The 57,671-nt window shown below is 39.6% G+C and carries 41 protein-coding genes (1 of these 41 running past the window's edge); 19 read left to right on the top strand and 22 right to left on the bottom strand.

Translation table 11 applies throughout. From position 1 onward, the window contains the following. A protein-coding gene (locus H4J41_RS14735) for a Fe-Mn family superoxide dismutase (RefSeq protein ID WP_182135203.1) crosses the window boundary here: on the bottom strand, positions 1-187 show its 5' portion. It extends 395 nt beyond the left edge of the window; only the first 187 of its 582 coding nucleotides appear in the window; it begins with the start codon at positions 185-187; its stop codon lies beyond the left edge, outside the window. Between the two features lie 259 nt (positions 188-446). Here H4J41_RS14735 and H4J41_RS14730 point away from each other — a divergent pair, with 259 nt between their 5' ends. From H4J41_RS14730 to H4J41_RS14720, 3 genes are all read left to right on the top strand, one after another. Then, entirely contained in the window at positions 447-788 is a 342-nt protein-coding gene (locus H4J41_RS14730) for a Grx4 family monothiol glutaredoxin (protein WP_220460862.1), read from the top strand. A gap of 84 nt (positions 789-872) precedes the next feature. Further along, entirely contained in the window at positions 873-1,478 is a 606-nt protein-coding gene (locus H4J41_RS14725; RefSeq protein ID WP_182135205.1) for a peroxiredoxin, read from the top strand. 246 nt (positions 1,479-1,724) lie between these two features. Continuing rightward, positions 1,725-2,111: a hypothetical protein gene (locus H4J41_RS14720; RefSeq protein ID WP_182135207.1), complete on the top strand. Its 387-nt coding sequence runs from the start codon at positions 1,725-1,727 to the stop codon at positions 2,109-2,111. A gap of 60 nt (positions 2,112-2,171) precedes the next feature. Here the strand turns inward: H4J41_RS14720 and rnt are convergent, their stop codons facing one another. Next, positions 2,172-2,867 (bottom strand): ribonuclease T, encoded by a 696-nt coding sequence (gene rnt, locus H4J41_RS14715; protein WP_182135208.1) that lies wholly within the window; start codon positions 2,865-2,867, stop codon positions 2,172-2,174. Positions 2,868-3,062: 195 nt separating this feature from the next. On the opposite strand from rnt, the gene H4J41_RS14710 reads away from it, so the two are divergent. Then, the gene (locus H4J41_RS14710; protein WP_182135210.1) at positions 3,063-3,929 is read left to right on the top strand and encodes an OmpA family protein; all 867 of its coding nucleotides are present in this window, start codon (positions 3,063-3,065) and stop codon (positions 3,927-3,929) included. Positions 3,930-4,020: 91 nt separating this feature from the next. Beyond that, on the top strand, positions 4,021-5,880 hold the full coding sequence (locus tag H4J41_RS14705) for a M1 family metallopeptidase (protein WP_182135212.1): 1,860 nt from the start codon (positions 4,021-4,023) through the stop codon (positions 5,878-5,880). A 160-nt stretch (positions 5,881-6,040) separates the two neighbouring features. Here the strand turns inward: H4J41_RS14705 and H4J41_RS14700 are convergent, their stop codons facing one another. After that, the gene (locus H4J41_RS14700) at positions 6,041-6,433 is read right to left on the bottom strand and encodes a hypothetical protein (RefSeq protein ID WP_182135214.1); all 393 of its coding nucleotides are present in this window, start codon (positions 6,431-6,433) and stop codon (positions 6,041-6,043) included. 379 nt (positions 6,434-6,812) lie between these two features. After that, positions 6,813-7,568, bottom strand: coding sequence for a sulfate transporter CysZ (cysZ, locus tag H4J41_RS14695; RefSeq protein WP_182135216.1), 756 nt, complete (start codon positions 7,566-7,568; stop codon positions 6,813-6,815). 218 nt (positions 7,569-7,786) lie between these two features. On the opposite strand from cysZ, the gene smc reads away from it, so the two are divergent. The 3 genes from smc (at position 7,787) to ligA (ending at position 14,563) form a co-directional block, all read left to right on the top strand. After that, the gene (gene smc / locus H4J41_RS14690; RefSeq protein WP_182135218.1) at positions 7,787-11,317 is read left to right on the top strand and encodes a chromosome segregation protein SMC; all 3,531 of its coding nucleotides are present in this window, start codon (positions 7,787-7,789) and stop codon (positions 11,315-11,317) included. 8 nt (positions 11,318-11,325) lie between these two features. Further along, positions 11,326-12,387: a cell division protein ZipA gene (zipA, locus tag H4J41_RS14685; RefSeq protein WP_182135220.1), complete on the top strand. Its 1,062-nt coding sequence runs from the start codon at positions 11,326-11,328 to the stop codon at positions 12,385-12,387. Between the two features lie 100 nt (positions 12,388-12,487). Then, positions 12,488-14,563, top strand: coding sequence for an NAD-dependent DNA ligase LigA (ligA, locus tag H4J41_RS14680; protein ID WP_182135222.1), 2,076 nt, complete (start codon positions 12,488-12,490; stop codon positions 14,561-14,563). A gap of 36 nt (positions 14,564-14,599) precedes the next feature. On the opposite strand, the gene H4J41_RS14675 is transcribed toward ligA, so the two are convergent. Beyond that, complete coding sequence (locus tag H4J41_RS14675; RefSeq protein ID WP_182135223.1) at positions 14,600-14,968, bottom strand: hypothetical protein; 369 nt, start codon at positions 14,966-14,968, stop codon at positions 14,600-14,602. 368 nt (positions 14,969-15,336) lie between these two features. Between H4J41_RS14675 and H4J41_RS14670 the strand changes: the two genes are divergently transcribed. Next, the gene (locus H4J41_RS14670) at positions 15,337-16,074 is read left to right on the top strand and encodes a hypothetical protein (protein ID WP_182135225.1); all 738 of its coding nucleotides are present in this window, start codon (positions 15,337-15,339) and stop codon (positions 16,072-16,074) included. A gap of 113 nt (positions 16,075-16,187) precedes the next feature. Beyond that, a complete protein-coding gene (locus tag H4J41_RS14665; RefSeq protein ID WP_182135227.1) occupies positions 16,188-16,982 on the top strand; it encodes a M48 family metallopeptidase in 795 nt (264 codons plus the stop codon). Between the two features lie 137 nt (positions 16,983-17,119). On the opposite strand, the gene H4J41_RS14660 is transcribed toward H4J41_RS14665, so the two are convergent. From H4J41_RS14660 to H4J41_RS14650, 3 genes are all read right to left on the bottom strand, one after another. Beyond that, positions 17,120-18,469: a Na+/H+ antiporter NhaC family protein gene (locus tag H4J41_RS14660; RefSeq protein ID WP_182135229.1), complete on the bottom strand. Its 1,350-nt coding sequence runs from the start codon at positions 18,467-18,469 to the stop codon at positions 17,120-17,122. A 465-nt stretch (positions 18,470-18,934) separates the two neighbouring features. Next, positions 18,935-19,378: a response regulator gene (locus tag H4J41_RS14655; RefSeq protein WP_182135231.1), complete on the bottom strand. Its 444-nt coding sequence runs from the start codon at positions 19,376-19,378 to the stop codon at positions 18,935-18,937. 73 nt (positions 19,379-19,451) lie between these two features. Further along, the gene (locus H4J41_RS14650) at positions 19,452-20,522 is read right to left on the bottom strand and encodes an ATP-binding protein (RefSeq protein WP_182135233.1); all 1,071 of its coding nucleotides are present in this window, start codon (positions 20,520-20,522) and stop codon (positions 19,452-19,454) included. A 369-nt stretch (positions 20,523-20,891) separates the two neighbouring features. Between H4J41_RS14650 and H4J41_RS14645 the strand changes: the two genes are divergently transcribed. The 4 genes from H4J41_RS14645 (at position 20,892) to H4J41_RS14630 (ending at position 26,023) form a co-directional block, all read left to right on the top strand. Further along, positions 20,892-22,595, top strand: a complete 1,704-nt coding sequence (locus tag H4J41_RS14645) for a GGDEF domain-containing response regulator (protein WP_182135234.1) — start codon at positions 20,892-20,894, stop codon at positions 22,593-22,595. A gap of 75 nt (positions 22,596-22,670) precedes the next feature. Further along, entirely contained in the window at positions 22,671-23,906 is a 1,236-nt protein-coding gene (locus H4J41_RS14640; RefSeq protein ID WP_182135236.1) for an ATP-binding protein, read from the top strand. A 72-nt stretch (positions 23,907-23,978) separates the two neighbouring features. Next, positions 23,979-24,527: a hypothetical protein gene (locus tag H4J41_RS14635; RefSeq protein WP_182135239.1), complete on the top strand. Its 549-nt coding sequence runs from the start codon at positions 23,979-23,981 to the stop codon at positions 24,525-24,527. 59 nt (positions 24,528-24,586) lie between these two features. Further along, positions 24,587-26,023 carry an ATP-binding protein gene (locus H4J41_RS14630; protein WP_182135241.1) on the top strand — a complete coding sequence of 479 codons (1,437 nt, stop codon included), beginning with the start codon at positions 24,587-24,589 and terminating at the stop codon, positions 26,021-26,023. A gap of 355 nt (positions 26,024-26,378) precedes the next feature. On the opposite strand, the gene pgi is transcribed toward H4J41_RS14630, so the two are convergent. The 11 genes from pgi to H4J41_RS14575 form a co-directional block, all read right to left on the bottom strand. Continuing rightward, positions 26,379-28,025 carry a glucose-6-phosphate isomerase gene (gene pgi, locus H4J41_RS14625; RefSeq protein ID WP_404842445.1) on the bottom strand — a complete coding sequence of 549 codons (1,647 nt, stop codon included), beginning with the start codon at positions 28,023-28,025 and terminating at the stop codon, positions 26,379-26,381. A gap of 125 nt (positions 28,026-28,150) precedes the next feature. After that, on the bottom strand, positions 28,151-29,083 hold the full coding sequence (locus H4J41_RS14620; RefSeq protein ID WP_182135244.1) for a carbohydrate kinase: 933 nt from the start codon (positions 29,081-29,083) through the stop codon (positions 28,151-28,153). Between the two features lie 116 nt (positions 29,084-29,199). Next, positions 29,200-30,159, bottom strand: a complete 960-nt coding sequence (locus H4J41_RS14615; protein ID WP_182135246.1) for a sugar-binding transcriptional regulator — start codon at positions 30,157-30,159, stop codon at positions 29,200-29,202. A 3-nt stretch (positions 30,160-30,162) separates the two neighbouring features. Next, the gene (locus H4J41_RS14610) at positions 30,163-30,873 is read right to left on the bottom strand and encodes an HAD family phosphatase (RefSeq protein WP_182135248.1); all 711 of its coding nucleotides are present in this window, start codon (positions 30,871-30,873) and stop codon (positions 30,163-30,165) included. A gap of 22 nt (positions 30,874-30,895) precedes the next feature. After that, a complete protein-coding gene (locus H4J41_RS14605) occupies positions 30,896-32,362 on the bottom strand; it encodes a mannitol dehydrogenase family protein (protein ID WP_182135250.1) in 1,467 nt (488 codons plus the stop codon). 28 nt (positions 32,363-32,390) lie between these two features. Next, complete coding sequence (locus tag H4J41_RS14600) at positions 32,391-33,419, bottom strand: ABC transporter ATP-binding protein (protein ID WP_182135252.1); 1,029 nt, start codon at positions 33,417-33,419, stop codon at positions 32,391-32,393. An 11-nt stretch (positions 33,420-33,430) separates the two neighbouring features. Further along, positions 33,431-34,261: a carbohydrate ABC transporter permease gene (locus H4J41_RS14595; protein WP_182135254.1), complete on the bottom strand. Its 831-nt coding sequence runs from the start codon at positions 34,259-34,261 to the stop codon at positions 33,431-33,433. Between the two features lie 3 nt (positions 34,262-34,264). Then, positions 34,265-35,137: a carbohydrate ABC transporter permease gene (locus H4J41_RS14590; protein ID WP_182135256.1), complete on the bottom strand. Its 873-nt coding sequence runs from the start codon at positions 35,135-35,137 to the stop codon at positions 34,265-34,267. 70 nt (positions 35,138-35,207) lie between these two features. Further along, positions 35,208-36,518, bottom strand: a complete 1,311-nt coding sequence (locus tag H4J41_RS14585; protein ID WP_182150456.1) for a sugar ABC transporter substrate-binding protein — start codon at positions 36,516-36,518, stop codon at positions 35,208-35,210. Between the two features lie 182 nt (positions 36,519-36,700). Further along, on the bottom strand, positions 36,701-38,041 hold the full coding sequence (locus tag H4J41_RS14580) for a hypothetical protein (RefSeq protein ID WP_259365565.1): 1,341 nt from the start codon (positions 38,039-38,041) through the stop codon (positions 36,701-36,703). Between the two features lie 842 nt (positions 38,042-38,883). After that, positions 38,884-40,254 carry a PLP-dependent aminotransferase family protein gene (locus H4J41_RS14575; RefSeq protein WP_182135349.1) on the bottom strand — a complete coding sequence of 457 codons (1,371 nt, stop codon included), beginning with the start codon at positions 40,252-40,254 and terminating at the stop codon, positions 38,884-38,886. Between the two features lie 133 nt (positions 40,255-40,387). On the opposite strand from H4J41_RS14575, the gene H4J41_RS14570 reads away from it, so the two are divergent. The 3 genes from H4J41_RS14570 (at position 40,388) to H4J41_RS14560 (ending at position 43,039) form a co-directional block, all read left to right on the top strand. Then, on the top strand, positions 40,388-40,996 hold the full coding sequence (locus H4J41_RS14570) for an FMN-dependent NADH-azoreductase (protein WP_182135347.1): 609 nt from the start codon (positions 40,388-40,390) through the stop codon (positions 40,994-40,996). A 106-nt stretch (positions 40,997-41,102) separates the two neighbouring features. Then, positions 41,103-42,170, top strand: a complete 1,068-nt coding sequence (locus H4J41_RS14565; RefSeq protein WP_182135345.1) for a thioredoxin family protein — start codon at positions 41,103-41,105, stop codon at positions 42,168-42,170. A gap of 29 nt (positions 42,171-42,199) precedes the next feature. Beyond that, entirely contained in the window at positions 42,200-43,039 is an 840-nt protein-coding gene (locus H4J41_RS14560; protein ID WP_259364427.1) for a protein-disulfide reductase DsbD domain-containing protein, read from the top strand. Positions 43,040-43,486: 447 nt separating this feature from the next. Here the strand turns inward: H4J41_RS14560 and pulA are convergent, their stop codons facing one another. Then, positions 43,487-46,345, bottom strand: a complete 2,859-nt coding sequence (pulA, locus tag H4J41_RS14555; RefSeq protein ID WP_182135344.1) for a pullulanase-type alpha-1,6-glucosidase — start codon at positions 46,343-46,345, stop codon at positions 43,487-43,489. Between the two features lie 654 nt (positions 46,346-46,999). Between pulA and H4J41_RS14550 the strand changes: the two genes are divergently transcribed. Together H4J41_RS14550 and H4J41_RS14545 are read left to right on the top strand one after the other, a co-directional pair. Continuing rightward, positions 47,000-49,804 (top strand): TonB-dependent receptor, encoded by a 2,805-nt coding sequence (locus tag H4J41_RS14550; protein WP_182135342.1) that lies wholly within the window; start codon positions 47,000-47,002, stop codon positions 49,802-49,804. A gap of 259 nt (positions 49,805-50,063) precedes the next feature. Further along, on the top strand, positions 50,064-51,584 hold the full coding sequence (locus tag H4J41_RS14545; protein WP_182135340.1) for a tryptophan halogenase family protein: 1,521 nt from the start codon (positions 50,064-50,066) through the stop codon (positions 51,582-51,584). A gap of 253 nt (positions 51,585-51,837) precedes the next feature. Here H4J41_RS14545 and nirK read toward each other — a convergent pair whose 3' ends face one another. Both nirK and H4J41_RS14535 read right to left on the bottom strand, forming a co-directional pair. Then, on the bottom strand, positions 51,838-52,959 hold the full coding sequence (gene nirK, locus H4J41_RS14540; protein ID WP_310649780.1) for a copper-containing nitrite reductase: 1,122 nt from the start codon (positions 52,957-52,959) through the stop codon (positions 51,838-51,840). A 620-nt stretch (positions 52,960-53,579) separates the two neighbouring features. Next, positions 53,580-56,528, bottom strand: coding sequence for a UvrD-helicase domain-containing protein (locus H4J41_RS14535; protein ID WP_182135336.1), 2,949 nt, complete (start codon positions 56,526-56,528; stop codon positions 53,580-53,582). Between the last annotated feature and the right edge of the window lie 1,143 nt (positions 56,529-57,671).

The raw sequence follows: 57,671 nt of genomic DNA, 5'->3' as shown, positions 1-57,671 counted from the left end.
CAGCTGTTGATGTTTTAACGATATCTTCTAAAGATTTTCCTGCAAAATCAGTACCTTCAATAAGACCGTTTAACTTTACAACATAAGTATTGTGGTGCTTACCATAATGAAACTCTAGCGTTTCTTTTGAAATATGTGGTACTAGTGCATCCATAGCATATGGTAGTGCGGGTAACTCGATAGTCATTATATTCTCCAGATAGTGATTATAAAAAATTATTCTTATGCAAATTTAAAGAGGTAGTTTGTTTTTCTAAAACCTAGTAAACTACTCAAGTATTAAAGCTTACATAGTTTACTCATGTATATAGGTATTACCATAGGTTTTATCAAGGCTATTATGTTTTAATATATAAGTTTTTTGCTTTAGTATTTATTGTTCTGTTTATTTTCATGAGTTTTACTTTAAGTACTGAGCACAATAAGTATTAATTTTTGAGGTTATTATGGATACGATCGAACGCATTAAAGAACAAATCAGTGAAAATAGCATCCTTCTTTACATGAAGGGCTCACCAAAATTACCTAATTGTGGTTTTTCTTCACAGGCTTCTCAAGCGTTGATGGGATGTGGTGAAAAATTCGCTTATGTTGATATCTTACTCAATCCTGATATCCGTGCTGAATTACCAAAATATGCTGATTGGCCAACGTTTCCACAACTATGGGTTGACGGTGAACTTGTTGGCGGTTGTGATATCATCATGGAAATGTATCAGCAAGGTGAATTACAAACCTTGATCACTGAATCTGCCGCTAAGCATGGCGCAGCAGAAAGTTCAGAATAACTATTGAATTATCACCTAACATCACCATATCAGGTGGAGTTAACATTAAGTAATTTAAATTTATTTTAAAAATTGGAGAATATAATGAGTGTATTAGTAGGTCGCGCAGCACCAGACTTTACAGCAGCAGCAGTTTTAGGATCAGGTGAAATCGTAGATAGCTTTAATCTTGCACAAGCCATTAAAGGTAAAAAAGCGGTCGTATTTTTCTACCCACTTGATTTTACTTTTGTATGTCCTTCAGAGTTATTAGCTTTCGACCACCGTATTGAAGAATTCAAAAACCGTGGTGTTGAAGTTATCGGTGTTTCTATCGACTCTCAATTCTCTCATAACGCATGGCGTAACACCGCAATAAACGATGGTGGTATTGGTCCGGTTCAATATACTTTAGTTGCTGATGTTAAACATGAGATTTGTAAAGCATATGATGTTGAGCATCCAGAAGCTGGTGTGGCTTTTCGTGCTTCATTCTTAATAGATGAAGAAGGCAATGTTCGTCATCAAGTGGTTAATGACTTACCGCTTGGTCGTAACGTTGATGAAATGATCCGCATGGTTGACGCTTTACAATTTCACCAAGAACACGGTGAAGTATGTCCTGCAGGTTGGAATAAAGGTGATAAAGGTATGACAGCGACGACAGAAGGTGTTGCTGCTTACCTTAAAGATAACGCCGATAAACTTTAACGGTTAAGTTAATTTATCAGTTAAAAAGCCGCTTTTAGCGGCTTTTTTTGTGGCTGAAATTTACTGAAAATTTAAAAAGGCATATAAAAGGCATATAAAAGCCATTGAAAAATAGCATTTTATAACTAAGCTAATATCGAGCTCGCTGAGAATTAATTTGTTTGGTATGAAAAAATCACTCTTTGTTACAAAGACTAGCTAATACTGCAAAGACCAGCTAAAAAATAAACTCACCAAGGAATGTTGATGTTTTATCCAAAATGCATTTATGAAAATCTGCCGTACGCTTATTTTTTAGTTTGTGGCTATTTAATTGCTTTTTACGATACTTGGCCTGTGTTTGTCTCTGTCGGTTTATTCTATCTGGCGGGTTGTGCGACTTTGGTCACGCGCTCAGGCTATCGTCGCCTTGACCGTTATAAAGCTAATGAAAAGCAGCCAAATAACAAAAACACTTTACCTGAATGGCTTTACGAATACCTACCTTATACCTACTTTGCTTTTGCTACGGTTATGTTATTAAACACCAGTTTACCCAGTTTACAGTTTTTAGCTTTTTTTTTAATGATGCTAGCATTAAGAAATTTGCTTTTCAGAGTTAACAATCGCCGAAAAGCAAAGTCATTATTTTAATTTTAGCCAGTTAACTGTTGATATGTGTAGCACAGCGATAGGGTTAAAATAGAACTGAAATTATTCTTCAGCGGCACTTTCCTGTGCAGTTTCTTCGGGTTGAATTAATGGCCAACCACCTAATTGTTGCCATTTATTCACGATATAACAAAATAACTCAGCGGTTTTTTCTGTGTCATATAGTGCCGAATGCGCTTCACTATTATTAAAATCAATTTGCGCTGTTGCGCAGGCTTTTGCTAATACCGTTTGCCCTAATGCTAAGCCTGACAAGGTTGTGGTGTCGAAACTAACAAAAGGATGAAAAGGTGAGCGTTTAATTGAACAACGTTGAGTGACCGCATTAACGAAACCCAAATCAAAGGCCGCGTTGTGTGCCACTATAATCGCGCGCTGACAACCAGCCGCTTTCATTTTTTTTCGCACAAGTTTGAATATTTCTGTAATCGCTTTTTTCTCATCTACTGCGCCACGTAACGGATTAGTGGGATCGATACCGGTAAATTCTAATGCGGCTGGCTCTAGGTTAGCGCCTTCAAAAGGGTCAACATTAAAATGTATGGTCTCATCTAAACTTAATTGGCCAGTAGTTTCGTCTAAGGTCAGTGTGGTGGCGGCAATTTCCAGTAAAGCATCAGTTTGTGAATTAAAACCGGCGGTTTCAACATCGATAACGACGGGGAAGTAGCCGCGAAAGCGTTGAGCAAGTAGTGATTTTTCAGTAGTGGTGTTAGTCGCTGTTTTATTATCAGACATAAAGGCAAAGGGTACGGGTTAGCAAAAATATTATTTGAGATTATCGCAGAAATAAACGGTTAAGACATCACCCAGCACTAAAAGCGTGAATTTATTTTTGGCTATATTTTAATTAACTGTTAAAGTTATTGACGATTTTGTCGATAGTAAAGATGTCGCTATAAAATTTACCTAAATTGACATGAAATTATTTTTATGAAAAAAACTATTACGCTGGTTACATTATCATTACTGATTGCCCAAACAAATGCAGGGACTAGGCAATATCGTGCAGATATTTCAAATTCTAGCTGGCAGTTAACCGATAATTCTCGCTTGCAATGTACCTTATCACATCAAATTCCACGTTATGGTCAAGCCAAATTTTATAGTTCGGCGAACCGAAAAATGAATATGGAATTTGAACTGGAAATGATGCGTCTGCCTGACAGCTATTCTTTAGCCGAAGTACGTTCTGAAGCGCCTAATTGGCGACCTGGCATTGCCGGTAGAACGTTAGCGAATATGACACTACATAAACAATTTTCTCCCGGCTTACCGAAAAAAATTGCCTGGAATATGCTTAATGAGCTTGATCAAGGCATGAGCCCAACATTTTACTATAACGACTGGTATAGTGATGACGATAAAATTACCGTTGGTTTATCTACCGCACGTTTTCAGCAAGCGTATCAAGCCTTTGTTAGTTGCGTGAGCAATTTACTAGACTTTAACTTTGATGATATTTCTTACACCGTGCTTAACTATCAATTTGGCTCTGATAAATTAACCAAAGCATCACAAAAGCGGATGAATATGATTGTTGAGTACTTAGCACTTGATTCTAAGCTAGACTTAGTGCTAATTGATGGCTATTCAGACAGTTATGGTGGCCGAAACACTAACTTGAAAATGTCACAACGCCGGGCAAATAATGTCAGAGAACTTATTGTTAGCAGCGGTATCGACGCGAGTCGCATTGAAGCGAATGGTTATGGCGAAAAGCGCCACGTAGCGTCTAATGAAACCATTATTGGCCGTGGCAAAAACCGTCGAGTTGTTATCCGTATGGAACAGCCATAATTTTATCTTAAGCGGTTAAAAATAAATAGCACTTGAAGAGGCCTGTATATTCACTGTAATCTACAGGCCTTTTTAGCTTTGGATGTGATTTATGAAATTTTTAGTTCGCCTTGTTGCCACTACGTTTTGCGTTGTACAGCTTGCCTGGGTTCAATTAGCCTCGGCGCAAGCAGCCGATGCCTTAACTTATGCAAACTATGACCAAGTAAAAATTAGCCACCTTTATCTAGACTTGAATGTTGATTTTGAGCAAAAGTCATTAAAGGGCTTTGCTGAATTAAGCCTTAACTGGCTAGATGACGATGTTGCTGATATTTATTTAGATACCCGCGATTTAGACATTCATCGTGTGATGGCAAAAAATGCCAGTGATCAGTGGGTAAAATTAAATTACCACTTGGCTAAGCGTGATGATGTGATGGGTTCAAAGCTAACCATTAACACACCTTTTCAAACGCCAATGATTAGAGTTTATTATAACTCACTGCCGCAAGCCTCTGGCTTACAGTGGTTATCTCCTGAGCAAACCGCCGGTAAAGACAAACCCTTTATGTTTAGCCAAAGCCAAGCAATTCATGCCCGCTCTTGGATACCCATACAAGATACGCCTAGTGTGCGCATGACTTACAACGCTCGCATTACCACCAGAGATGACTTGTTAGCTGTGATGAGTGCAAACAATGAACCTGATGCTTTGCGTGATGGCGATTATTCTTTTGCTATGCCGCAAGCTATTCCCGCTTATTTAATTGCTATTGCCGTGGGTGATTTAGAGTTTAAAGCGATGAGTAAGCAAACCGGTATTTATGCCGAACAATATATTTTAGATCGGGCCGTTGCTGAGTTTGATGATACGCAATTGATGATCGATGAAACTGAAAAGCTTTTTGGCGCCTATCGTTGGGGTCGATATGACTTATTAATATTACCACCAAGTTTCCCTTTTGGTGGCATGGAAAACCCGAGATTGTCATTTATTACGCCAACCGTCATTGCGGGCGATAAAAGTTTAGTCAATTTAATTGCTCATGAACTAGCACACTCTTGGTCGGGGAACTTAGTGACCAATGAAAGCTGGCGCGATTTATGGTTAAACGAAGGTTTTACCAGTTATGTTGAAAATCGTATTATGGAAGCGGTATTTGGCGCCGATAGAGCCTTAATGGAACGCGCATTAGATGCGCAAAATTTAAGTTATGAAATGGCTGAACTACCACCAGGCGATACTCAGTTGTATATCGACCTTAAAGGTCGTGACCCTGATGATGCTTTTTCTGGCGTACCTTATACCAAAGGGCAGTTATTCTTAGTTTACTTAGAAGAAAAGTTTGGCCGAGACAAATTTGATACCTTCATCATGCAATATTTTGATGATCACGCCTTTCAAAGTTTAGGTACCAAAAACTTTGTTATTTATCTCAAAGCTAATTTAACGGATAAATACCCCAATATCGTGAGTGATGTCGAACTCAATGAGTGGATTTATGAGCAAGGTTTACCTAGTTACGCCCCTAAGCCACGCTCAAATGCATTTATTAAAATTGATGATACTATTGCAAAATGGACCAGTGATCAGCTCGAGTTGGCGCAAATACCGACCCAAAACTGGACCTTACATGAATGGTTACACTTTATTAATAATCTGCCTTTGAGTATTTCTAATCAGCGTATGGCAAGTTTAGATAAAGCCTTTAACCTCACCAAGAGTAGCAACGCCGAGGTTGCTCATGCTTGGTATTTGTTAGCATTACGCTCTGGTTATGACGTGGTGTATCCTGCGATGGCAAACTACTTAGAATCAATAGGTAGACGTAAGCTCATTGTGCCTTTATATAAAGAGTTGGCAACATCAGCAAAAGGCAAGCGTTGGGCACAAGCAGTATATAAAAAGGCACGTCCAGGTTATCACCCATTAGCACAGGGTACTGTTGACGCTATTTTGTTAAATTAAGTTCAACTTAAGTCCAGTTGTTGCGAGCAATGATTGCATTAATGATCGAGTTAGCTAGTTAATATTCAAAAGTTAAGGTAATAGTAAGTAAAAAAAACATCGCTATTTGCGATGTTTTTTTATGTCTAGCCATTAGCTTTTGAATTTTTTATACAAATAATTATGGCTCTACTGTGCGTTTATCAACAATGATATCAACTTGGCGCAGCTTGTTTTGCTGTGAAATAACTACACGTATTTGCTGTAAATCTTTTTGGTAGTGTAAAGTTAAGCGGCCACGTTTGCGCTCTTGCTGAATCGGCTCACCATAACTTTTATTATAAAAGGCTATTACGCCATTTTCAGTTACTGAGGTGAAGTAATTGATCACCACAGGTGTTTTATCATCAAATTTGGCAAATACGCGCGCGCCTTCAATGACCGGAATATCAATTGTTTCTCTAGTAATTTTTTCTGACTTAATACTGGCGGCGTTAATGCTAAAACTTAACATCAGCAGTAATAAAGTACGGGATAAAAATGAGGTTTTGGGTATATAGCCCAGTGATTGCATTGCCAGTTCCTTTTAAATTTCAATGTAATGTGAATGTAATATGAATGTAATATGAATGATAAATTTTAACCTAGATCACCAAGACTATGATCACTTAGACTAAATAAAATCAGCCATGATAGGCTTGTTTATTTAATCATTAGAACGACAAATCATTAAATAAAGGCTGTAATAAAGTCGGTAATCTAGATCATTTAATTAATAACACAGGTAGAGTATTAAGTGTGCCCGTTGATTTTTTTGCTGTCAAATTATAGTAAAACCTTCGTTGAGAGCATTGAACCGCATGTCAACGCACGTTTAAACAAACATCACAATATGCATAATGTTTGGGCTTATCGTTTAAAAGCTAGCAACTTATTGATTGTTATTTGATTTGTTATGAACGGTCAACAAATTCATCACGATAATGGTCAACCCACAGTGCTGTAGCACCGCAAATAGCCACAGGCATCACAACTAAGTTTACTATTGGGATCATCGAGAATACGGCAGTTGTTATCCCAAAACTATAACTTAAACCTTGGCGTTGCTTCAAGGCTTGACGCATATGGTTAAAACTAATTTTGTGGTTATCAAACGGATAGTCTTTATATTGAACTGCCATCATCCAAGCAAGAAATAAAAACCAAAGCACTTGGCCGATAACCGGTAGTAGCCAATAAAGTAAAAAGAAAGCCAGTGCGCGTGGTAAATAGTAACCCAGTTTAGTTAACTCGCGACTTAGCGTTCTAGGAATGTCTTTAACAACGTCGAAAGCCCCAGCATTATTTAAGGGTTGATTTGTTAATAACGCCTCAACTTTCTCTGACAACAAACCATTAAAGGGGGCGGCTAACCAATTGGCAACAGAGCTGAAAATAAATGAAAAAACAATTAAGACAAACAACACAGCTAATGGCCAAATAAAATTACTGAGCCAAGAAAACGATTCGCCCAGCCAATTGTCTAAAGTCAGCATATAACTTTCGAGCTGCAAAAACATATAATAAAAAGCATAACTAAAAAGGATCAAATTAACCGCTAAGGGTACAAATACAAAACGTCGAATGCCAGGTGTGCGGATCAACTCAAAGCCTTTGATAAAATATCCAGCACCACCGTCGGCCAAAGGGGGTTTATTATTATTGTTCATTGTTGTTTTATTAACCTAACTAATTGATATTCATAGCCCGATTATAGGTTCCTTAGGCTAATATGAACAGTATTGTGATGTTACAAAGTACATCAATCTCTGATACAGTAAGCTTAGTTACTGATGTTTTATTTTAATTTTATTGGCTGACAGGAATTTAGCGAGTTGCTTGCTTTAATTTTAGCCAATAAAATATTGCGATTAGGTTTTTCGATTTAATGCGACTCAAGCATATAAAGTTGGCAGGTTTTAAATCCTTTGTTGATCCCACCAAAGTTCACTTTGAACAACAAATGACCGCCATTGTTGGACCAAATGGCTGTGGCAAGTCCAATATTATTGACGCTGTGCGTTGGGTCTTGGGCGAAAGTTCTGCGAAAAATCTGCGTGGCGAAGCCATGACTGATGTCATTTTTAATGGTGCAGCCAGTCGAAAACCTATTGGCCAAGCGAGTGTCGAGCTAGTTTTTGATAATACTCAGGGCCGCATTCAAGGTGAGATGGCCGACAGAAGCCAAGTTTCTGTGCGTCGTGTCGTTAATCGCGAGAGTATCAATACTTACTTTTTAAATGGCACAAAGTGCCGGCGTCGCGATATTACCGATATTTTTCTTGGTACCGGTTTAGGGCCTCGTAGTTATGCCATTATCGAACAAGGCACTATTTCTCGTTTAATCGAATCAAAACCACAAGAGTTACGGGTGTTTCTTGAAGAAGCGGCGGGCATATCAAAATATAAAGAACGCCGTAAAGAAACCGAAACTAGAATACGTCACACCAGAGAAAACTTAGCACGGCTCAGTGATATTCGTCTTGAACTTGATGTACAAATTGACAAATTGCATCAACAAGCAGAAGCAGCCAAACGCTTTCGTACCTTGAAACAACAAGAACGCAAATATAAAGCCGAGCTGGCGGTGTTACGCTGGCAAAAATTTGATCAGCAACGTCAACAACATCAAACGCGAATTCTAGCGCTTGAAAGTAAAGTTGAAAGTCAAAATGCTGAGCTAAGTCAAAATGATTTAGTGATGATTGAATTAAAAGCCACCATGCAGGCATGCAATGATAATAATCAAACACTGCATCAGCAAAAGCTTAATGTAACGCAAAATATTGCCCGCGCTGAACAGCAAGTTAAGTACTTAAAAGAGCAGTCAGAAAAAAGTCAAACCGACAACGAACTCACTCAACAGCAATTACTCAATGCACAACAGTTAATTTTAACCGAGCAAGCGCAGTTGCAATTGTATAATACACAATTAAATGAACAACAACCGCAGCTGCAAGCGACAGAGGCGGCGTTAAAAACTTGTCAAACAGCATTGGCGGAACAGCAAGTAGAACAGAAAGAATTGCAAAGCCAATGGCAACAACACCAGCAAAAGCGCGACAAAAATCAGCAGCAAAAATTGACCATACATGCTCATATTACTCAACAACAAACCATTATTGAACAGGTTACTCAGCAAAGCATTAAATTGCGTCAGCAAATAGCTTTATTACCACAACAAGACCCTGCTGCTGAACAGGCATTAGGGCAACAAAAAACGCTGGTAACAGGCGCTATTGAACAGTTGCAAAAACAACAGGATCAGAACACTGATAAAGCAGCAAACCTGCAGCAAGTGTCTCAAGAATTAAGTCAAACCTTTGCAGTAGCTGCTGGCCAGCACACGGTTAAAAGTCAAGTGATTGCAGCATTGCAGATAAAGCTTGCTGACACATCGCCTTGGAGTGAAAAACAAGCCCTATGGTTTAGTCAGCAAAGCATTACTGACGTTGTGTCGTTGCAGAGTCAACTTGATGTGGCTCATGGCTGGGAGCAGGCGGTTGAAGTGGTATTATCACATTGGTTAGCAGGCCATGTTATTGAAGCCTTGCCTAGCGCTGATACGGATGGCAACTTAACGGCAGATAACTTGTGTTTTGTTTATCGAAACAGCGCTGAAATTTCTGATCAAAGCCGTGATCAAAGTATGGATAAACATAGCATCGAGTTAAGCACAATTAACGCTAATACTTTAGCCCATAAAGTGAAGGGTGTTAGCGCGCTAACTCGCTATTTTAATACTATTTTTCTGGCTGAAAATTATCGTGAAGCTAAGCAAGAATTATCGAGTTTAGCGAGTTATCAAAGTATTATTTGCCCAGACGGCACTTGGTTGCATCATCACATGCTAACCAAAGGCAAGCTTGAACAAGGTTACGACTATATTAGCTTGCAACGCCAGCTTGCCAGCGAGCAAACCGCGATTCAGGATTTATCGAGCACAAAACAAAATACCGAGCAGCAGCAAAGCCAAACCAGCGAACAGCAAGCGCGATTAGCAAGTGAAAAAAGTACTATTAGTCAAAATATAACCTTAAAACACGCTAAACTTAATGAGCTTAACAACTTGATTTCATTAAAAGCTCAGGCGAATGAACAACAACAAAGTCAGCAGCAAAAATTAACTGAGCAAATAGATGACTTGCTAAAAAGTGAGCATATAGCTACAAAAAAGTTAGCTGATTTTCAAGCGCAAATAGCACAAGTATCTGATGACAGCGGCGATAGTGTGGATAATTTTTCTGAACAACAAACACGATTACAAGCGTCAATTGAGCAAATTCAAACGCGCAGCCAAGCATTGCATCAACAACGACATCAATCGAGCTTAGTGGTTGAACAACTTAAAAGTCAGCGTATGCAAGGTGAACAAAATATTCGCTCTAATCAAGAAAATGTTAATTTACTGACCCAAAGGTTGAGCAGTAATAGCCAAGTTTTTACCGATAACAGTCAGCCAATACAAGAGTTTGAGCAACAATTACCCGAATGGCTCGAGAACCTAGTCGCCATTAATGACAAGCTGCAATTTAATCAGCAAACTTTGAATGACAGTCAAACACGTTTAGCGACCTTAGAATTACAGCAAAAAAGTAGTCAAAATAAAATTAGTGCGCTTAATCAGCAGTTAGCGCGTTTACAATTAGATAGCGAAGGTTTTAAATTAAGAGCTGAAAGTAGCTTGGAAATTCTAGCTGAGTTACAACAAAATATTGATAGTGTCATTGAGGCCATGCCCGCCAATGCGAAAGAATCGCTCTGGCAAGCGCAGTTAATTAAATTGGCTAAAGATATACAGTTATTAGGGGCTATTAATTTAGCCGCTATTGAAGAGTATGAAAGCCAATTCAAGCGTAAAAGTTACCTTGACCAACAAGATCAAGATCTTAATAATGCAATAAGCACCCTAGAAGCGGCAATTGCAAAAATAGATAAAGAAAGCCGTCATAAGTTTAAACTGACTTTTGATCAGGTTAATAAAGACCTACAGGTGTTATTTCCTAAGGTCTTTGGTGGTGGTCAAGCGTACTTAACCTTGACCGGTGAAGACCTACTAGAAACAGGGGTTACCATCATGGCGAGACCGCCAGGTAAAAAAAATAGCACAATTCACCTATTATCTGGTGGAGAAAAAGCGCTGACCGCATTATCATTAGTCTTTGCGATTTTTAGATTGAACCCGGCACCATTTTGTTTACTTGATGAAGTGGATGCACCTTTGGATGATGCAAATGTGAGTCGTTTTTGTAATCTAGTGCGAGAAATGTCGCAAACAGTGCAATTTATATATATAAGTCATAATAAAATAGCCATGGAGATGGCGTCACATTTAACCGGAGTAACTATGTTTGAACCCGGTGTTTCACGTATGGTAGCGGTTGATATTGACGAAGCAATCGCCATGGCAGAAGTATAGGCAAGGTAATGGAAAATAATTTCAGAAACACATTAATTATTATTAGTGCTATTGTGATAGTCGCTATTTTTATTCATGGTTATTGGACGATTAGAAAACAAAAAAATCCTTATAAATTAAAAACTAAAGTAGATCCTGTGGCATCAAAGCCACGGGGGTTTGATGGCTCAGGTTTTGATCAAGACGGGGTGAGTAAGCCAAAAGTGGTTGGCGCTAGCGCCCAAGATGATGAGCTTGCTGTTAAGTCTCATCGTGTTGAAGGTAGTGCAGATTTTTATAGCGAAGCACCCATGCCAAATGATGTTCCTCCGGCTGACTTTGACGAAAAAGGCCAAGAGCAAGGACTAAATTTTGGTGCTCTGCACAACGATACTGAAGCCGTACCAGAGCATTTAAAGCAACAAGCCTTGTCAGAGACAGCTGATTATGACAAAGACTGCTTTGAAGAGACAGCCGCTAATAAAACGGCCACCATTGAAGCTAATAGAAAAAAAGCTCTGCAAACTAAACCGGTTTATCAACAACCGGTGACACAGGCAAAGCCAGACATATTAGTGAATAAAGCCGCTGCCCTTAACAAAGATGAGCCTACTCCGTCGGCAACACCGGCAAGTGAAAAACCTGCCGCTATCGATATTGAGCCGCAAGTTATCGTGCTCTCGGTTGTTATGCCAAAAGGACAAGTGATGTCAGGCGCTGCGTTATTACCCACATTACTGACTTTAGGGATGAAATATGGCGAAATGAATATATTTCACCGTCATCAAGACAACGCCGGTAATGGAAAAGTGACCTTTAGCCTAGCCAATATGATGAATCCGGGTACGTTTAATCTTGATGATATGGAAAACTTTAGCACCCAAGGCATTACCCTTTTTATGACCTTACCTAATCCAGGTGATGCTTTTTCAGTGTTTGAGCAAATGTTAAATGCGGCTAAACAACTGGCGGTAGAGTTTCATGGGCAATTACTTGATCACAAGCGTAGTGTGATGACCAAACAAACTGAACAGCATTATATTAGCCTTATTCGCGAGTTTGAACGCAAGAGTCGCATCGGCTCACAGTAAAAAATTTCTGCTCGATAAATTTCATGGTCAATAATGTGCACTAGTAAACTTGCCGCACATTATTGACCGTAAAAACTCACTCTCAAAGTAAATAAAAATTATGTCTGAACAAACGGTTACTACACGCATTACTGAAATATGTCAGTTGCTAAATCACTACAATCATCAATATTACGTGCTTGACGAGCCCAGTGTACCTGACATTGAATACGACCGGCTAATGCGGGAATTAATGACCTTAGAAACCGCACACCCAGCACTGAAAACCCTTGATTCACCTAGCCAAAAGGTGGGTGGGGCGGCGCTTAAATCCTTTAGTCAAGTAACACATCAATTACCTATGTTGTCGTTAGACAATGTTTTTTCAGCCGACGAATGGCAAGCATTTGTTAAACGACTACTCGATAGGTTAAATCGAGGCGGTATAAAATCAAGACTTGATTTTGCTATTTGCGCCGAGCCTAAGTTGGACGGTTTAGCGGTAAGTTTACGTTATGAAAACGGTGTTTTTGTTCAAGCGGCTACTCGTGGTGATGGCACAGTGGGTGAAAATATTACCGAAAACGTGCGCACCATAAAATCTATTCCATTACGTTTACAAGGGACAAGTTTTCCTGATATTTTAGAAGTTCGTGGCGAAGTGTTCATGCCAAAAGCCAGCTTTGACGCTTTAAATAAACAGGCGATAAAAAAAGGTGAGAAAGGTTTTGCTAATCCACGCAATGCCGCCGCAGGCAGCTTACGACAGTTAGACTCTAAAATTACCGCCAAACGTAACTTGGGCTTTTATGCTTATGGTATCGGCTTTGTTGGCGCTTTAGTAAACCTAGCAGACCGTGAAAATGACAGAAAAAGTATTGACGAAAGCTGGTTGGAAAATTCTCATTATCAGCGTTTATGCCAAATAAAAGCTTTAGGCTTACCTATGTGCCCTGAAGTAAAACTATTAGAAAATGCCACGCAAGTAGAAGCCTTCTATCAAGATATTTTACAACAACGCGCTGCCTTAAGTTATGAAATTGACGGTACAGTATTTAAAGTCGATGACATTGCCCTGCAGCAGCAACTCGGCTTTGTTGCTCGCGCACCGCGTTGGGCTACCGCCTATAAATTTCCAGCTCAAGAAGAGCTAACCATACTGGAATCAGTCGACTTTCAAGTTGGCCGAACTGGTGCAATAACACCGGTTGCCCGCCTTAAACCCATATCTGTTGGTGGCGTTACTGTTAGCAATGCTACCTTGCATAATCAAGACGAAATCGACCGTTTAGGCATACAGATAAAGGATACTGTTATCATTCGTCGCGCCGGTGACGTTATTCCGCAAATCGTCAGTGTGGTGCTTGAACGTCGCCCTGAAAATGCCCAAGTTATTAGCTTTCCAACCCTGTGTCCGGTTTGCCAGTCTGCGGTTTTAAAGGCAGAAGGGGAGGCGGTATTACGTTGTACTGGCGGTTTATATTGTCAGGCACAACGTAAAGAAGCCATTAAGCACTTTGCTTCGCGCAAGGCGCTTGATATTGACGGTTTAGGCGATAAATTAGTTGAGCAGTTAGTAGATGAAGGCTTGATAAAAACGCCTGCCGACTTATTTAAATTAACCACACTTGATGTCAGTACCATGCAGCGCATGGGGCAAAAGTCAGCTGATAATTTAATTAAAGGCCTTAAGGTTGCAAAAAATACCACCTTAGCAAAATTTGTTTATGCTTTGGGTATTCGGGAAGTAGGTGAAACTACCGCAGCAAATCTAGCACAATATTTTCTTAATTTTAGCGCGATAAAATCGGCGACCGAAGCACAATTACAACAAGTACCCGATGTGGGTGTGATAGTGGCAAAAAATATTATTAACTTTTTTGCCCAAGCGCATAATATTGAAGTCGTTGAAGAGCTTGAAAATATTATATCATGGCCAGATATTGAACCTAAGAGTGACGATGAACTACCGCTAAAAGATCAAACCTTTGTACTCACCGGCACCTTAAGTAAAATGGGCCGCAATGAAGCTAAATCGGCATTACAAGCTTTAGGTGCAAAAGTGTCGGGCAGTATTTCAGCCAAAACCCATTATTTAGTTGCGGGCGAAAAATCAGGCTCTAAATTAGTCAAAGCACAAACCTTAGGCGTTAGCGTCTTAACAGAAGATGAGATGATCGCGCTGCTCAATAGCTAAGCCATTAACTAGCTAAGCAACTAAATAGCCAAGCAACTAAATAGCTAAGCGCAAAAAGGTATAAATAAACAATACTATGGGCAAGGGCAGTAATATGGCAAATAGTATTGTTTCACACCATTCAATGGTTCGATAGAACTTAAACCAAGCAGCATTTTCTTCTCGTGTTGAGGGCAGCACCTGAAAGAAAAACATAAATGCTGAAACCACTAAGCTTTCAATCGCAACAAATAAAATAAGTATCGCTAACCAAACCAATACACTAGGGGTTTTGAGTTGAATTTGTGACTGCAAAGCAATATAAAGCACAAAAAAGAATAGGCTCCAGGCTAAAAGTTGCCATTTAAAACGGGCAAAGGTTATCGCAATATAATTAAAGAGTTCTGGGGTAATTGAAAATGGCATTAAGTGAAAAGTAACTCCTGCTCGTTATTATTAAGTTAATGTAGATAAAGACTTGAGAAAACCCAAAGTGATTAATTTTTATTGTCGCTGTTGCCTTGCTATTAGGCAAAATACTGACGCAGGTTCAGTATATCGATTAACGTGATGAAATGTCAGTGGTACTATGCCAGTAAGATAAAAAATTTAACTTGTCTGCGTTAGTATATGTAAACTTTATACCGCATATTAGCTGCCTGTTTACGTGCTATTTAAGCGCGAAAATACTGTGCTGAAAAAAGTGTACTGAAACGTCTAGTGAACATAGTGCTAACTTAGGTCAAAAAATGACATAACATTAAGGTGAGCGCGCCATAAAGGAAATTAATCGCATGAATAAAAAAATACATTGGGCTGTGATCATCATGATCAGCACCCTAGCTAATTCTGCTACCGCAACACCCTTAACAAAGCATCTAGTGCTTACACAAGAAAAAAACTCACCAGTGCAAAGCTTTGAGCAAGTTGCCAGTACTGCTGGCATTACTTATATAAATAATGATGTCAGTAATCATGCAGAAGAAAACCCTAAACTAGCAGCCAAAGCACAAAAAGCGACGCCCTTAGCTAGAGTGCTAGCGCAGTCGGAAAATCAATTGTCAGCCGACACCTTTAATGAAGATAAAACATTAAGCTTAGAGATTAGTGAACTTAGAGACAATAGTGGTTTAGTTTATTTAGGGGGTAAAGTTTCTCTCGCTGACCTTAGCGGTTACTTAGAGCAACTAAAAACGGCATTAGGCGAAGAGCAATATGCTATTTATCGCCAGTATCAAGCCGCGCGTGATCAGCAAACTTTTCATATTACCTTGGTCAATCCGTATGAGTATCAAACGATTAATAAAGCACAATTAAAATTACCAGAGCAATTTCGTGTTGTTTTACATGGTTTAGGCCGCGTTGAAAATGATGAGAAAAAGAGCTACTTTGTGGTTGCCTCTTCTGCGGATGGACAATTTATTCGTCAAAATTTATTGTTAAAAAATAAAGACTTTCATGTCACCTTAGGTTTTTATCCTGACGATATTTATGGGGTCAGTAAAGGCCAAGATACGCTAATCAACCAATAAGTTTCATTACTTAGCATAAGCGATTAAAGTATTTATGTTAAAATAAATTTTTTACGCCATTTTTCAAGCCATTTTTTTAGGCTATATTTTTAGACTGTATTTTAGGAGAAGAGATGAAACTAACCTTGGCACTATGCCTAGCAATAATGACCTTAACCGGTTGTACAACGTCTTCAACGGGTCGTTCACAGTTAATGATGATGTCAGAAAGTGACCTTAATAAAATGGGGAGCGCATCATTTGAAGAAATGAAAAACAAAGAAAAAATTAGCCAGTCGCCTGAAATTAATCGTTATGTGCAATGTGTTGCTAATGCGATCACCAATAATGTGCCAAAATCTGCTCATAACGGCGCTTGGGAAGTAGTGGTATTTGATTCAGAACAAGTCAATGCTTTTGCACTGCCAGGGGGTAAAATAGGTGTTTATACCGGGATATTAAAAGTTACAGAAAATCAAGACCAATTAGGCGCTATTATTGGTCACGAAGTTGGGCATGTAATCGAACATCATTCTAACGAGCGCTTATCGTCAAATCAGGTTAGCCAAATAGGCCTATCAATTGTCAGCGGGGTACTTGAAAGCCAAAATGTTGAAAGTCGAAATACCGTGATGGCAGGTTTAGGTTTAGGTGTGCAGTATGGGGTGTTAATGCCCTATGGTCGCAGCCATGAAAGTGAAGCGGATATTGTTGGCCAAGACTTAATGGCAACATCAGGTTTTGATCCAAAAGCGAGTATCAAGCTGTGGCAAAATATGGCGAAATTATCAAAAGCTGCGCCACCTGAATTTATGTCGACCCATCCGTCAAACGCCACGCGTATTAAACAGTTAACCGCACACTTGCCTATATCAATGCCAATTTTCAAACAAGCAATAGCGCCTAAATGTCTACAACCGGCAATTTAACTTAACTTAACTTAATTGGGTAAGTTAAGTTTAGTTTCAAACTTAAGCTTGAAACTAAACTAGGGCCGCTACGCTAATGTTTGTTCATGTTAATTGACCCTATTAGCGCAGCGGTTTTTTTAGCTTGAGCAAGTCGCTTATTTTTTCGTAATACGCCAAAAAGCGAAACTAGCCACAACAAATAAAATCATTGGGTAGTAGGCATTGGCGACCACTTCTAAAGGGGATATTTTTAAGGTGGCGCCTAGCAATAAAGCTTGAGCACCGTAGGGTAATAAACCTTGGTTTATACAAGCGTAAATATCTAATAAACTGGCTGAATGAGCTGGACTGAGTTCACCGTCAGTAGCTAAATCTTTTGCCGTTTCACCGGTTACAATAATAGAGACAGTATTGTTTGCAGTGAAAAAATTACAACAAAAGGCTAAAGCGCCAATACCAATACCAGCAGCACGCTTTTTATTGTTTGGGCTAATTTTATGCGTTAAGCCTTCAATACTCGCTGTTAGAGCACTTAAGCCCCCTTGGCGTTTAATTAATTCACTTAGACCACCAATAAATAACGACAAAATAAAGATATCTTGCATACTGGCAAAGCCTTTATTGATATCACTTACCCAACTCGCCAATTGATAACCGTTGTTGAGCATACCAATGGCCGCGGCTAAGATAATACCGATAATGAGCACCATAAAGACATTCACACCTGACAGCGCTAATACCAAAATAACGATATAAGGCAAGAAACCGATAACATCAAGGTCTTGGCTAACCTCGTGGTTTAAGGCAACGCCATTGGCGGCTAAAATAGCTAAACAAATTAATGCGGCAGGCACAGCAAACTTAAAGTTTACCCGAAACTTATCTTTCATGTGCGCGCCTTGGCTGCGGGTCGAGGCTATCGTGGTATCAGAAATTATCGATAAATTATCACCAAAAATAGCCCCAGATATAATACAGCCAGCAATAAGGCTAGCATCGATATCAGCAGACTCAATAAAGCCTAAAGCAATTGGCGCTATGGCAGCAATGGTGCCCATTGACGTTCCCATGGCGGTGGCAAGAAATGCCGCGACTAAGAAAAGCCCAGGCAGTAAAAAGTAATCAGGAAAAAAAGATAACCCTAGTTGCACACTAGCATCAACACTACCCGTTGCTTTAGCCACAGTCGCAAAAGCGCCAGCCAAAAGATAAATAATACACATAGTAATGATATTTTGATGACCAGCCCCAGCTATAAAGTGGCTAATTTGCTCATTTACTGTCTCTCTACCCATATAAATAGCTAATAATATGGCTGGAATAATGGCAATGCTGGCGGGTAGTTGGTAGAAGGCAAAGTCAACGCCTTGTAGTGTTAAAACGATACCCGTACCCAGAAATATTGCCAGAAAAGCGCCAAAAGGTAACAGGCTTTTTAAACTTTGTTTTGGGTTGTTTTTGGGCAATGACGCTGGCGTAGGTTCAGATGAAATATTATGGCTCATGAATAGGATCTTTTTAGTTATTATTTTATTCAAACTAAACAATAACTGTATTTGGTGGAATGTCTATATTGAATAGCATTATATGGTGTAAATTTCATTTGTCAATCTAGACGTCTAGATGTTCGTTTTTATTTTTCAATAGCTGCCTTTAGCACAAGGAGACTACTTGTGGGGCTAATACTACTGAGCTTATGCTGAACTTAGGTTTAGGTTTAGGTTTAGGTTAAGTTTAAGTTCTGCTTGCTTAGTTAAAGCTCAGGAAAAGCTCAGTTAAGAATAGAAAATCATATGAGAAATAGTGAAATCATTCGATGAACATCAGGTGAATTGCTTGGTAGTTTGATAAGTAAAACAATCCCTACTGGTTTTCGCCAGCAGAGATTATCTACTATGGCTGAAGTCTTGATATTATTTTCTCGCTTGATACAAGATGCGAGTTAAATCAAGATCACAACAGCCCATATTTTATTTTGGTAACTCAGATGTTAGTACCCAATAGTAGTTTAATTCCTTCATTTTTTTCGAAAAGTCATCGAATTTCAGTGGTTTAGTAATATAGCCACTAGCACCTAAACGATAACACTCTTTTATTTCTGGCTCCGTTTTTGAGGTACTTATCATCACAACCGGAATACTGCACAGGTCATCATCGGCTTTCATTATTTTTAGCGTTTCAATACCGCCTTGTCTGGGCATTCTAATATCTAAAAAAACAATATCTGGACGGGTAAATTTACTCCTGTTCTCATAAGGTGCTGCGTTTTTTAGATAGGCAATAGCCTGCTCACCGTCTATGACATGTGCTATGGTATTTTTAATATTAAAATCGTTGAAAGCATCCATCATCAGCTCTGCATGATCGATATTGTCTTCCACCATTAATGCCGAAATAGGTTTAAAATCATCCACACTTGTCTCCTTGTTGGTTTGGGTTTTTTAAAGATAAATTAGCCCATTGTTGATACGTTAAATATTAATCTTTTTATGCTTCTTTTTTGAATTTAAGGGTGAATTTACTACCTACGCCTAATACTGAGTCTGCTTCGATACTGCCATCGTGGTGTGCAACGATTCGCTTAACGATACTTAAGCCTAAGCCAGAGCCTGAAAACTTCTTACCATTAGCCAGTCGATTAAACGGCGAGAATATTTTTTGGGCGTGTATTGGATTAAATCCAATGCCATTATCCTGTAAAATAATATCAATATAATTACCATTATCTTGCATCGTTATGTCGATAATTGGTCGGTTATTATTGAACTTTATGCTGTTAGCAATAAGATTTTGGAACAGCAGTTGCAACAACGCAGGGTTGCCTGAAATGGTTGCAAGTTCGTTTGGCATATTAGCTTCGAAATCAATTTGCAGAGCGCTTTTTAGGGAAGCCACTACTTTTTTGACGACCAACTTCAAACAGACCGTTTCAAAGCTCTGGTTTACATAGCCAACCGATAAGTAACTTTGCAAGTCAGAGACTAAGTTTTGTACTTCTGAGGTACTTGTTTCAAGATAATCAAACCATTGCAATTCATCTGCTGTGCAACTGGTTCTTTCCATCAAATCTGACTTTAATGCTCTGGAGACACCTTTAATACGGTTAATGTGGCCATTGAAATCGTGCGATAAACTGTCACAGAATACTTGCATGTCTTGATTATATCTAGTGGCTTCCTGTTGGTGTCTGAAACGTTCAATAGCATACTGGCAGGTTTTGTAGAGTAATTGTGCGGTCAGTTCGTCTTTAGATAGATAGTCTTGCACGCCCTTATGGAGTAAGTTTTGGGCTATTTCAATGCTGTGTAGTGAGGTCAATGTTACCATAGGCAATGGATGGGTTTGTGAACTTAACCACTCTACTGTTTGTGCTATTGTTGAGTCAGGAAGCTGTAAGTCGCACAAGCAGATATCAAAGTGCTCAGAAAACAACAGTGATTTTCCGGCTGCTAAAGTTTCAGCTCGAACAACTTGAGCCTGTATTGAAGTAATAGACGCAAATGTATCTTCAATAATCTCAAAATGATCGGGGTTATCTTCTATTACTATCACTTTCATATCAAGTGTTATCCGTGGTCATTAATCCAAATACCTTGTACATAATTCAAACACAAAGTGTTTACAAATCAGATACAAAATATACACATATAAAGCGATTTATATATAAAATATACTTAGACATTATCAACTTATATTGATAATGTCTAAACATATCACAGCGAAAAATTTGTGTGAAATAGGCATTGAGCGATCTAAAGTACTACCCGTAATGGATCAGAATATATTTTGCGTATTTAGCCAAACCCAGCTTTAATTTTGAAAAAAAGGCTTTCAATACACGCTTAATATGATCTGATTTTGCAAAAGTTTTAAATAGCCTTGTTAATAGGTTTTAAAGCAAATATACATACAGGGATGAGATCAAAAATGAAAATACTAATTGTTGATGATGACGAAATAGATATGGCGATCGTTAAAAGAGCGCTAACCTCGTCTTTGCAAAATAATTATGAAGTGAAATACGCCGACTCTGTTGCCAGCGGTCTTGCGATGATGGATGCCGAATCCTTCGACATTATTTTGCTGGATTATCACATGCCTGAAGTTAATGGCATTGAAATGATTATCGAAATACGTTCCCGCCCCAACTTAGGCAATACTGCCATCATTGTTATCAGTGCAGCGCAAGGCTCATCAATCGCGCTTAATTGCATTGAGGCGGGTGCGCAAGACTTTATCCCTAAAAGTGATGTTTCATATATTAAACTCCATCAAGCGATTATTCATTCAACTAAGCGCTTTGAGATGGAACAAAGAATGCATCAAAGCTACCTAGCCGTAAAAAACATGGCGGAAAATGACCAGTTAACTGGCTTGCATAACCGTTACTATTTTGATGAGACACTTAAGTTCATGATTGCCAATAGCAAACGACTGAAGGTCTCAGTGGGCATGTTAGCGCTGGATTTAGACAACTTTAAGTACGTTAATGATACCTTAGGTCATGATGCAGGAGACCAATTATTGGTTGAATGGGTTGCTCGAGCCAAAAAATATCTCCGAGATAACGATGGCTTTGCACGACTCGGTGGTGACGAATTTGCTATCACCTTGGCGAATATACATTCGGTTGAAGAAGTTAACATGATTGGTAATCGCATCTTAAAGTCAGTGCAAGAACCTTTCTACATTGATGGCCAACGCATCAATTGCACGGTAAGTATTGGCGCCGCTTTGTATCCTAATGATGCTGATAGCCGTCATAAATTGGTCAAGTGTGCTGATATCGCGATGTACCGAGCAAAGCAAAACGGTAAAAACTCATTACGCTTTTATCAGTCACACTATCAGGATGAGTTGAACCGTCGCTTCCTAATCCAAAGTGAAATCAGTGACATTCTCAGAGAATCTTCGTTCAGGTTATTCTATCAACCGGTTTTTTCTGCCCATAACGAAAAAATACAAGGTGTCGAAGCGCTGATTAGATGGCCTGATACACCAAAATTTTATACACCCGATGAGTTTATTCCTATTGCAGAGGAAACACGTTTAATTCATGACTTAGGACAGTGGGTTATTAATGCCGCCTTAACTGAATTAGCCTCATGGCAAAAGCGTTTTGATCCTAACTTTACCATGGCAATTAACATTTCAGCGCTGCAATTGCAGGATGCTCAATTGACGCAAAAAATTAAAATTAAAACCGAAGAGCATGGTATTTTTCCCGAAACCATTGTCTTAGAAATTACTGAAACAGCATTACTAGAAGATGACGAGGTGACGCGAGATACGCTGCATTCGCTTTCATCACTAGGCTTTAAAATTGCCTTAGACGACTTTGGCATGGGATTTTCCTCCATCGCCCATTTGAACAATTTCCCGATTGACATTGTTAAACTGGATAAATCACTACAGAAAAATGAATCGGATGCCAGCACTAAAAAATGTTTGTTGGAAGCGGTCACCCATATGCTGAAATTACTCAATTTTACCGTTGTTGCCGAGGGGATTGAAACAGACAGTCAGTTGGCTTTATGCCATAAGTTGAAAATTGACAAAATACAAGGTTACTTACTGGGTCGGCCTATGCCAGCGGATTTGTTAGAGGCAAAGTTACTTGAACAAAGTTAATCACCCAAGCGGCGCTTTATCATGTGACGCAATATTAAGCATACAAGTCAATACTAAACCGAGTGAACTAAAAAGATGAAATCAGCGGCAATACCCAATAATGAATTGGCTCGTCTAAACGCTTTGGATGAGTATAACATTTTAGATACGCTAGCAGAGCAGGCTTATGATCAGCTAACCGATCTAGCGTCTAGTGTTTGCGGTACACCCATTGCTTTGATTTCTTTAATTGATGAAAAGCGACAATGGTTTAAGTCTCATCACGGGCTTGACGCGCAAGAAACACCGCGCGAGATTGCTTTTTGCGCGCATGCTATTCACCATGATGAATTATTTGAAATACAAGACAGCCGCAAAGACCAGCGTTTTCATGATAACCCCTTAGTGACTGGGCCCACGCAAGTGATTTTTTATGCCGGAGCGCCTCTAGTAACACCTAGTGGCCTGCGATTAGGCACCTTGTGTGTTATCGACAATAAACCATCATACTTGACCGCACTACAAAAAAAGCAGTTGATCATTATTGCTCAACAAGTGGTTACGCAATTAGAACTGAGAAAAGCGGGGCGAATTCAACATGATCTTTTGGCGCAATCACGGTCATTGGAGCAATCGCTGTTATTAACTAAAAGCTTAGAAGTAAAAAACAAAGAGCTAGAGCAGTTTGTCTATACCGTATCCCATGATTTGAAATCGCCTTTGGTGACCATCAATGGTTTCACCAGTATGTTAGCCAAAGAGTTATCAGCTCATACCACGGAAAAGCAGAAACATCGTTTTCAAAGAATACTTGAAAATTTAACTCATATGGGGGATTTGTTGACTAATTTATTAGAGCTTTCAAGAGTCATGAAAGCTGAAATAAGCAAAGCGCCGATTGATCTCACCACGCTGATTGAGCAAAATTGGCAAAGATTGATAACAGGGTACAAAGAGGTGGAGGTCGAATTGGTGTTAACCAAGCCGCTGCACGCCATCGGGGCTAATCAAACCCTGTTGTCTCAATGCATTGATAATTTGTTAAGTAATGCCATTCGGTACCGAAGTGCTGAGCGCGATTTAACATTAAAAATTCATACCGAAGAGTTGGAAGCTTCAGTCTCTTTGTTTATTAGTGACAATGGCATAGGCATAGCAAAAAGCGATCATAAACGTGTTTTTAATGTCTTTGAGCAAATTAATCCAGGCCAAGGCACAGGTATTGGTTTGAGTCTAGTTAAAGCCGCCATGGAAAAACATAATGGCTCGGTAAGCTTAGTGTCTGAATTAGGTCAGGGTAGTTGCTTTGAACTGCGTTTCCCTAAAACGTAACCACTATCATTTTACTAATAACAATAACAATAACAATAACAATCAATTAAATAAGCCATAAAAGGAATGCAGATGAACGAATGGTTGCAACAATTCGCTAACCCCAATTTTATGCCTCACGGACACTGTTACCTTTGGCGACCTGACATATTATGGACCCACGTGACAGCCGATATCACCATTGGTGTTGCGTATTATCTGATCACCCTTATTATCGGTATATTGCTGTATAAACGCAAAGAAAGCGTGCCACACAAAGACATATTTGCCTTATTTATGGCGTTTATTTTCTTTTGTGGTACCACACATTTTGTGGCGATTTATGTCACTTGGTATCCCGCTTATGAATATCAAGGTTGGATAAAAGCCTTGACCGCTTTTACCTCTATTTTAACCGCGATTGTCTTGGCGCCTAAACTACCTCAGCTTATCCGATTACCAGGTGTGGAAGTCAAATATCATAGCGCTATGGCAGAGCTTGAAGTGATAAAACAAAAAAACAAGCAAATGAGCTCAATTTATTCAGTCACACTTGACCGAGAGGATCGGATACTTGAGTTGAAAAAAGAAGTGAATGCGCTAATGAGCGAACTCGATCGAGCAAAGAGCTACGATGTTTAATGAAAAAAAATACTTATGCTAAAGCTATTTATGCTGAGCCATTATTGTCAGGAGTATAAATGAATACCAAAAATGCTGTACTGACTACCTTGCTGTTGTTCTTTATCACACTTGAAGTGCTAATTGCCCTAGATTATGAGTCAAAACAAAAAGAGTTAAATCAAAAGCGCGTTGCGATTTATACAGAGATCAATGAACTTAAAAGCCAGATTGGCTTCGTTGGTTTAATCGATAATTTTAAAAACGCTATTTTGCGCGCTGAAGATAGCCTCTATATCGACAAAGCTTCGGAAAATTTACGTGTAGCCACCATTCAATTGTATAAGATTGAGCTGCAAGGTGGGTTAATCCTTGGCGAGCTAAAAATGCCAGGGACTAGAGATATGCTGACAGCTTACCGAGAACGCTTAACTTTGCTGCCTAGTTTACTTGATAAAAATACCAACGTGCGTGAACTTGGTAGTTATTTGAGTTACGACGACGAACCGTCTCATTTGGAAATAGAAGCGATATACCAGAAACTTTCTGCCTTATTTGCAAGCCAATTGTCTGATTTACTCGATCGAAGCCTTAAGTTGGGTTTATTGGTGATGGTTGCCTTGTTACTCACCTTAGTGGCCATAATCCGATTTTTCTTTAAAAAGCAACAAGCAGCCCTCGAGCTAAGTAAGGCGCTCAATGTCAAAATGGAAAGTCACGAAATTGATATGGCACGTTCACAAGCCATTTTATTGAGTGTGATGCAAGATGTGGAAAAAGAAAAACGTCAGGCTACCACACTTAATAAAAAATTAATCAATAAGAACAAGCAGATGGAGCAGTTCATCTACACCGTGTCTCACGATCTTAAATCACCTTTAGTTACCATCGCAGCATTTAGCCAAAAGTTGCAAGCAGAACTTGTTGATACCTTGACAGAAAAGCAAAGCTATCGATTGAACCGTATTATACAAAATGCTGATAACATGGAGCTACTATTAGCCGATTTACTCGACTTATCTCGTATAGTACAACAAGCTATTACCACCACTAATGTCAATGTTAACGTCGTGATTGAACAGCAATGTCTTGCTTTAGAAGAAGCGATTGGAGAAGCGAATGCGAGGATCAATGTTGCTAAAAATTTAGATCCCGTGAGTGCGAATGAGCGCTTACTCTCTGAAGTAATATTAAATTTATTGAGTAACGCACTACGTTACTTAGAGCCCGCCCGCCCTTTAATTATTGAGATATTTACCACAAAAACTTCGTCTGCTACCACCCTTCATATCAAGGACAATGGCATAGGTATTGACCCAAAATATCACCAATTAATTTTTGACCTATTTGAAAGATTATCCACTACAAAAGGCAGTGGGGTTGGCTTGACGATCGTGAAAACAATTATGGATAAGCACAAGGGGCGGGTGTTAATTGAATCTCAACTGGGCGAAGGATGTTGTGTTTCTGTTAAATTTCCCAATGTTGAGCAAAATACAAATACAAATACAAATTGAAAATGTCTCATGGATTTTTGATCATTAGCATCAACTCATGAGTTTTTGATCATCAAGCAGCACTTAACCGTCTGAATTATAAATTAAATTTCAATGCAGATTTTGAAGTGTTCGGCAAGAGATTCTTTCAATTACTTAAGTAATATCTTGCTGAACATTTACTTTAGCGCCTAGTTTTCTGGTGAATAGAGTCATGCTATCGCGATCCACCTTAGCTTTGTACTCGATGAAACCCTTAACTTTCAACATAAAAAACTTTAACACAATGTTTTTATTAGATAAAAAATTTAATGCTAGAAAGCCTTTAACTCATGTTGTTAAAGGCTTTCTAGCATTTATTTAAGGTATTATGGCGTTAAGTAATAGTACGTCTTTTTCGACAAATGTTGATCAGCCCTTTAGTTGAGCCATCCATATCTAAAGGTATATCAATATTTGACAGCTTACTAAATATGTCATTCCCGAGCGCTTTGCCTAATTCTACACCCCATTGATCAAATGAGTTTATTTGCCAGATAACGCCTTGAACAAATACTTTATGCTCGTACAGGGCAATTAAGCTACCTAAAGCTTTCGGGGTTAATTTTGGCATTAAGATGGTGTTACTGGGTTTATTGCCTTTCATGACTTTATGAGATGATAAGTAACTTATCTCATCGGTGCTGCATTTTGCTTTGGTCATCGCGGCAATAACTTGTTCTTCAGTTTGACCTTCCATTAACGCTTGGCTTTGTCCCAAACAGTTGGCAATTAACATGTCATGATGATCTGAAATATCAACATGAGGGTTAAGCGGAAGAATAAAGTCGACCGGTATGGGCGTTTTACTTTGATGAATTAACTGATGAAAAGAATGCTGTCCATTGGTTCCTTCACTACCCCAAATAATAGGGCCGGTATCGTAGTTGGTTTCTTTATTATCTAAGTTGACCGATTTACCGTTACTTTCCATATCCAGTTGTTGTATGTATGCCGGTAAACCACGTAAATAGTGGTAGTAGGGCAATAATACTTGCGATTGTGCACCATGGAAATTTCGATACCAAATACCTAATAGTGCCATAATTACCGGCATATTTTCTTCAAATGGTGCTTGTCTAAAATGTTCATCCATTTCAAATGCGCCATGTAAAAACGCTAAGTAGTTATCAAAGCCAATACCGATAGCAAGTGGTAAACCAATGGCTGACCAAATAGAATAGCGTCCACCGACCCAATCCCACATGGGGAAGATATTTTTTTCACTGATACCAAAACTTTTAGCCGCTTCAATATTAGCCGATACACAAGCAAAGTTATGTTGAATATCACTGAATTTAGCTTGTTTTAAAAACCATTCTTTCGCCGTTTCAGTATTTCTTAGGGTTTCTTGGGTGGTTAATGTTTTTGATGAGGTGATCACCAAGGTTGTTGCTGGATCTAAACCCGACAGCACATCATGAATATGACAACCATCCACATTGGCGACATAATGTACATTCAAGTGTTTTTGACGATATGGCTTTAAGGCTTCAGACATAATTTTAGGCCCTAAAAATGAGCCGCCAATACCAATAGCAACAATATCTTTAAAAGCCTTGCCGCTATAACCTTTGGTAACGCCTGATGAAACATCATTCACAAAACCTTTGATTTTTTCTAAGGTGTCATTAACCAAGGGCATAATATTCTCGCCATCAACATAAACCGGTTCATTAGAAAAATTACGCAGGGCGGTATGTAACACTGGGCGATTCTCAGTGGTATTTATTGGCGCGCCAGAAAACATTTTTTCTATTTTTTCATCAACACCGCACTGTTTCGCCAAATCAACAAGCAAGTTCTTTGTTTCTGGTACCAAATGATTCTTGGAGTAATCTAAGGTTAATCCTGATGCGGTGATGGTGAATTTATCAAAGCGTTCAGGGTCAATACGAAATAAAGATTTTAAATGTATTATTTTGCTGTCTAAATAATGAATTTGTAAGTTTTGCCATGCCAGTGAATTAGTTAACATGTGTATTAAGCCTTTCTAATAAAATTTAAGTTTTTTCAAAAAATGGAGTCGAGAGCAAAAAATGATTTTTGCTCTCGACAACAGTGTTATCTATTCAATGTTAGTGCTATTGGCTTTAACAAGCCAAAACGCTAATCTAATTTACTGAGCACTGCTTGATGAGTCGGTGGTTGGCAACCTATTTTTGAGACGTTAATCGCCGCCGCCAAAGAGCCAAATTTTAACGCGTAAGCTAAGTCTTGCTGTTTTGCTGCTGGTGTTAGCGCATTATCACGCAGTAATTGAGCTAGCATTGCTGAAAAGAAGGTATCTCCGGCGCCTACGGTATCGCCCATAGGCACAGCTTTAAATACATCTTGCTTAATATTAAGGTTTTCGGTAATAAAGTGGGCACCCTGTTCACCTAAGGTTAGTACCACCATGCCATTGGTCATCTGCTTAAGCATAGCGCTAGCGAGATGTTCTGGATCACCCGTTAAACCTTGCAATTGTAAGTCTTCATCACTGACTTTTACAATGTCGGCAAAGGTGACAAATTGTGCAATGGCGGCAACATATTTACTGTGGTCAATTTCAACACCTTTACGGACATTGACATCGATACTAATTTTTACGCCTCTAGATTTCAGCTCGGTCATCACCGGAATCAATACCTCAAGCATTTCAGGCACGAGTGCTAAAGAACCGGTATGAAAAAGATCTAAATCTTTTGGCAGCATGTCTAAAAGCTGCTCAGCGCTAATATCTAAGTCAGCAACTGACTTACGATACAAGCTGTAGTCTGGGTTACCTTGTTCATCTTTATACACTAACGCTAACGAGGTTTTTTGCATCGAGCGGTTATTAACCGGGATATTGATACCTTCTTTGACGGCAGACTGGAAAATTCTATCGCCAAATATATCAGTTGAAATAGGTGATAAGTAACTACAGTCAAGTCCCTGTCTAGAAAAGCTTCTTGCTACGTTATAGGGAGAACCACCAATAAAAGGACGGTAATCGTCATTTTCTTGCTCGATCATATCAAAAAGCGCTTCACCGAAAACAGCTACTTTAAATGTCATGTTAATTCCTTTCTTTACCTGTTGCGGGTTTGTTAAAACACAACAGGTTAGTTTTAATTGTTAATGTGCTGAAATCGGCATTGTGAGGTGGAACAGGAATATAAATACCGTCGATTTTAATCTATGCTTAATAAGCGTTCAGCTGTGTATTCATTGGTGATTAAGCCATTGATTAACTTAGATCTAAGTGCTCCTAGTATGGCAAATACCTTTTCTTCACCAGCGGCAATAGCATATACCGCCTTGTCAGAGTTTATTTTTAAAGGCGTACTAGCAACCCGTTGGTTAACGGAGCAGTCAATCAAATTACCCTTGATATCTAGAATCCAACTAATTAACTCACCGACAGCACCTTTGGTTTGTAACTCTTTGAGTTCTTTTGGGGTAACAAAACCATCGATATAAAGTGGAGAATTAATAGCTAAATTACCAACGCCAACAAAAGTAACATCAGCTTGCGCGGCTAACTTTAAATTATTAGCGACATAATGTTGCGCGTGCAACTGCTCTTTTTCTTCTTTACTATTGGGTAGTACCGGTAATGGCATAGGGTAATGCTTAGCGTTAATTTGTTCAGCCATACGCATAACAACATCGTATGAAGAGGCTGAACCATCAGAAGCCATATTACCCAATAGCGCCACTATTTGATGTTGTTCACAGTTCAATAAGGAGAGTTCTTCTACACAAGCGCGTAAAACTCGGCCTGTTCCCATCGCTATCACTTTGGGCTCAGATGATTTTAAGTGCATTTCTATTTCCTGAGCACCTGCTTGAGCAAGCCCTAAGGTAGATGACGGTACACCATCGTCACTTGGCACCACAATACAAGATTTTAAGCCAAAGCGATTTCTGAGCTTTACTTGAAGATCCATGCACTTAGCTATTGGATGTTCTAGCCTGACTTTAATCAAGCCTTCGCTAACCGATAACGCCACCATGCGTTGTGCAGATTGACGCGAGACATTAAGCTTTTTGGCGATTTCTTCTTGTGTATTACCGGCAACGTAATATAACCAGCCGGCTTTAGCTGCATCGTCTAGCTTTCTTGTTTCTGCATTAGATCGCTTTAACATGGTTTACCTCTCGATTTTAAATGATGAACTTAGCGAAGGTACCTGTTCAAACAACTGGTTCCAATGTCCTATTGTACTAACACCCTCAAGTATTTGAGTAGCGCTATCTTTATTTTTTAAATGACTAGCGCCAACATATCTAATGACATGCATGTTGGCTGCGAGTGCAGCACGGATACCCGCGTTAGAATCTTCTATCACTAAACAGTTTTTCGGTGCTACGCCCATTTTTTTCGCTGCATGTAAAAATAAATCTGGTGCGGGTTTGCCATTTTTTACTTCAGAGGACGTAAATACCTGGCCGTCAAAATACTGTTCAAGTTTGGTATAATGCAGTGAGTGTTTTACTTTCTCTGGACTGCCACTGGTAGCAACACAACTGTCGACATTAAGTTGAGATAATAGCCACTGCAAATGATCCGTCTGTTGGAGCTCAGCGGCAAACACCTCTATCAAGGCTGCTCGATAACGCTGGCGAAATTCACTGGTTAAAATAACCGCGAAATCTGCGAAAACTTTAGCGGTAACATGCTCAAAATTAAACCCTAAGAAGTGAGTAAGAAAATAATCCTCTGACACCACCACACCGATTTCTTCAAGCATATTAAGTAATACGCGCTGGCTTAATATTTCACTATCGACTAAGACTCCGTCGCAATCAAAGATGACTAGATTTATCGAGTTATGCCGAGATAAAGCCATAGATTCAGTCATCTTTGTTTTTCCTATTGTGTGGTTATTTTAAATACTTCTCTAGAGTAGCAAGAGTACCGATATCCCAAAGCATTTCCAACCAAAAGGTAAAGTTTTTAGTAAAGTTGTCATCATTACTAAGATTACCAAAGATATCATTCATTTGTAAAAATACTGACGGGTCTTCTTTGGCTAGAGTCGCTTGTGTTATTAACCTTGTTGCTTGTGGATCATCAAGCGTAAAGTTACTGTCAACATTACCGCCTTCAAAACAAAGTCGGCACCATAAAGCCACCACAAGCGCGAGGCCTTTACCGTCTTTATTATTTGCTATATTGGCGGCTATTATGGGTAGAATAAACTTAGGTAAGCGGTTTGATGCATCTTGGCAAAGCCTAGGCACAGTATCGCGTATCTCTGGATTAGCAAATCTAGCTTCGATAATGGCAAAATAATCATCAAAACTAACCCCAGGTACCGGTGCAAGTGTTGGGATAATTTCATCACTGACCAGCTTTTTAAGGTATTTACTGATCAAGGGATCGGCCATCACGTCATGCACAAAAGCAATATTTAACAGCGCGGCAGGGTAGGCAATAGCGGCATGACCGCCATTAAGAATGCGCAATTTCATTAATTCAAATGGTGCGACATCGTCAACAAATTCAACGCCTACTTGCTCTAAAGGTGGGCGACCATTGACAAAGTTGTCTTCTAATACCCATTGTCTGAACGGTTCACAAAAAACCGGCGCTTGGTCTTCAATATCAAACAATGTGGTTAAACGTTCACGCTCTTGAGCCGAGGTTGCAGGCGTAATGCAGTCAACCATCGAGTTTGGAAACGTCACATGAGTGTTGATCCACAAGGCTAGTTCTGGGTCAATCGCATTGGCCATTTCATTAACCACACGTTGCACTACACGGCCATTATGTGGAATGTTGTCACAAGACATGACCGTAAAAGGGGCTATTTCTTGTGCTCGGCGAATTTTAAGTGCCGCAATAATTAAACCAAATACGGTTGAAGGTGAGTCGATATTGGCAATATCGGCTTGAATTTCTGGATGAGCCAGGTTAAAAGCACCTGTTTTGTCATCCATAAAGTAACCACCTTCAGTAATGGTTAATGAAACGATGCGAATTTCACTTTCACTGAGCGCAGCAATTAACGTGGCGGCGTCATTTTCAATAAAATCGATCATCGATGCCGTAACTTGAGCGGTCAGGTTATTATCATCTAATTCAACAACCGTTGTTAACCAGTCTTGTTGCTTAAGTTTATCTCGCATCGCCGCATCGTATGACTTAATGCCAGCACCGCGAATAGCCCAATCGTGAGCCGTTCCTGTGTTAAATAATTTGTGCATATACATAGCTTGATGCGCACGATGAAAATTACCGACACCGATATGAATGATGCCTGGCGACAAAGATTCTCTACTATAGTGAGGTTTTTCAACCTTACTTGGCAGTGTATCTAGGGTTTGATTGTTTAGCTTAATTGACATATATAACTGCTCTTAGGTATTCAACCGGCTAAATAGCAACAAGGCTAGCGTGTTGTTGAGGCAAAGTGATACCTGCGGCATCAAAATGTAGCATCTTGTTTTCTACGGCACTTAAATAAATATTGTCGCCATAAACATAAGGGCAATCGCCACCGGCTTTTACGGTAAAGGTGGCTTTACCTTCGACATGCACATGTAAAAAAGTTTCAGAGCCAAGATGTTCGATAACCCCTACTTTTCCAGGCCAGGTACCTGATGTTGTTGATATAGTGATATGCTCAGGTCTTATGCCTAAGCAACAAGTGGCATCGGTAGCCGTTGGCTCAACAGCTATAAAGTTCATTTTTGGTGAGCCAATAAAACCCGCCACAAATTTATTCACTGGCGTGTTGTAAAGCTCAAGTGGACTGCCCACTTGCTCGATGATGCCGGCATTAAATACCGCAATACGATCGGCCATTGTCATGGCTTCTACCTGATCATGGGTAACATAAATCATGGTAGTGGCAAGGGTTTTATGCAGCTCAGAAATCTCTAAACGCATATTGACCCGCAAAGACGCATCTAAATTAGATAAGGGCTCATCGAATAAAAAAGCAGAAGGTTGACGCACGATGGCACGACCAATAGCAACACGTTGGCGTTGACCGCCAGATAATTGCCCGGGTTTACGGTCAAGGTAATCAGATAGGTTTAATGTTTTGGTGACACTCGCTATTTTTTTCTCAATCTCTGCTTTGCTAACTTTCGCACGCTTTAAGGGAAAAGCGATATTGTTGCGCACCGACATATGAGGGTACAAAGCATAAGATTGAAACACCATGGCTAAGCCTCTTTTAGCCGGTGGGGTATCAGTGGCATCTTGGCCATCAATTTCTATGTTGCCGCTGGTGGTGTCTTCTAAGCCCGCAATCATTCTTAATAAGGTCGATTTACCACAGCCTGACGGCCCCACAAAAACAATAAACTCACCATCTTTAATGGCTAAATCAATCGGTTTAATGACGCTAACATCACCAAAATCTTTTGTTACTTGTTTTAAATTAATACTGCCCATCTTGAAAATTCCTATTTAACGGCGCCGAAACTTAATCCACGCACTAATTGTTTTTGACTAAACCAACCCAATATCAGGATCGGCACTATCGCCATCATTGACGCGGCAGACAACTTGGCATAAAACAAACCTTCGGGGCTTGAATAGCTAGCAATAAAGGCGGTTAATGGCGCGGCGTCGGCGGCGGTTAAAATCAGCGTCCAAAAGGCTTCGTTCCACGCTAAAATGACCGTTAACAATAATGTTGATGCTATACCCGGTAACGCGATAGGTAAAAGTACATACCAAATTTCTTCAGCAATATTGGCCCCATCCATGCGTGATGCTTCAAGCACTTCACTGGGGATTTCTCTGAAATAGGTGTAGAGCATCCACACCATGATAGGTAAGTTAATTAAGGTCATCACAATCACCAAACCTACTTTAGTATCGAGTAAACCAAAATCACGAAACAACAAGTAAATGGGAATAAGCACACCCACCGGCGGTAACATTTTGGTTGAAAGCATCCACATTAATAAATGTTTAGTGCGTTTCGTTTGTACAAATGCCATGGACCAAGCCGCAGGGATAGCAATGAGTAGCCCTAAAATACTTGAGCCCAGTGAAATCACGATAGAATTCCAAAAGTGGTTAAAGTAAGGCGATCGGGCTAATACCTCTTCATAATTCTCCAGCGTCCAGTCAAACATAAATAAACTTGGGCTAGCAGAGATAGCTTCCGCTTCTGTTTTAAAGCTAGTGATCAAGGTCCATAATATGGGGAAAAATATTAAGCTACTGATCGTCCAAGCTAAAAAGGTATAAATAATTTTTGATCTATGACTATTTTTTATCGACATTGCTTAATCCTCCAAGTTCTTACCAATTAATCGCATTAAGAAAATAGCAACTATATTGGCGATAATAACAGCAACAATGCCGCCTGCTGAGCCACCACCGACGTCAAATTGTAATAATGATTGGGTGTAAATCAGATAGGTGATATTGGTTGATTCATAGCCTGGACCACCGCTGGTGGTGACTAATATCTCGGCGAAAATTGACAGTAAGAAGATGGTTTCAATTAAAATTACCGCGGTAATAGCGCGCGATAAGTGCGGCAAAACGATGTAATAAAACTTACTGAAGGGACCCGCACCATCTAAATCGGCGGCGTCAAGTTGCTCTCGATCTAATGATTGAATTGACGTCAGTAATATCAGCGCGGCAAACGGTAACCACTGCCACGAGACAATAATAATGATGGACAATAAGGGTATTTGAGCAAAGAAATCAATCGGCGACATGCCAAGCCAAGTCGCAAAATGTGCAAATAAACCATTCACCGGGTTCATCAGCATATTTTTCCACACTAAGGCAGACACCGTCGGCATAACAAAGAAGGGCGCTAAGACCATAATACGGACGTAGTTACGACCCCAAATAGCTTGGTCGAGCAAAATAGCTAAACCAATACCACCGCCCAGGGTGATCAGTAAAACACCCCCCACCAGTAATATTGTATTGAAAAATGAGGCAAAAAATGCCGGATCGGTCAGGAAAAATTCATAGTTTAAAAAACCAATGAAGGCATTATTGCCCGGGGTAAGTAGATTGTAATCTAAAAATGAAAAATACAATGTCATGCATAGCGGTACCAACATCCAAGCCAACAGTAAAACAACTGAAGGAAATAACATTAATCGAGCTAGTGTTCGTGAATTTGACGTCGCCATCACCAGAACCTTTTAAAAGTAAAAATTTGGACAAGCCATTACGACTTGCCCACTAAGAAAAACTAATGTTCTATTTTGGATAACCTGCTTTGCGCATAGTACGGTCTACTAAACGCTGAGAGGCTTTTAACGCTTCCTTCACCGTCATGGTGCCGGTCAGTGCCGCCGCAAATTGTTGTCCAACTGCCGTGCCGATACCTTGAAACTCAGGGATAGCAACAAATTGCACACCCACATAAGGAACAGGTTTAACGGTTGGGTTAACAGGATCAGCCGATTGGATAGAATCTATAGTGATTTGTGCAAAAGGTGCCGCTTTCATGTACTCAGGGTTGTTATATAATGATGCTCTAGTACCTGGTGGTACTTTTGCCCAGCCTTTATTTTTAGCCACAAGCGCAGAGTAGTCTTTAGATGTCGCCCAGCTAATAAACTTTTGAGCCGCTGCAGACTTTTCACTACTTGCCGGAATAGCTAAGGTCCAAGCCCACAACCAGTTTCCGCGTTTGCCTAAACCTTTATCCGGGGCTAAAGCAAAGCCAACCTTGTCTGCTACTGCAGAATCTTTTTCGTTAGTAACAAAGGCTCCGGCAACAGTGGCATCAATCCACATACCACATTTACCCGTTTGGAATAAGGCCAAGTTTTCATTAAAACCATTAGCTGATGCGCCCGGAGGACCAGACTCTGCCATCACATCTACATAGTATTGCAAGGTGTCATGCCATTCTTGAGTGTCAAATTGTGGTTGCCAGTTTTCGTCAAACCAACGGGCACCAAATGAGTTAGACATAGCCGTTATTAGGGCCATATTTTCTCCCCAACCCGCTTTACCACGTAAACAGATACCATAAACACCGGCTTCTTTATCTGTCATGGCTTTAGCTGCTTGACGAATAAAGCCCCAACTTGGCTTTTTAGGCATTTCAAGTCCCGCTTTTGCAATCAAGTCGGTGCGATACATCACCATCGAACTTTCACCATAAAATGGGGCGGCAAAAAGCTTTTCGTCTACGGTTAAGCCACTTCTTATCGCGGGTAATAAATCATCAACATCATAGCTGGCGCCTAGGTTATCAAGTTCAGTTAACCAACCTTGTTTGCCCCAAATTGGCACTTCATATGTGCCTATGGTCATCACGTCGTATTGCCCACCACCGGTGGCCACATCAGTCGTGACACGTTGACGAAGGATATTCTCTTCTAAAGTCACCCACTTTAAGGCGATATCAGGGTTTTGGCGGGTGAAGTCATTGCTGAGTTCTTTCATGGTGATCATGTCACCATTGTTAACTGTGGCGATGGTGATCGTCTCTTTTGCTGCAGCTGCTGCACTCATGGTCATCACGCCACAAGCTAGCATCATTAATTTATTTTTCATCAGGTGTTCCCCATATTCAACGTTAATGTCTCACCAAAGGTGTTAAATGAGACTTTTATTATCATTATAATTGTCATTGTAAGTTATTGTAGTCTATAAGAAAATAGACTTGCCATGCCGCTTGGGCTTAAGCCCAGGTCAACATGGCTAGCGTTAATTAGCCGACAACGCCGGCTAATTTTTTAAAACTTAACCGAAATCTCTGAGGTGAAGCCGTCAAAGCCTGTACCGATTTGGCCACCTGAATTAGCGCCTTCTTCTTGATCAACATATTCAAACTTCAACAATGTTTTGTCATTAAACCAGTAACCTGCGGCAACTTGAATACGCTCGACCGTGTTGTCAGTTTGTGCGATTAAATCTGAAGTGTTTTCCGCTTCTGAATAACGCGCTGCTAGATAGAATTTGTTCGGTATTATGTAGTGCTGTGCTTCAAAGGTGTAGTACTCAACAGAAGAGTCGCCTTTAATGACACTATTTGAGTCGAAAGTTGTACCATTAGCATCGGCAATACCGTCAACACCAAAGTAAGTAATGCCTGCTACGGCGTTACCGGCAGCATCGGCGAAAGTGTAATCATCAGTCGACTTACCTAACATGAAAATTAGGCTAGTTTCTGGTGTAGGTTGATACGCTAGGTTTAACTGAATAATTGACTGTTCAACCCCTGGCATAGCGCCAACATGGGTATCACGCTCGCTCGAGCCTGATGCAGAAAAGTTGTAGTTTTCACCATCACCAAAGCGATAGTTAGTGGTGGTAACACCAGCAAGACTGGCTACACCATTTTCAAAGCGTAGTTGGTCGCCTTGGTTGGCTTGGAAATAATTTAAACCCGCTTTAAACCCGCCAGCAAATTCAAGTGTTCCTTGTAGTCGAAAGTTAAAGCCCCGATCTTCTTGGAAGGCTTCACCAAAACTTGATGTAGTGACATGACCGGCAACATTATAGCCGCGGATCATACCGCTATCGCGTGTCTCGCTGTAGCTTAATTGCATCCCATTTTCTGCGGTTGCATAGTCTGTAATACCGTTACCAATAAGGGCATTGCCTTGGTTGTCAGCGCCATCTTGAAAACCTTTAAATTGGAAAGGTGATGCGCCTATGTTACCTAAGCGAAGTGTTAAGTCAGCGTTATCGCGCGCGGCGCCAGAAAGGCCCAGTAGTTCAAATTCAATCCCGGCGAAATCTTGGTGAAAAGCGAAATCTCGGTCGCCGTTATTACCAAAATCGTTTGGCTCTTCTGCGATGTCGACATCAGCGACGATATACTCGTTGATGTGAAATTTAAATTGTAAATTAACTCTGATACGACCAAAGCCTGAAGACTGCTCTTCGTCTACTGGACGAAATGCGCCCTCTTTCGCTTGAATGGCTTGGTAGTTTTGCAAGGCGAGGAAGTTAACTTCTGCAAGGCCGTCAAGAAATTCGGCAGATTGTACGTACGTCGGTGCTGATGCGGCCATAACCGCTGCTGCGAGTAAACCAAATTTATGAGTTTTGCGGATTGTTAAGTTGGACATATTCATTCCCCTTTTAGCTGCTAACAAAGTTAGTGTTGTTTGTATGTTTTTTAACATAGTGAACCCTGTATATTTTATGTGTTATTTGTAAACTTATTAATTTATTTACATTTGAACCCGTCAACTTACAAAAGCCATCTTTCGTATAAATGTTCAGGCGCTGAACATAATCCCACTCAAAATTTATATAGTCAACCTGTTTGTTCATAAAAGACCCATGCTTTTTAATAAAATAAATATTAGTCATTAAATTCAATTAATTATTTTCATATATAGTTTATGAAAAAGCTAAATTAGAGATAGGATATTTCGATTTTATGTTTGCTTCTCGGTGCTTTTCGCATTAGAACATGCATAAAAAGTGGTTATAATATGGTTTAAATAAGGTTCAAATGAAGTGAGAATGAAGTAAAAATGACATTTTAAAACTAAGATTAGCGCCATTGAATAGGGCAACATTCTATTTACAACAGGCATACTGATGAGATTTTTTAGTTTTGTTTAGCTGCGTTTGGGTATAAAAAAACCTCCTACGCATTAGGCTAAAAATTAAGCACAGATTAAGCTAGGATTAGAGAAAGCCCTGATGATTAAAATATCTGCCAAAATAGCTTAAAATGAAAAAAGCTACCGTATTCAACCTTTAAAGGCAGCATGAAATGTCATAACACGGGGTTAAATTTTTGCGTTTTATTCTTTGAAGTTACTCTTTGAAATTATCACTTTGAAGTGAAAAGGCTGATACTAAAAGGTGGCAGTATTGCAATCAACCAGGCTTAAAACATGAGTTGAATAAATAAATTGTTAGCTTACCTATCAAAAATAAAAGTAGCCTTTTCGGTTTAAATGCCAATTGCTTTTATTTTATATACCAGTTTTTTACACTCTTCTTCTGTACAGATGTTGGTAAAACTTAGAATGAGACTTGGATGCATAGGTCTTGATGACCATTGTGATAACCCCTGAGCAAATAAACCCGCAGCCATCATTTTGTTTGATAGCTCAACATCATTTATATCTGGATTGTTAAGTTTTACTATCATGTGCATGCCTCCAGGTTGATTTTCTATCGAAATTTTATCACCCAAAATTTGCTTAAATACTCTGGCAGTTAACTCTCGGCGTTCTCGATATAATTTTCTCATCCGTTGAATATGTCGTGACAGCTGCCCTTCCTCGATAAAAGCTAATACACAAGCTTGAGTGAGCGCAGCAACATTGCCAGCATAAAGTTCAGCACATTGCTCAAAAGCTTGGACCTTAGTTTTAGGCACCACAATGTAGGCTATGCGCAAACTTGGGACAAGCACCTTACTAAAGGTGCCTGAATAAACCACTCTGTCTTGGCTATCTAAACTTTTTAATGCCGGTAATGGCAGTCCGGTATGGCGATATTCACCGTCATAGTCATCTTCAATAATCCAGCTTTGATGTCTGTTTGCCCAATCTAATAATGCTTGTCTGCGCCGCAAAGATAACGAAACACAGGTTGGACTTTGATGAGTGGGTGTAACTATAACCACATCGGCTGCAATGTTTGATGGAAGATTAATACCCTCTTCATCAACTGGTACTGAGACAATATGTGAGAACTTAGCCTTTAATATCTTTGCCGTGAGTGGATAACCCGGATCTTCTATGGCAATGGTAGACTGAGTATTTAAAAGCACTTGGGTGATCCAGTTGATTGAATTGACATAGCCAGAGGTGATAAATACCTGCGTTGGATCACATTGTACTCCTCGAGAAAGCTGTAAATATTGTGCTATTGAGGTTCTTAGTGGCGCCAACCCGTAAGCACAAGGATATGCTAGATCGTCCTTATTAATATTTCGCGCACATCGGGCGGCCATTCTTGACCAGGCTTTTCTGGGAAAAGCGTCTAAGGCAGGAATACCGAGTTGAAAAGGTAAAAGCTGAGCTGTTTGAATTTCACCCGTAAACCCTGGCTGGCGGGTATTAACCTTAGGTTTTTCAATTTTGGATGGCGTAAGTAACTTTTCACTGACCCGTGTTCCAGCTTGACCACTAGACTCAATATAGCCCTCGGCTTTTAATATCGCATAACCTTCTTCTACGGTACCGCGCGCAACACCCATTTCTTTTGAGAGCACTCGAGCGGCTGGGATCCGCTCACCCGGCTTTAATATACCTTGCAAAATAGCAGCATGAATTCGTTGATACACTTTTTGATAAGCCAGGATTTTAGCCATTAATTTCTCATCTTTAATATGGTCTATAAAAAAAGTAAATTCATGGCTCTTTTTTAGAGCCATATTTACTAGTATCATACAAGCCTTCATGGGTGAAACCAATAGATGAAGATACCTAATTTTAGAGAGAAATATGAACGTATTAGTGATCACTTGTAGTGCGCAGCAACAAAAGTCTTCCAGCTATAATTTAGCGCAAACCATGCTCAAACAGTTAGCCAGTATTAACACTATTGAAGTAGAGTATTTTGATGCAACTAGGCTTCCACATATAGATAGCCTTTACGCCGATGCAGTATGTACTGGTCAACAGCCACACGACACAAATCAAGGAAGCTTAGCCCTTTCAGATCGATTGATTGCATCTCTTGAGTTTGCTGATGTTGTGATTATCGCCTCTCCGATGCATAACTACTTTTTACCTTCAAGCTTAAAAAGCTGGATAGACCATGTTGTTAGAGCAGGAAAAACCTTTGAGATTACTGCAACTGGCAAACAAGCGCTATTAAACGATAAACCGGTGTATATTCTGATTTCATCAGGCGGCTTTTTTTTAAATGCAAACGCTACTCAACCCGACTTTTTTACACCTTATATGAAGGAAGTATTAGGGACAATTGGCCTTAAAAATATGCATTTTTTTGCCCTCGAAGGTACTGCGTTAAGTCACAACTTAGTACAACCGCAGATAGATAAATTAAAGCGAGAAATTTGTGAGCATTTAGTTACTCACTTTTCTTAAGCCTTGATGCAAATATTATTTGAGCAAGGCCCGTACCTATTTTGTCAAAATCACTTAAATTTTAATTACTGAACATTACTAAATATTACTAAGCTAGGAAGTTTATATGAATACCCGTATTTATTTATCGATCAAAGCAACATTACTGGCATTATTATGCCTAATATCAAGCACGCACTTTGTACAGGCAGAAGCTGAAGATTATTCAGCTGATGGAGAACGAAGAGCCAAATCCGCAGGCCAGTCTTTAGTCGGCACTTTAGCCCCTCAAATGACGATTGTCACCATTGACGGCCAGACGATAGATTTAGCCAACGTTTATGGTAAAAAACCAGTTTATATTAAATTTTGGGCAACTTGGTGTGTGCCTTGTCGTCAACAAATGCCAGGCTTTGAAGCCATTTATACAAAGTATGGTGAAAAAGTTCAGGTCATTGCCGTGAATACTGGCATCAGTGACAATCTAAAATCAGTCAATGCCTTTCGAGAAAAAATGCAATTGACGATGCCAATAACGATTGATGATGGCAAGCTAGCCCGTGCATTTAATTTACGTGTAACTCCCCAGCATTTATTAATCGATAAACGTGGCAAATTTGCTTATTTTGGACACAAAGATGATGAAAAATTTCATCATGCATTGAACAAGCTAGTAGCCGAAAAAGTCAATAATCAGCCAGTAAGTAATCCTACTTTTATCGCTAACGACTCGGGTTATAAACAGGGTGATACGGTAGCAAACCTTTCCTTATCTTCCATTGATGATGTACTTATCGATATACTCTTTAATAGACCTAAGAGTAAAAAAGTGGGCTTAGTCTTCTTTGGCCCTTGGTGTGAATGGTATTTAGAAGAAACAGAGCCTAAAACCTCTAAAGCCTGTAAACAGGTTCGTGAACTCTTAGAGAGTAAATCAAAAAAATCGAATATTCAGTGGATAAACATTTCAACTAACTTATGGTCATCTGTTGCCGATTTGCAGGATTACCGAAAGAGTTATAAAACAACCTTGCCGATTGTATTTGACAAAACAGGTGACTTGTTTACTCAGTTTGATGTCAACCAGCTTCCTACTATTATCCTGATAGATGCTAACGGAAAAATAAGTCTAAAGTCTTCCATTCAAGATGATGATTTTGCCGCGGCTTTACACACTATTTCAAAACTTAAGTAAACCCAGTAATTTAGCAATATAAGGACAGTATGAAACATATTATTCAAGTCATCGCATGGTTTATCATCTTGATCTGCTCATCAAACGTCATGAACACACAAGCCAGTGAAAGACAGAAGCTCATTGCTATTTCTATGCTTGTGGCATCAGATAAACCTGCCCCAGAGCAGGCACAAACGTTAGCGTTAATCATGAAACCACGTAAAGGATGGCATGGTTACTGGCGTAACCCTGGTGATGCAGGATTTCCTGCGAGTTATGATTGGCAGTTACCCAAAGGGGTTAGCATAGCAGAGGTTCAATATCCTGCGCCAAGTCAGCTTATGACCAGAAATTTTATGAATTATATTTATCACGATGAATTCGTTCTGCTTGCACCGCTAACGATTGATAAAAGTATTGCTATGGGTACAAAAATCACCGTAAAACTTGATATCAGTTACTTAGCCTGTAGCCCAACAAGCTGTATGCCTGAGCAGCAAAAAGTTGCAACCACATTCGTTGTGGGTAATGGCACTAGTGATAATAATCAGGCTAAATTCAATCAATGGCGCAACAAATTACCCAAGCCATTAGACTCAAAAGGACAGTTTTCCTCAGATGAAAAGCGCTTTACACTTTCTTTGCCTTTACCTAGTTCAATAGCAAGTAGCAACGCGCATATTTATCCTGTTATCAATAACATGATAATAAATAATGCTCCGCAAGCCTTTATTCATCATGATGGTTTGCTGACGATGCAAACTCAAGTTGGCGATGAATTTGGCTCGTTATTTCAGGGCGTATTAGTGCTAGATAATGGCATTGCCTTAAGTTTTAAAGCAGATAAAACTGAGCATGTCTCGTTCCCAGTAAACAGTAAACAGTAATAACCATTGCCAAAGCCCAAGCCAAAATACATGGTTACTTGGCATAACCGCTTTGCTTGGGGCTATGTTAGCTGGTTTATTATTAAATGTGATGCCCTGTGTGTTCACCATTTTAAGTTTAAAAACATTAAGCCTTTCACGTCAGATTTCTGAAAAAAAGGCCAAAAGAGGAGCGATAGCTTATGCCCTTAGTGCGGTTTTTGTCTGTGTTTTATTAGGTGAGTGATCTTAGGATTACGAGTGTTGGGGCATCAAATTAGTTAGGGCTTTCAGTTACAAAGCCCTAGGGTTATGGCGACTTTAATATTATTGATGAATGCTATTGGCTTTAATCTAGCCGGCTTGTTTGAGATCGCCACCTTAACTTCGGGCTTCGATCTTCAAGATAAAAAATGCCCCCCACTTGAGCAACAAGCTGGCTTCCCAGCTTCCTGCTAAGGCCAGCCGTTAGTATTTAACAAACACCACACTTGATAACGCCGGCACAGTAAAACCTTTTTCATCTACCCTACTCTGCTTTAGCACGGCATCCACGCTATTTTGTTGGATGGGATGTAGTTGATAATCGTTAGCTTGAGGGTAAGCAAATGTTTGTGCTTTAGTGCTGGTATTAAAAATCACCAGTAAACTTTCCACATTTTCATCAACGCGTTGGCCAAGTGCGTCATCTATTTTCATTACCAACAAACCTAAAGCTTGATTAGCCACTGAAGGCTGACTTAGGTTAAGAAAACTCACCTTGGCGATAATATCCTCAGCGGTTGTTAATCTAAATAATGGCGAGCTCATACGTAGAGCTATCATCTCTTCAAATATCTTAGCGCTAAAGCTAATGTCTTGAGCGCTAACATGATCTCGCCCTTGATGACCTTTACGTACTTGGTTAATTAACGGCCAGTTATCTTGGTCTTTATCACTGGGCGGCAAACCAACATGGTAGTAATTTTTATGCTGAGTAAAATCAACACGATTAAACCAATCGCCATAGTCATAACTGTCTCTAAGAAAAGATTTTGAGCGCATAAATTCACTGCCCATATGCAAAAAGGGAATACCTTGAGCATAGAGAACAAACGACAAGCTTTGTAAATGCATTCTAACGCGATCAGCGGTTGAAACATCAAAAGCCAAACGATACTGGCTGTTATCCCACAGCGTTTGATTATCATGCTTTGAAACATAATTAATAGTATCCGCAGGGTCTAAGGCGTAGCCTGTTGGCTGATCGCCATAAGGAATATCTTTGCCTAGTATCGCTTTACCCTCAATAAGATAAAGCGGAAAGTTTGATAAATTCCCCGTTAAACCAATGCGTAGCTGATCCATGCGAAGATGGTATGCTTGCACATTATTTTTTTGTGATGAAATACTTTGTGTTTGACGCTCGTTTGGCTGCATCAGTAAACCATTACCTAGCCCTTGTGAATCACGCGTATTATTACCACCGCCACGCACGGCATCACGTAATCTGTCGCTATAAGTACCTATTTCACTGCCGCCTAGCTCTAGTTGACTGGCTTGAACAAAACGAGTGTTGTTCGCAACTTCACCAAAGTTCCAACCTTCGCCATAAAAATAAGTATCCGCATCTACTGCTCGCACCGCTTCTCGCGCTGCCAGCATGGCACTTTTGGTTTGATGGCCCATCAAATCAAAACGAAAGCCATCTATTTTATAATCACGCGCCCAAGTCACCAACGAATCTGACATTAACTTTGCCATCATTACTCGCTCGGTCGCGGTATTGCCACAGGTGTAACAGGTTGACTGTTCGACTTCACCGGTGATGATATTAAGCCGGTGATAATAATGGGGCACAATTTTATCAAGCACCGACTTTTCTTTTAAACCAAATTGATAAGTATGATTATAAACAACATCCATAATGACGCGAAAACCTAGGCGGTGAATACTTTGCACCATTTCACGAAACTCAACTAAACGGCTTTTACCTTTTGGATTGAGTGCATAACTCCCCTCGGGTACCGTGTAATGAAAAGGGTCATAACCCCAGTTAAAATTATCAAATTGACGCAGTTCACTCACCATTTTTTGCGCTTGAGCACTGCTAGCATCAAAACTAGCGAGTAGTGATTTCAAGCTTTGTTCTTCACTGAAATCATTTAAATAAGAAAAATCAGTGCTACAAATATGGCTAGTTGGCGCAATATCACATACTTTTACCTTTACTTGAGCAACAGTATCATTGATATCCACCGACTGACTGTCGTCTTCATTAATAGAGGCTAAATCGTAAGTGGGCAGTAAATGAATATTGTTTAAGCCCGCTTTTTTAAGTGCCTTTAAATGGCTTATGCCACTGGAATTTTGCTCGCTAAACGCTTTGTATTTTCCTCGAAATTTATTATTCGACAGCGCATTATCATCAGAACTAAAGTCTCTAATGTGCGTTTCATAAAATATATTATCTTCAATGTTTTCAACCTTAGGCACAGTCTGGTTTTGCCAGTTAAGCGGTTGCGTACTAGCATCATTTAAATCAACTACCTGTGAATATTGACTATTAACAGACAAGCTAAGTGAATAGGGGTCTGTGGTGATCAGTGTTTCTATTTGCTTTGATTGAGGATGATAAACAGTGACTTGGTATTGATAGTAAGCGCCATCGAGTGAGCTATCACCCACAACAGACCAAATACCAGACTTGGTATCTTCAAGCATTGTTAGGCTAGCGGTTGATGAGGGAGATAAATCGTCATTAAAAAGTAATAATTTGACCTTTTGCGCTGTTGGAGCCCATAACTTAAAGCTCACGTCATTTTCAGTGATCTTGGTGCCTAAGTTTGTTTCTTCATTGGCATCATTTTCACCTTGCGTATAAAGGGCGTCTAACACCGCGCCCGTTTGTACGAAATGCACATCTTGTATTTGCTTATTTTGCGCCAGCCCAACAACCACTAATGGCTGCTTTAACCATGTTTTAGCTTGCGAAGGTAATAACTCAACTTTATAGGCTTGAAAATCAGCAAGATGTGGAAATTTTTTCATTAAATAATCAGGTAAATTAACCGCTAATAAATCAAGGGCCGCAATATCTGCTTTTGCTAAATTGAGTAACTGGTAAAGTACCTGTTGGTTAGCTTTAGGCATAACCAATAAATTTGGCGTTAGCCAGTGAACTGAACTATCACTCGCTTGGGCAACTAGCTCAGCAGGTACAAGTGAGTTTGCTTCAGCTACCGCTGCAAGCGAATTGCTCTTTTTCGACTGTTCACTGCAAGCCGTTAACAGTAGCGCCGCAAAACATGATGCATAAATAAAAAGTGATCTATAGTTCTTTTTCATTGTAACCAATCAAGTAAGTTTTCCTTGCCCTTAACTTACTTGTTAAGGGCATATAAAAAAACCCATTTTGCTATTTTGCATACGTATTCAGTTTAATATTACCCGCTAGTATGGCGACTGTATGGCTACTATATGACTACTGTATGGCTACTGAGTATCATTGAAGCTGCTCGATGCAACTTCAATCAGTCAGGTTAATTTGAGCATTATAGTTTGGGCTGTATCAATTAAATCAGCTTATTGCTATGGCGTTGACGCAACCATAAAATGGCCTAGCTTAAGCAAGTATCTGATCGGACTAAAACAACTTTTACCGCGTTATTTAGTTTCTCATCAGCATTCTCATCAACACCCTCATCAACAGAGTGACTTACTTATTTTAATAACTGTCGTTGCATACGTATTCAATCGATTTTTTGGATAAATACACCGAGTGAATACGTATGCATACGCTATTCATCTGCCAGTCAGCGCTTTATATTAAAGTTGTTCAGAAATGGCCGTCTGTTTAGCTTTATTTAACCAGATGACATGACAAGACTAATAAAAAATATAATTATTAAGCTAATGGGAAAATAGCTTATAAAAATTAATTAAGCTCATGGGAAAATGGCTTATAAAAATTAATTAAGAATCAGCCAGGGGAACCTTTCAATGTTAAATTTTAAACCAAGTAAAATGACGTTAGCGTTAATTTCAAGTGGCCTTATCGCCTTAAGCACACCAACGTTTGCTGCTGAAGAAGTCGCCGCAGCGAAAAAGAATGACGAAAAAGAAATTGAAGTCATTCAAGTGAGTGGCTTTCGTAAAAGTATTGTCGAATCTATCAACCTTAAGCGTTATTCATCAAACGTAGTTGAGGCTATTTCAGCAGAAGATATAGGTAAATTGCCAGATTCTTCAATTGCTGAATCCATTGCTCGTTTACCGGGCCTAGCAGCGCAGCGTATTGATGGCCGTGCGAGCAAAGTCAGTATTCGTGGTTTTGGCGAAAATGAAAGTGGCACCACCTTAAATGGTCGTGAGCAAGTGTCGATTGGTGATAACCGCGGCGTTGAATTTGACCTGTACCCCTCTGAAATTATGAGCGGCGTTACCGTTTATAAAACACCCAATGCTAGCCTTGAAGGTGAAGGTATCGCCGGTGTAATCGATTTACAAACCATTAAACCGTTAGACCAAGACGGTCGTGTTATTCAATTTAATGGTACCTATGAAAAAACCAGTTTTGATAAGTTAAACCCTGATGGTGATAATGATGGTTTAAAAGGCACCTTCTTCTATATGGATCAATTTGCTGATGATACCTTAGGTGTAGCTTTTGCCTACACCACCATGGCCTCGCCTAACCAAGAAAAGCGTTGGAATGCATGGGGTTATCCTGAATTTGAATATGAAGATGGCTCAAAAGGTTCTATCTTAGGTGGTGCTAAGCCATTCGTTCGCTCATCTAACTTAGAGCGTGACTCAGCTATGTTAGTGATTGAAGCTACGCCAACCGATGACATAAAAATGACCTTTGATGCACTTTATGTCGACTTTTTAGATACCAAAATTTTACGTGGTATTGAAATACCTTTCGCATGGGGTCAAGGTTCTATTTCGGCTGATACCGCGGTAATTGACGCGGCAACAGGCTTTGTTACCAGTGCAATCACACAAGATCAACGCGTTGTAGTACGTAATGACTATGAAGAACGTGAAGCACAATTAATGTCATTGGGTTTTAATACTAACTGGGCCGTAACGGATGGTTGGACATTAGATTTTGATGTAGCTTATTCAAAAGTTGAACGTGATGTGTACAGTGTTGAAAGTTATGCTGGTACGGGTCGTGGTGATAGTCGAGGTGCTGGTGATGACTTAGGTTACACTTTTAACTCAGGCAATACCGGTGCTACTTTCTCTCACGGCTTAGATTATAGCGATTACAACCTAATGCAACTAGGCGGTCCATTAAGTTGGGGTTGGAGTGGCGCATTAAATGACCAGTATGGCGTTACCGGTACTGAGTACGAAAACCAATTACAAGATGGCTTTATCAATACCCCAAGCATTGATGATGAGCTAATGTCATTAAAGTTTGCCGCTAGCCAAGAGCTTGATTCAAACTTCATCACTGAAATTACTTACGGCGTTGCTTATCGCGAACGTGAAAAAACCAAGCAGTCTGAAGGTTATTTCATGACCTTAAGTGATTTTTCTCTTGATAATCCAGGCATGAAAGTTGTACCAGAAGAATACCGTGAAGGCACTGCTAACTTAGACTTTATTGGTATGGGCGATATGATCGCTTATGACACTATGGGCTTAATCAAAGATGGTTATTATAACCTAATGCAAGAAAGCTTAACTAATCCAACCCATGCCACCAAGTCTTGGATGGTCAATGAAAAAGTAATGTCTGCTTTTGTACAAGCTGAAATATCTTCTGAAATTGCGGGTATGCCATTAACCGGTAATGTGGGTGTACGTTATGTTTATACCGACCAATCGTCACAAGGTAATGCTTTTAACACCGTTGATGGTTTAGTGGTTACTCAACCGACTGACGTGAGCCATGACTATAGTCACTTTTTACCGAGTGTAAACTTGTCAATGCAAATTGACGATACTCAAACATTACGCTTTGGTGCTGCAAAAACTATTTCTCGTGCACGTTTAGATGAAATGAATGCGTCATTTAACGCATCATATAATCAACAACCCGATACCGAAGGTAACTACTGGAGTGTCTCAGGTGGTAACCCTTCACTTGAGCCAAAAGAAGCCATTGGACTTGATTTATCTTATGAAAATTACTTCAGTGCTGAAGGTTACTTTTCCGTAGCTCTTTTCCACAAAGATTTACAAAACTGGATCTTTGATGGTAGTTACGCCGTGGATATGACTGGCGTAGCAAACCCAGCTACAGGTGAAATACCCGCAACAACATCAGGTACGGGTAATGGTAAAGTCAATGGTGGCGAAGGCACACTTTGGGGTTATGAATTATCGGCCACTTTACCTCTTAACATGCTAACAGAGCATCTTGATGGTTTCGGACTTATTGCGAGTTATACTGGCATTGAATCTGATATGAAAGATCAAAATGATAATGACTACGAGTTACCTGGTTTATCTAAAAGTATTACCAGTGCGACCTTTTATTACGACAAAAATGGTTTCTCTGCTCGTGCCAGTATGCGTAAACGTGATGCCTTTAAAGGTGATGTTTACGGCCTAGGTTTCAATACAGTACAAGTTGATATTGTCGGTGAAACTATTTTTGATGCACAAATTGGTTATGACTTCGCTGAAGGTGGTTTTGAAAGCTTAGAAGGTTTATCTATCTTCTTACAAGGTTATAACTTAACTGAAGAGCCATTCACCTCATTACAAGGTGAAAATGCACTACAAGTCCGTGATTACCAAGACTACGGTAGCTCTTATTTATTAGGCTTTAGCTACAAAATGTAATTTTTTAGTCTAGTGCGATAAAGTAAAGCCCTTGTGATAATCTCTTGCAAGGGCTTTTTTATACCAATTTCATTAATTAGGTGGTCTACTTTATACGCAGGAAAAATGGCCAAATACAAGGCATTTATTTTAATAACTAGTTGTTCTAATTATTAAATAAATAACGCAGTAGTGGGTTATTTTAACCAGTAAAAATGATCAGATAATGAGTGAGATTAGTATTAATTAACCTACACTGCTATCAGGTTCGAGAAATATTATGCATAAAAATAACACTCAAGGTCAGATAAAAAATATCGTTATTGTCGGTGGTGGTACCGCTGGATGGATGACAGCTTCACTACTCGCCAAAGTACTAGGTAAAACCCTTGATATTACTTTAGTTGAATCAGATAACATTGGCATTGTGGGTGTTGGTGAAGCCACCATACCTCCTATCGTTAACTTTAACAGCGCTATTGGCATTGATGAAAAAGCGTTTATTAAAGCCACTAAAGGCACAATGAAACTGGGGATAGAATTTAATCACTGGCATCAAGACGGTGAGCACTATATGCATGCTTTTGGCAGCATAGGTAAAAAATTCCCTTTCTGTGATTTTCATCATTTCTGGCAAAAACATCAACAATTACAAAATGGCAGCGACAATATTGACGGTAACAGTTTCTGGGATTATTCCTTAAACTACCAAGCCGCTAAGCAAGGTAAGTTCGCGCCAATTAAAAAAATTCTCAATACCAATTTACCTGGGTTAGCCTACGCTTATCACTTTGATGCCGGTTTATACGCTAAATTTTTACGTAAACACGCAGAGGGCTTAGGGGTAAAGCGCATTGAAGGAACGATTACCGACATAGCACAAGATGATAAATCAGGCGATATCAACAGCGTAACACTTGAAGATGGCACCAGTATTAGCGGTGATTTATTTATTGACTGTACGGGCCTAGCGGCTATTTTAATAGAAAAAACACTCAGTACCGGTTATGACGACTATTCTCACTGGTTGCCCTGTGATCGTGCCATCGCCGTGGCTTGTGAAAAAACCGAAAATATTGAACCTTACACCCGCTCAACTGCCCATAAAGTTGGCTGGCAATGGCGTATTCCACTGCAACATAGAACAGGGAATGGCTTAGTTTATGCCAGTAAACACATGAGTGATGAAGAGGCTAAAGCGTTATTACTAAAAAATATTGACGGTAAACCGCTAGCTGAGCCAAAAATCATTTCATTTAAAACCGGTCGCCGCCGTAAGCAATGGAATAAAAATGTTATTGCCATTGGTTTATCTAGTGGCTTTTTTGAACCCTTAGAAGCCACTAATATTCACTTAATTCAAACGGCTGCTACGCGCTTAGTTAAATTTTTTCCTCACCAAGGTATTAACCTTGAAGAAGTTAACGAATTCAATCGTCAATCAAAGGTGGAGTCTGAAGGTATTCGCGATTTCATTATTTTACATTACAAACTCAATAACCGCGGCGATAGTGAATTTTGGCGGGCTTGTCAGCGCATGGATGTACCTGAGTCATTAATGAATAAAATTCAGTTATTCAAAAAAACAGGGAAAGTATTTTGTCAGCCTGACGATTTATTTACTGAAACAGCATGGCAACAAGTCATGATAGGTCAAGGTAATATACCCGAAGATCATCACCCATTAGTGGATACCTTATCAGAGGAACAGGTAGACGATTTAATGAAAAACTTAAAAATATTAATCAATCGCACGGTAGATAAAATGCCAAGCCATGATGATTTTTTACGTTCACTATAAGCGTGTTTGGTAACAACAAACCTATAACTTAAAAACCAGTAACTTAAAAATATTAGTCTAACAAAGCTATCGTTTATAAAAGCGGTGAATTAACAAATTTACCGCTTAAACATATCTTCATGAGGTGTATGCAATCCGTTGTTCTACTTCTGTGGACGTGGCACTTGCAGCACCTACAAAAATAGCATCATGACTAAAATAGGTTTCATCATGAATTTTTTTAAAGCTTATTATTCAGTTTCACTACTAGGTTTTATTTAATAGGACTAGGTTTAGAAACCTGTTCCATTAAATCATTATTCCATTTTCCTTCTACCGATACATGCGCTAAAGCGCCCAACATAACGGCTTCAATTAAGTTATGGTTAACATAAGCATAACTACCAGGTTGTTTAAAGGTATACATTGCTGCAACAGCTGAACCGCCAAGTACTGACCATGTTTCTTGATTAGTGATCGGTGTGTCATTAAATGAACCACCTGGCCATACAAGATCGCCGTGACCACCAATCAAATGGATACGGGTGTCACGATTTGCTTCTGAATGTAGGAATAAAACCGTTTCACCTACTTTGGCTGTCATGGCATTTTCACCCGTTAAAGCACCCACTTTGCCATTAAAGGTAATATGTGTCGGAATTAAACCTCGCATTACAGCCATAGTGTCAGCCATGCCTTCTACCGGTGAGTTATAACGTTTGTATTTACCATGGTCATCTTTAGGCACATACCAATCTTGCTCGCCGATATAATAGGCTTTGTCATAGCTTACAGGTTGACCCTTTTCATCTTTTAAACCTTCACGAGGTAAAATCATAATAGCGCCATTCATACCTGAAACAATATGGAATGGAATCATTACACCACCTGGTGCACAATGATAAACAAACACACCCGCTTTAGTGGCTTTAAAACGAAGTACAACTTGTTCGCCAGGAGATACATCAGTTAAAGCACCCCCACCCAAAGCACCTGTTGCCGCATGAAAATCTATGTTATGGAGCAGTGTATTTGTTTTAGGATTTTTCAGGGTTAGCTCCACATAATCCCCTACATGCGCGACAATCATTGGACCGGGGTTTGAACCTTCAAAGGTCATTGCTTGGACAAATGCGCCTGGTGATATTTCCATCTCTTTTTCAACCACTTCCATGGTCATGGCAATAATTTTAGGGCCACCCTTAGCCACTTGCTCATGCTTAGGTAAAAATGGTGGTGCTACTAATATTTGTGTTACGCGCTCAAGTCCTTGCGCCTGTGATGCAAGGCCTACTTTAGCCGTATCAAGTGTCTCACCAGCATATGACCCTGCCGAAAAGGTTACCAGTGTTGTAGTAACTGCGATACTTAGGGCTAATTTTTTAAAAGGATTCACATTATGTCTCCAAGGTTTATTATCAATTACGTTATAACCAACGCTAAGTCGTAACCATACCTCAAAACTTTTATATATCATTGATTTAGATCAAAAGAGCCATTAACACATCTAAATCATTTAAACGACATTGGTAATGCTTTTTACAACATTGCCGTAGTGTCGCCATCAGAAAAATGAAAATAGACAGCAACTAAGCATAGAAATATTGGGAATATACCTAACTCGAAAATCGGCAATACATACTGAACAATACATACTGAATGAAATAGCTAACCTCACACCAAACACCCAACAAGTGAGGTTGACTTCAACTTGTCGCCAAAAAAAGCTAACAGAGGGGGTTGTTGTGGATAAATTACGATAATTAATTCTCTATTAAGATTTTTAATGCAATAGAGTGTTTAAAACGAGCATCAGTAATTCAGACCGGTATTTGATTTCATGGTAACTCAATGACTATGGTGGATAAGCGGACTATATATTGAGATAAATTTTAGTCCGCTGACCTAAGAGGTAACCGATAACTAGCTTCCGCTCAACACATAGCATAGTGAGCTTCCAACTTTAGTTGATTTTGCCTATTGGGTGTTGCCATATTTATTGAGATGCTGCCAACTTTATTCAGCTGCTACTTCAGGCCAGTTTATTTTTGAGCCATCAATACCATTTTTACAACTCATAGGATCATTACCTTTATAGTTTCTACAGCCCCAAAATTCGCCATTTTTACTGGAACGTAACACCATCTCTGCATTACATTTTTCACAAGTGGGTATGACATTTTGACATGATGGATTTAAACAAATTTTAAAGCCTTTATGACGTTTTTGGCTCATGGGGCTTGCACAGTTAGCGCAAGGTTGTTCTGTATGCTCGCAGCGCGGAAAGTGTGAACAGGAATAAAAAGCGCCATACTGACTGGCGCGTTTTTTTAATCTGCCGGTTTCACAAACCAGACAGTTTAGCTCATCAATAAATGCTTGGCTGACTGCACTGCCAAATTCATCCAGTTCAAGGTCAAGGCTATGTTCATCGATAAGCTCTTTAACAAAGCAACTAGCATTGCTCATATCGGCAATAATATAAACTCTGTCTTTAGCCCTGGTTAGCGCCACATAAAATAATCGCCGCTCTTCTGCATAAGCAAAAGCTTCTTTTTTAGCGAGCAGTGCATCAAGCAGTGCCGGCGTTGCTTTTTCAGAAGGAAAGCCATGCGCGCCTTTTTTCAGTCCGATAATAATCACATAATCAGCCTCTTTACCTTTTGAAGCATGAAAAGATTGCGCTTCAATGTTTAATAGCGAGTATTGATTATTTAATTGCTTTAACGCTGCTTTACTGGGTAATTGAAACCAAAAACGCGCCAGTAAGTAAACACTCACTGGCTGAGATACTTTAGCTGAAATAGCGGCTAAAACCTCATCAACCGCGCCATTTTCCAGCTCATTAATCACATTTTTGTTTGATGAGTTAAAAGCCGCATTCTCACGTTTCAGCAGTGAAACCGCAGGGGCTTGAACCTGTTTAAATGCGTTAATTTTTTTATGAATTTGTGCTGGATTTTTACCAATAAAATTGGTCGCGACTTTGCCAATTTTATTATTAAAGCGAAAGGTTTTATCTAATACTGATTGCGTGGTGGCGCCAAAAAAATCAGCAAAACCTGTGGTTAACCTCAGGTCTGCACCACTAAAACGATAAATAGCTTGCCAGTCGTCACCAACGGCAAAAATTGAACAGGCTTTATTATTATCACGTAATGCTTTCACTAATCGTGCCCGCGGTGCTGATATATCTTGAAATTCATCCACCATAATATAACGCCACGGCGATTTAAATTGCCCCGTTTGAACATAAACTAGCGCTTTATTGATCATATCTTCAAAATCAATTTCTGCTTGGCGTGTTAAATGGGCCTCATAGGCCCTTAAAATGGGCTTAAGTAACACCAGTGCCTTGGCGGTTTGCTGTGGATCAGCAGAATGGGCAATAACATTATCTTTTAAGCTACGCTCTAACGTGCTCTCTAAGCTTGAGTCGACATCAGCCGCTTTATAAAGCCCAACTAACTGACAAAACAAGCTAGCGAGTACGGTTATTCGTCCACTTTCTTTTAAACTTTCCAGTATCGCTTCATCAGGCAGTACTTCAACGGCAATTTTTTGGCGAGTAAAAAACGCGGCTAACGCGCTAATTAACCGACCTTGTTTATGCTGCGCGTAGCTTAATTCAAGACAAGGGGTTTGATAATGCTGATGAGTATTGCGCTTCCATGTTATCGCCTCATGGTAGGCCTTTTTATCAATAAAAGGCGCGGTATTGCCTTGCTCATCTATAGCGTAATATTCAATATAAACATTCAATTCAGGCAGAAAAAAGTTTGGTTGATATTGCTTACGCGCTATGGTTTTTAGCTTGTGTGCATAGCTAGCCTCATATTGGTATTCTATACCGTGATTAAATAACCAATTGGCAATAGTGAGCTCAGCAAAACTTTTAACTTTATCGCCTTTTAAACTCCGAATATCGTTGTCGGTTAAATATTGGTAGTACTCACCTAAGCTATTAAAATCAAAGTCATTTCGCTCAGCGTAATAATACTGAGTAAAATATTCGATGAGTAAATATCGATACTGAGCATGCTGATCAATTAAGCGTTCAAAACAGCTTTGGATCCACTTAGCCTTAGTTTTTTCATCTGTCGCTAATACCGACAAGCTAGGTTTAACCCCTTCCACCTGAGCAATAATATTTAGGCCTAAACTATGAAAAGTTGTCGCACTTATTTCAGTAGTCGCCAGTTTGTCTTTTATTCTCTCATCCATTTCGTCAGCGGCTTTACGGCCATAAGCCAGTAATAACATTTCACTAGGCTGCGCTTGTTGGCTATTAAGTAAATACCCGGCCCGCCCGACCATAACACTGGTTTTGCCTGTGCCAGCGCCCGCTAACAACAAATTATTATCATTGTCGATAATACAAGCTCGGCGCTGGTGAAGTGTTAAAGGATTAGACTCAACATTATCAAAAAAGTGTTGATGAACTTGCAGCTGCCGCTTGATATAGCGTTCACGACAATCATCTATATCATGCGCTTGCCAATGTTGATAATGGTTAAGCAATTGCAGTTTTTCAGTCACCATTGCTTTTGCTTTACTGGTGTTGACCCAAGGAAACCAACGCGTAACCTCTTGATTAACCGTTAATTGAACGCGTTTAATGCTCGATTGTCGTAGATATTGCTCATGGGTGATTTTTTTTATCGCACTTAATAATGTGTCAAGCCGTTGCATGTTAGCCGCGACCCAAAGTTGCTGACAATGGCCCTGCTGCATAAGCCTTGAACTATAAGCTAGCATAGTAAGAACATAGCTTTTATTAGCCGTTTTTAAGGTAACAATTTGCCCAAAAAAACTGATACAAAACATCGGAGGGGCTAGAAGATCTTGCCATTTAATTTCGATTAAATTGTTTTCAACATCAAAAGACAAGCCAATTTCATTGATATTAATTGTCGTGTTTTTACCTATAAAACGGCCAAAAACACTTGAAGGGATATATTTCATTTACAACAAAAACCTAACACTGGAGAGAGAAAACAGGGAAAGAACTTATTCTAACATTAGTCATGTAAACAGGTAGAAATAAAAAGCACTAGGCACTTTGTAGGTTGGACTTTAGTCCATCAAGTTAAATGAAATTTAACCGTCAACAGCACAAATACCGAAAAAAAAATATTACCCGCGATAGCTATTGGTTAACCCACCTCGTTAATTTCCCGCTAAGCAGTTGACAGACTAAAGTCCATCCTACAAAAATCAAAAGAAATTCACAAGAAATCATACAAAACTCACAAAAAAAAGCCCACCCCCAAATTATCACCCGTACGCCTTTGTAGGTTGGACTTTAGTCCAACAAGTTAAATGAAATTTAACCGTTAACAGCATAAGTACCAATAAAAAATAATACCCGCGATAGCTATTTGTTAACCCACCTCGTTAATTTCCCGCTAAGCAGTTGACGGACTAAAGTCCATCCTACAAAAATCAAAAAACACAAAAAAATCCCTGCACACAACGCCAAATGACCACCCGTAGGCACTTTGTAGGTTGGACTTCAGTCCAACAAGTTAAATGAAATTTAACCGTTAACAGCACAAATACCAATAAAAAAATATTACCCGCGATAGCTATTTGTTAACCCATCACATTAACTGCCCGATAAGCAGTTGACGGACTAAAGTCCATCCTACAAAAATCAAAAAAATTCACAAAAAAAAGCCCAGCCCCAAATTATCACCCGCAGGCACTTTGTAGGTTGGACTTCAGTCCAACAAGTTAAATGAAATTTAACCGTTAACAGCACAAATACCAATAAAAAATAATACCCGCGATAGCTATTGGTTAACCCACCTCGTTAATTTCCCGCTAAGCAGTTGACGGACTAAAGTCCATCCTACAAAAATCAAAAAACACAAAAAAATCCCTGCACACAACGCCAAATTATCACCCGCAGGCCCTTTGTAGGTTGGACTTCAGTCCAACAAGTTAAATGAAATTTAACCGTTAACAGCACAAATACCAATAAAAAAATATTACCCGCGATAGCTATTTGTTAACCCATAACGTTAATTGCCTGCTAAGCAGTTGACAGACTAAAGTCCGTCCTACACAAAAAGCACAAAAAGCACAAAAAGCACAAAAAGCACA

This window comes from Colwellia sp. MB3u-45, from assembly GCF_014077005.1.
GTDB lineage: Bacteria > Pseudomonadota > Gammaproteobacteria > Enterobacterales > Alteromonadaceae > Cognaticolwellia.
This window is presented reverse-complemented; position numbering and strand designations above follow the sequence as displayed.

Excerpts from the sequence above, each read along its gene's own strand:
- rnt (WP_182135208.1), bottom strand. The coding sequence starts at position 2,867 with ATGTCTGATAATAAAACAGCGACTAACACCACTACTGAAAAATCACTA.
- H4J41_RS14565 (WP_182135345.1), top strand. The coding sequence starts at position 41,103 with ATGAATACCCGTATTTATTTATCGATCAAAGCAACATTACTGGCATTA.
- H4J41_RS14650 (WP_182135233.1), bottom strand. The coding sequence starts at position 20,522 with ATGAAAGTGATAGTAATAGAAGATAACCCCGATCATTTTGAGATTATT.
- cysZ (WP_182135216.1), bottom strand. The coding sequence starts at position 7,568 with ATGAACAATAATAATAAACCCCCTTTGGCCGACGGTGGTGCTGGATAT.
- H4J41_RS14665 (WP_182135227.1), top strand. The coding sequence starts at position 16,188 with ATGAAACTAACCTTGGCACTATGCCTAGCAATAATGACCTTAACCGGT.
- smc (WP_182135218.1), top strand. The coding sequence starts at position 7,787 with ATGCGACTCAAGCATATAAAGTTGGCAGGTTTTAAATCCTTTGTTGAT.
- H4J41_RS14700 (WP_182135214.1), bottom strand. The coding sequence starts at position 6,433 with ATGCAATCACTGGGCTATATACCCAAAACCTCATTTTTATCCCGTACT.
- H4J41_RS14575 (WP_182135349.1), bottom strand. The coding sequence starts at position 40,254 with ATGGCTAAAATCCTGGCTTATCAAAAAGTGTATCAACGAATTCATGCT.
- H4J41_RS14610 (WP_182135248.1), bottom strand. The coding sequence starts at position 30,873 with ATGACTGAATCTATGGCTTTATCTCGGCATAACTCGATAAATCTAGTC.
- H4J41_RS14545 (WP_182135340.1), top strand. The coding sequence starts at position 50,064 with ATGCATAAAAATAACACTCAAGGTCAGATAAAAAATATCGTTATTGTC.
- H4J41_RS14620 (WP_182135244.1), bottom strand. The coding sequence starts at position 29,083 with ATGACATTTAAAGTAGCTGTTTTCGGTGAAGCGCTTTTTGATATGATC.
- H4J41_RS14710 (WP_182135210.1), top strand. The coding sequence starts at position 3,063 with ATGAAAAAAACTATTACGCTGGTTACATTATCATTACTGATTGCCCAA.
- H4J41_RS14640 (WP_182135236.1), top strand. The coding sequence starts at position 22,671 with ATGAAATCAGCGGCAATACCCAATAATGAATTGGCTCGTCTAAACGCT.
- zipA (WP_182135220.1), top strand. The coding sequence starts at position 11,326 with ATGGAAAATAATTTCAGAAACACATTAATTATTATTAGTGCTATTGTG.
- H4J41_RS14580 (WP_259365565.1), bottom strand. The coding sequence starts at position 38,041 with ATGTCCAACTTAACAATCCGCAAAACTCATAAATTTGGTTTACTCGCA.
- H4J41_RS14725 (WP_182135205.1), top strand. The coding sequence starts at position 873 with ATGAGTGTATTAGTAGGTCGCGCAGCACCAGACTTTACAGCAGCAGCA.
- H4J41_RS14660 (WP_182135229.1), bottom strand. The coding sequence starts at position 18,469 with ATGAGCCATAATATTTCATCTGAACCTACGCCAGCGTCATTGCCCAAA.
- H4J41_RS14675 (WP_182135223.1), bottom strand. The coding sequence starts at position 14,968 with ATGCCATTTTCAATTACCCCAGAACTCTTTAATTATATTGCGATAACC.
- H4J41_RS14560 (WP_259364427.1), top strand. The coding sequence starts at position 42,200 with ATGAAACATATTATTCAAGTCATCGCATGGTTTATCATCTTGATCTGC.
- H4J41_RS14670 (WP_182135225.1), top strand. The coding sequence starts at position 15,337 with ATGAATAAAAAAATACATTGGGCTGTGATCATCATGATCAGCACCCTA.
- ligA (WP_182135222.1), top strand. The coding sequence starts at position 12,488 with ATGTCTGAACAAACGGTTACTACACGCATTACTGAAATATGTCAGTTG.
- H4J41_RS14635 (WP_182135239.1), top strand. The coding sequence starts at position 23,979 with ATGAACGAATGGTTGCAACAATTCGCTAACCCCAATTTTATGCCTCAC.
- H4J41_RS14645 (WP_182135234.1), top strand. The coding sequence starts at position 20,892 with ATGAAAATACTAATTGTTGATGATGACGAAATAGATATGGCGATCGTT.
- H4J41_RS14615 (WP_182135246.1), bottom strand. The coding sequence starts at position 30,159 with ATGTTAAAGCGATCTAATGCAGAAACAAGAAAGCTAGACGATGCAGCT.
- H4J41_RS14705 (WP_182135212.1), top strand. The coding sequence starts at position 4,021 with ATGAAATTTTTAGTTCGCCTTGTTGCCACTACGTTTTGCGTTGTACAG.
- H4J41_RS14590 (WP_182135256.1), bottom strand. The coding sequence starts at position 35,137 with ATGGCGACGTCAAATTCACGAACACTAGCTCGATTAATGTTATTTCCT.
- H4J41_RS14730 (WP_220460862.1), top strand. The coding sequence starts at position 447 with ATGGATACGATCGAACGCATTAAAGAACAAATCAGTGAAAATAGCATC.
- H4J41_RS14535 (WP_182135336.1), bottom strand. The coding sequence starts at position 56,528 with ATGAAATATATCCCTTCAAGTGTTTTTGGCCGTTTTATAGGTAAAAAC.
- H4J41_RS14550 (WP_182135342.1), top strand. The coding sequence starts at position 47,000 with ATGTTAAATTTTAAACCAAGTAAAATGACGTTAGCGTTAATTTCAAGT.
- H4J41_RS14600 (WP_182135252.1), bottom strand. The coding sequence starts at position 33,419 with ATGGGCAGTATTAATTTAAAACAAGTAACAAAAGATTTTGGTGATGTT.
- pulA (WP_182135344.1), bottom strand. The coding sequence starts at position 46,345 with ATGAAAAAGAACTATAGATCACTTTTTATTTATGCATCATGTTTTGCG.
- H4J41_RS14630 (WP_182135241.1), top strand. The coding sequence starts at position 24,587 with ATGAATACCAAAAATGCTGTACTGACTACCTTGCTGTTGTTCTTTATC.
- H4J41_RS14720 (WP_182135207.1), top strand. The coding sequence starts at position 1,725 with ATGTTTTATCCAAAATGCATTTATGAAAATCTGCCGTACGCTTATTTT.
- H4J41_RS14595 (WP_182135254.1), bottom strand. The coding sequence starts at position 34,261 with ATGTCGATAAAAAATAGTCATAGATCAAAAATTATTTATACCTTTTTA.
- H4J41_RS14605 (WP_182135250.1), bottom strand. The coding sequence starts at position 32,362 with ATGTCAATTAAGCTAAACAATCAAACCCTAGATACACTGCCAAGTAAG.
- H4J41_RS14585 (WP_182150456.1), bottom strand. The coding sequence starts at position 36,518 with ATGAAAAATAAATTAATGATGCTAGCTTGTGGCGTGATGACCATGAGT.
- H4J41_RS14570 (WP_182135347.1), top strand. The coding sequence starts at position 40,388 with ATGAACGTATTAGTGATCACTTGTAGTGCGCAGCAACAAAAGTCTTCC.